The sequence below is a fragment of the Pseudomonas sp. MAFF 730105 genome (assembly GCF_055380705.1).
The window spans coordinates 1,918,500-1,975,932 of sequence record NZ_AP018438.1; the positions used below are offsets into that span (position 1 = coordinate 1,918,500).

Annotated in this window: 50 protein-coding genes (2 of these 50 only partly in view); 37 read left to right on the top strand and 13 right to left on the bottom strand. The window is 59.2% G+C overall.

Going from position 1 to position 57,433, the window contains the following annotated elements; all coding sequences use genetic code 11:
- From PCOSP_RS08575 to PCOSP_RS08605, 7 genes are all read left to right on the top strand, one after another.
- Positions 1 to 1,346 carry the 3' portion of a heme lyase CcmF/NrfE family subunit gene (locus tag PCOSP_RS08575; RefSeq protein ID WP_175362435.1) on the top strand. The gene continues 643 nt to the left of window position 1, outside the view, so the window shows 1,346 of its 1,989 coding nt (coding positions 644-1,989); its start codon lies off the left edge, out of view; it ends in the stop codon at positions 1,344 to 1,346.
- Positions 1,343 to 1,879, top strand: coding sequence for a DsbE family thiol:disulfide interchange protein (locus PCOSP_RS08580; protein WP_139647165.1), 537 nt, complete (start codon positions 1,343 to 1,345; stop codon positions 1,877 to 1,879). The genes PCOSP_RS08575 and PCOSP_RS08580 overlap by 4 nt, the downstream gene beginning before the upstream one ends.
- Entirely contained in the window at positions 1,876 to 2,349 is a 474-nt protein-coding gene (locus PCOSP_RS08585; RefSeq protein ID WP_139647163.1) for a cytochrome c-type biogenesis protein, read from the top strand. The genes PCOSP_RS08580 and PCOSP_RS08585 overlap by 4 nt, the downstream gene beginning before the upstream one ends.
- Positions 2,342 to 3,544, top strand: a complete 1,203-nt coding sequence (gene ccmI, locus PCOSP_RS08590) for a c-type cytochrome biogenesis protein CcmI (protein WP_464710838.1) — start codon at positions 2,342 to 2,344, stop codon at positions 3,542 to 3,544. Before PCOSP_RS08585 ends, ccmI begins: the two co-directional genes overlap by 8 nt.
- Positions 3,545 to 3,558: 14 nt before the next feature.
- Positions 3,559 to 3,966, top strand: a complete 408-nt coding sequence (locus PCOSP_RS08595; protein ID WP_139647160.1) for a hypothetical protein — start codon at positions 3,559 to 3,561, stop codon at positions 3,964 to 3,966.
- A 189-nt stretch (positions 3,967 to 4,155) separates the two neighbouring features.
- Positions 4,156 to 5,031 (top strand): polyamine aminopropyltransferase, encoded by an 876-nt coding sequence (gene speE / locus PCOSP_RS08600; RefSeq protein WP_041022234.1) that lies wholly within the window; start codon positions 4,156 to 4,158, stop codon positions 5,029 to 5,031.
- 295 nt (positions 5,032 to 5,326) lie between these two features.
- A complete protein-coding gene (locus PCOSP_RS08605) occupies positions 5,327 to 7,420 on the top strand; it encodes an LTA synthase family protein (protein WP_464710840.1) in 2,094 nt (697 codons plus the stop codon).
- 56 nt (positions 7,421 to 7,476) lie between these two features.
- Here PCOSP_RS08605 and PCOSP_RS08610 read toward each other — a convergent pair whose 3' ends face one another.
- On the bottom strand, positions 7,477 to 7,629 hold the full coding sequence (locus tag PCOSP_RS08610) for a DUF3309 family protein (protein ID WP_018606531.1): 153 nt from the start codon (positions 7,627 to 7,629) through the stop codon (positions 7,477 to 7,479).
- Between the two features lie 274 nt (positions 7,630 to 7,903).
- On the opposite strand from PCOSP_RS08610, the gene PCOSP_RS08615 reads away from it, so the two are divergent.
- The 3 genes from PCOSP_RS08615 to csrA all read left to right on the top strand — a co-directional run bounded on the left by PCOSP_RS08615 (position 7,904) and on the right by csrA (position 9,461).
- Positions 7,904 to 8,719: an SDR family oxidoreductase gene (locus PCOSP_RS08615; protein WP_464710841.1), complete on the top strand. Its 816-nt coding sequence runs from the start codon at positions 7,904 to 7,906 to the stop codon at positions 8,717 to 8,719.
- Between the two features lie 58 nt (positions 8,720 to 8,777).
- Positions 8,778 to 9,110, top strand: a complete 333-nt coding sequence (locus PCOSP_RS08620) for a YnfA family protein (RefSeq protein ID WP_139647154.1) — start codon at positions 8,778 to 8,780, stop codon at positions 9,108 to 9,110.
- Positions 9,111 to 9,260: 150 nt separating this feature from the next.
- Complete coding sequence (csrA, locus tag PCOSP_RS08625) at positions 9,261 to 9,461, top strand: carbon storage regulator CsrA (protein WP_139647152.1); 201 nt, start codon at positions 9,261 to 9,263, stop codon at positions 9,459 to 9,461.
- On the opposite strand, the gene PCOSP_RS08630 is transcribed toward csrA, so the two are convergent.
- From PCOSP_RS08630 to mnmC, 5 genes are all read right to left on the bottom strand, one after another.
- Positions 9,450 to 9,677, bottom strand: a complete 228-nt coding sequence (locus PCOSP_RS08630) for a YheU family protein (protein WP_024778700.1) — start codon at positions 9,675 to 9,677, stop codon at positions 9,450 to 9,452. The genes csrA and PCOSP_RS08630 overlap by 12 nt on opposite strands.
- Positions 9,678 to 9,864: 187 nt before the next feature.
- Positions 9,865 to 11,055, bottom strand: coding sequence for an osmoprotectant NAGGN system M42 family peptidase (locus tag PCOSP_RS08635; RefSeq protein WP_139647149.1), 1,191 nt, complete (start codon positions 11,053 to 11,055; stop codon positions 9,865 to 9,867).
- A gap of 148 nt (positions 11,056 to 11,203) precedes the next feature.
- The gene (gene ngg / locus PCOSP_RS08640) at positions 11,204 to 12,949 is read right to left on the bottom strand and encodes an N-acetylglutaminylglutamine synthetase (RefSeq protein ID WP_464710844.1); all 1,746 of its coding nucleotides are present in this window, start codon (positions 12,947 to 12,949) and stop codon (positions 11,204 to 11,206) included.
- Positions 12,950 to 12,952: 3 nt separating this feature from the next.
- A complete protein-coding gene (locus PCOSP_RS08645) occupies positions 12,953 to 14,725 on the bottom strand; it encodes an N-acetylglutaminylglutamine amidotransferase (protein WP_464710845.1) in 1,773 nt (590 codons plus the stop codon).
- Positions 14,726 to 14,987: 262 nt separating this feature from the next.
- Positions 14,988 to 16,976: a bifunctional tRNA (5-methylaminomethyl-2-thiouridine)(34)-methyltransferase MnmC2/FAD-dependent 5-carboxymethylaminomethyl-2-thiouridine(34) oxidoreductase MnmC1 gene (gene mnmC, locus PCOSP_RS08650; RefSeq protein ID WP_464710846.1), complete on the bottom strand. Its 1,989-nt coding sequence runs from the start codon at positions 16,974 to 16,976 to the stop codon at positions 14,988 to 14,990.
- Positions 16,977 to 17,097: 121 nt separating this feature from the next.
- Here mnmC and pap point away from each other — a divergent pair, with 121 nt between their 5' ends.
- Together pap and PCOSP_RS08660 are read left to right on the top strand one after the other, a co-directional pair.
- Positions 17,098 to 18,591, top strand: coding sequence for a polyphosphate:AMP phosphotransferase (pap, locus tag PCOSP_RS08655; protein ID WP_139647140.1), 1,494 nt, complete (start codon positions 17,098 to 17,100; stop codon positions 18,589 to 18,591).
- Between the two features lie 104 nt (positions 18,592 to 18,695).
- Entirely contained in the window at positions 18,696 to 19,880 is a 1,185-nt protein-coding gene (locus PCOSP_RS08660) for a thiolase family protein (RefSeq protein ID WP_464710848.1), read from the top strand.
- A gap of 191 nt (positions 19,881 to 20,071) precedes the next feature.
- Here PCOSP_RS08660 and PCOSP_RS08665 read toward each other — a convergent pair whose 3' ends face one another.
- Positions 20,072 to 20,269: a DUF6316 family protein gene (locus PCOSP_RS08665; RefSeq protein ID WP_041024548.1), complete on the bottom strand. Its 198-nt coding sequence runs from the start codon at positions 20,267 to 20,269 to the stop codon at positions 20,072 to 20,074.
- A gap of 199 nt (positions 20,270 to 20,468) precedes the next feature.
- Here PCOSP_RS08665 and PCOSP_RS08670 point away from each other — a divergent pair, with 199 nt between their 5' ends.
- Entirely contained in the window at positions 20,469 to 21,431 is a 963-nt protein-coding gene (locus PCOSP_RS08670; protein WP_139647136.1) for a DMT family transporter, read from the top strand.
- Positions 21,432 to 21,586: 155 nt separating this feature from the next.
- Here PCOSP_RS08670 and PCOSP_RS08675 read toward each other — a convergent pair whose 3' ends face one another.
- Complete coding sequence (locus PCOSP_RS08675) at positions 21,587 to 22,981, bottom strand: class II fumarate hydratase (RefSeq protein ID WP_139647134.1); 1,395 nt, start codon at positions 22,979 to 22,981, stop codon at positions 21,587 to 21,589.
- A 192-nt stretch (positions 22,982 to 23,173) separates the two neighbouring features.
- Here PCOSP_RS08675 and PCOSP_RS08680 point away from each other — a divergent pair, with 192 nt between their 5' ends.
- The 7 genes from PCOSP_RS08680 (at position 23,174) to PCOSP_RS08710 (ending at position 31,056) form a co-directional block, all read left to right on the top strand.
- Positions 23,174 to 23,695 carry a DUF2059 domain-containing protein gene (locus tag PCOSP_RS08680; protein ID WP_175385938.1) on the top strand — a complete coding sequence of 174 codons (522 nt, stop codon included), beginning with the start codon at positions 23,174 to 23,176 and terminating at the stop codon, positions 23,693 to 23,695.
- A gap of 12 nt (positions 23,696 to 23,707) precedes the next feature.
- Complete coding sequence (locus PCOSP_RS08685; RefSeq protein WP_041024552.1) at positions 23,708 to 24,007, top strand: BolA family protein; 300 nt, start codon at positions 23,708 to 23,710, stop codon at positions 24,005 to 24,007.
- Positions 24,008 to 24,156: 149 nt separating this feature from the next.
- Positions 24,157 to 25,098: an oxygen-dependent tRNA uridine(34) hydroxylase TrhO gene (gene trhO, locus PCOSP_RS08690; RefSeq protein ID WP_139647130.1), complete on the top strand. Its 942-nt coding sequence runs from the start codon at positions 24,157 to 24,159 to the stop codon at positions 25,096 to 25,098.
- Between the two features lie 36 nt (positions 25,099 to 25,134).
- The gene (locus PCOSP_RS08695; RefSeq protein WP_175364076.1) at positions 25,135 to 25,737 is read left to right on the top strand and encodes a DsbA family protein; all 603 of its coding nucleotides are present in this window, start codon (positions 25,135 to 25,137) and stop codon (positions 25,735 to 25,737) included.
- Entirely contained in the window at positions 25,730 to 27,556 is a 1,827-nt protein-coding gene (locus PCOSP_RS08700) for an ABC transporter ATP-binding protein (RefSeq protein ID WP_464710850.1), read from the top strand. The genes PCOSP_RS08695 and PCOSP_RS08700 overlap by 8 nt, the downstream gene beginning before the upstream one ends.
- A 189-nt stretch (positions 27,557 to 27,745) precedes the next feature.
- Entirely contained in the window at positions 27,746 to 30,205 is a 2,460-nt protein-coding gene (locus tag PCOSP_RS08705; protein ID WP_464710851.1) for an EAL domain-containing protein, read from the top strand.
- An 80-nt stretch (positions 30,206 to 30,285) separates the two neighbouring features.
- Positions 30,286 to 31,056, top strand: a complete 771-nt coding sequence (locus PCOSP_RS08710) for a TenA family transcriptional regulator (RefSeq protein ID WP_217505877.1) — start codon at positions 30,286 to 30,288, stop codon at positions 31,054 to 31,056.
- A gap of 252 nt (positions 31,057 to 31,308) precedes the next feature.
- Here the strand turns inward: PCOSP_RS08710 and PCOSP_RS08715 are convergent, their stop codons facing one another.
- The 5 genes from PCOSP_RS08715 to PCOSP_RS08735 all read right to left on the bottom strand — a co-directional run bounded on the left by PCOSP_RS08715 (position 31,309) and on the right by PCOSP_RS08735 (position 36,327).
- Complete coding sequence (locus PCOSP_RS08715; RefSeq protein ID WP_175385940.1) at positions 31,309 to 32,235, bottom strand: GGDEF domain-containing protein; 927 nt, start codon at positions 32,233 to 32,235, stop codon at positions 31,309 to 31,311.
- A 359-nt stretch (positions 32,236 to 32,594) separates the two neighbouring features.
- A complete protein-coding gene (locus PCOSP_RS08720; protein ID WP_175385941.1) occupies positions 32,595 to 33,335 on the bottom strand; it encodes a YciK family oxidoreductase in 741 nt (246 codons plus the stop codon).
- Between the two features lie 223 nt (positions 33,336 to 33,558).
- Complete coding sequence (mupP, locus tag PCOSP_RS08725; RefSeq protein WP_139647116.1) at positions 33,559 to 34,230, bottom strand: N-acetylmuramic acid 6-phosphate phosphatase MupP; 672 nt, start codon at positions 34,228 to 34,230, stop codon at positions 33,559 to 33,561.
- 4 nt (positions 34,231 to 34,234) lie between these two features.
- The gene (gene ubiG / locus PCOSP_RS08730; protein WP_139647114.1) at positions 34,235 to 34,933 is read right to left on the bottom strand and encodes a bifunctional 2-polyprenyl-6-hydroxyphenol methylase/3-demethylubiquinol 3-O-methyltransferase UbiG; all 699 of its coding nucleotides are present in this window, start codon (positions 34,931 to 34,933) and stop codon (positions 34,235 to 34,237) included.
- A gap of 62 nt (positions 34,934 to 34,995) precedes the next feature.
- Positions 34,996 to 36,327 carry a TRZ/ATZ family hydrolase gene (locus PCOSP_RS08735; RefSeq protein WP_464710852.1) on the bottom strand — a complete coding sequence of 444 codons (1,332 nt, stop codon included), beginning with the start codon at positions 36,325 to 36,327 and terminating at the stop codon, positions 34,996 to 34,998.
- Positions 36,328 to 36,432: 105 nt separating this feature from the next.
- On the opposite strand from PCOSP_RS08735, the gene mtnA reads away from it, so the two are divergent.
- The 17 genes from mtnA to PCOSP_RS08820 form a co-directional block, all read left to right on the top strand.
- Entirely contained in the window at positions 36,433 to 37,509 is a 1,077-nt protein-coding gene (mtnA, locus tag PCOSP_RS08740) for an S-methyl-5-thioribose-1-phosphate isomerase (protein ID WP_139647110.1), read from the top strand.
- Between the two features lie 445 nt (positions 37,510 to 37,954).
- Positions 37,955 to 40,621: a DNA gyrase subunit A gene (gene gyrA / locus PCOSP_RS08745; RefSeq protein WP_024778723.1), complete on the top strand. Its 2,667-nt coding sequence runs from the start codon at positions 37,955 to 37,957 to the stop codon at positions 40,619 to 40,621.
- A gap of 249 nt (positions 40,622 to 40,870) precedes the next feature.
- Positions 40,871 to 41,956, top strand: coding sequence for a 3-phosphoserine/phosphohydroxythreonine transaminase (serC, locus tag PCOSP_RS08750; protein ID WP_139647108.1), 1,086 nt, complete (start codon positions 40,871 to 40,873; stop codon positions 41,954 to 41,956).
- Positions 41,956 to 43,050, top strand: coding sequence for a prephenate dehydratase (pheA, locus tag PCOSP_RS08755; protein WP_024778725.1), 1,095 nt, complete (start codon positions 41,956 to 41,958; stop codon positions 43,048 to 43,050). Before serC ends, pheA begins: the two co-directional genes overlap by 1 nt.
- 13 nt (positions 43,051 to 43,063) lie before the next feature.
- Positions 43,064 to 44,176, top strand: a complete 1,113-nt coding sequence (hisC, locus tag PCOSP_RS08760; RefSeq protein WP_139647106.1) for a histidinol-phosphate transaminase — start codon at positions 43,064 to 43,066, stop codon at positions 44,174 to 44,176.
- Positions 44,177 to 44,204: 28 nt separating this feature from the next.
- The gene (locus PCOSP_RS08765; protein WP_464711901.1) at positions 44,205 to 46,412 is read left to right on the top strand and encodes a bifunctional prephenate dehydrogenase/3-phosphoshikimate 1-carboxyvinyltransferase; all 2,208 of its coding nucleotides are present in this window, start codon (positions 44,205 to 44,207) and stop codon (positions 46,410 to 46,412) included.
- Positions 46,409 to 47,098 (top strand): (d)CMP kinase, encoded by a 690-nt coding sequence (gene cmk, locus PCOSP_RS08770; RefSeq protein WP_139647102.1) that lies wholly within the window; start codon positions 46,409 to 46,411, stop codon positions 47,096 to 47,098. The genes PCOSP_RS08765 and cmk overlap by 4 nt, the downstream gene beginning before the upstream one ends.
- Before the next feature lie 120 nt (positions 47,099 to 47,218).
- Complete coding sequence (gene rpsA, locus PCOSP_RS08775) at positions 47,219 to 48,913, top strand: 30S ribosomal protein S1 (RefSeq protein ID WP_041024567.1); 1,695 nt, start codon at positions 47,219 to 47,221, stop codon at positions 48,911 to 48,913.
- 218 nt (positions 48,914 to 49,131) lie between these two features.
- Positions 49,132 to 49,410: a hypothetical protein gene (locus tag PCOSP_RS08780; protein WP_139647101.1), complete on the top strand. Its 279-nt coding sequence runs from the start codon at positions 49,132 to 49,134 to the stop codon at positions 49,408 to 49,410.
- 144 nt (positions 49,411 to 49,554) lie between these two features.
- On the top strand, positions 49,555 to 49,845 hold the full coding sequence (gene ihfB / locus PCOSP_RS08785; protein ID WP_041024569.1) for an integration host factor subunit beta: 291 nt from the start codon (positions 49,555 to 49,557) through the stop codon (positions 49,843 to 49,845).
- A 16-nt stretch (positions 49,846 to 49,861) separates the two neighbouring features.
- A complete protein-coding gene (locus tag PCOSP_RS08790; RefSeq protein ID WP_464710855.1) occupies positions 49,862 to 50,098 on the top strand; it encodes a DUF1049 domain-containing protein in 237 nt (78 codons plus the stop codon).
- A gap of 946 nt (positions 50,099 to 51,044) precedes the next feature.
- Positions 51,045 to 52,469 (top strand): lipopolysaccharide biosynthesis protein, encoded by a 1,425-nt coding sequence (locus tag PCOSP_RS08795; protein ID WP_464710856.1) that lies wholly within the window; start codon positions 51,045 to 51,047, stop codon positions 52,467 to 52,469.
- 123 nt (positions 52,470 to 52,592) lie between these two features.
- Complete coding sequence (locus tag PCOSP_RS08800; RefSeq protein WP_464710857.1) at positions 52,593 to 53,843, top strand: glycosyltransferase; 1,251 nt, start codon at positions 52,593 to 52,595, stop codon at positions 53,841 to 53,843.
- Positions 53,836 to 54,870, top strand: a complete 1,035-nt coding sequence (locus tag PCOSP_RS08805) for a polysaccharide biosynthesis protein (protein ID WP_139647312.1) — start codon at positions 53,836 to 53,838, stop codon at positions 54,868 to 54,870. Before PCOSP_RS08800 ends, PCOSP_RS08805 begins: the two co-directional genes overlap by 8 nt.
- A gap of 3 nt (positions 54,871 to 54,873) precedes the next feature.
- Complete coding sequence (wbjC, locus tag PCOSP_RS08810; protein WP_175385952.1) at positions 54,874 to 55,995, top strand: UDP-2-acetamido-2,6-beta-L-arabino-hexul-4-ose reductase; 1,122 nt, start codon at positions 54,874 to 54,876, stop codon at positions 55,993 to 55,995.
- Positions 55,996 to 56,092: 97 nt separating this feature from the next.
- On the top strand, positions 56,093 to 57,223 hold the full coding sequence (gene wecB / locus PCOSP_RS08815; protein WP_175385953.1) for a non-hydrolyzing UDP-N-acetylglucosamine 2-epimerase: 1,131 nt from the start codon (positions 56,093 to 56,095) through the stop codon (positions 57,221 to 57,223).
- Between the two features lie 5 nt (positions 57,224 to 57,228).
- Positions 57,229 to 57,433: the 5' end (the start) of a glycosyltransferase family 4 protein gene (locus PCOSP_RS08820; RefSeq protein WP_464710860.1), read on the top strand. It continues 1,016 nt past the right edge of the window; 205 of the gene's 1,221 nt are visible here — the first part of the coding sequence; the start codon lies at positions 57,229 to 57,231; the stop codon falls past the right edge of the window.

Genomic DNA, 57,433 nt, shown 5'->3' on the forward strand with positions numbered 1-57,433 from the left:
CATGGACCATCGTCGCCTGGGCCTTCCTCGGCATCGGCATCACCCTCGGCTCGTGGTGGGCCTACTACGAACTGGGCTGGGGCGGCTGGTGGTTCTGGGATCCGGTGGAAAACGCCTCGTTCATGCCTTGGCTGGTGGGCACGGCACTGATTCACTCACTGGCGGTCACGGAAAAGCGTGGCGTGTTCAAGAGCTGGACCGTGCTGCTGGCGATCGCCGCATTCTCCCTGAGCCTGTTGGGGACCTTCCTGGTGCGTTCCGGCGTCCTGACCTCGGTGCATGCCTTCGCCTCGGACCCCGAGCGCGGTGTGTTCATCCTGATGTTCCTGCTGTTCGTGGTCGGCGGCTCGCTGACGTTGTTCGCCCTGCGGGCGCCCGTGGTCAAGAGCCAGGTTGGCTTCAACCTCTGGTCCCGGGAGACGCTGCTGCTGGGCAACAACCTGGTGCTGGTGGTGGCCGCGTCGATGATCCTGTTGGGAACGTTGTACCCGCTGGTGCTCGATGCGCTGTCCGGGGCCAAGTTGTCGGTCGGGCCGCCGTACTTCAATGCCCTGTTCATTCCACTGATGGCGATCCTGATGGTGGTGATGGCGGTCGGTGTGCTGGTGCGCTGGAAAGACACACCGGTCAAATGGCTGCTGGGCATGTTGACGCCAGTGCTGCTGGGCACTGCTGCCCTGGCCGTGGTGGCCGGGATCGCTTATGGCGATTTCAACTGGGCCGTGCTGGCGACCTTCATGCTGGCGGCCTGGGTATTGCTGGCCGGTGTACGGGACATCTTCGACAAAACCCGTCACAAGGGACTGGTCAAGGGCCTGCCGACCCTGACCCGCAGCTACTGGGGCATGCAGGTTGCTCACCTGGGCATCGCCGTCTGCGCCCTGGGCGTGGTGCTGTCCAGCCAGAACAGCGCCGAGCGCGACCTGCGCCTGGCACCGGGAGAGTCCATGGAACTGGCCGGTTACCAATTCATGTTCGAAGGCGCCAAACATTTCGAAGGCCCGAACTTCACGTCCGATAAAGGCACTGTGCGGGTCACTCGTGACGGCCAGGAAGTGGCGGTGCTGCATCCCGAGAAGCGCCTGTACACCGTACAGAACTCGGTGATGACCGAGGCCGGAATCGACGCTGGTTTCACTCGCGATCTTTATGTGGCACTGGGCGAGTCCCTGGGTGACGGCGCCTGGGCGGTGCGGGTGCACGTCAAGCCGTTCGTGCGTTGGATCTGGTTCGGCGGCCTGCTGACCGGCCTGGGCGGGGCACTGGCGGCGTTGGATCGGCGTTATCGAGTCAAGGTGAAAACCCGGGTGCGCGAAGCTCTGGGCGTGACGGGAGCCACTGCATGAAACGTTGGTTGATGGTATTGCCGCTGGCGTTGTTCCTGGTGGTGGCGGTCTTTCTGTACCGGGGGCTTTTCCTGGACCCGTCCGCATTGCCTTCGGCAATGATCGGCAAGCCGTTCCCGGAATTCACCCTGCCTTCGGTGCAGGGCGACAAGACGCTGACCCGCGCCGATCTGCTGGGCAAGCCGGCACTGGTCAACGTATGGGGCACCTGGTGCATTTCCTGCCGGGTCGAGCACCCGGTGCTGAACAAGCTGGCCCAGAATGGCGTGGTGATCTATGGCGTGAATTACAAGGACGTCAACGTCGATGCCTTGAAATGGCTCGCCGAGTTCCACAACCCGTATCAACTGGACATTCGGGATGAAGACGGCACCCTGGGCCTGAACCTTGGGGTCTATGGGGCCCCGGAAACCTTCTTCATCGACGCCAAGGGCGTCATCCGTGACAAGTTCGTCGGTGTGATCGACGAACAGGTTTGGCGCGAGAAACTGGCGACCAAGTACCAGGCACTGGTGGACGAGGCCAAGCCATGAAGCGTTGGCTAGCCGCTGTCGTCCTGGGGGTGAGTCTCGCTGGCGTGGCCCACGCCGCGATCGACACCTACGAATTCGCCAATGAAGGCGAGCGCGAGCGGTTTCGCGAACTGACCAAGGAGCTGCGCTGCCCCAAGTGCCAGAACCAGGACATCGCCGACTCCAACGCACCGATTGCCGCTGACCTGCGCAAGGAAATCTTCCGCATGCTCGGCGAGGGCAAGGACAACCAGCAGATCATCGACTTCATGGTGGACCGCTACGGTGAGTTCGTGCGTTACAACCCGGCCCTGTCCTCCAAGACCGCGCTGTTGTGGTTCGGCCCCGCCGGCTTGTTGCTCGGCGGCTTCGTCGTCATCGCGCTGATCGTGCGCCGCCGCCGGGTGCAGCGCAGCGCCGCCCCGGATACGCTTTCCGTCGAAGAGCGCCAGCGCCTCGACCAACTGTTGGATAACACCAAGCATGATTGATTTCTGGCTCGCCGCAGGTCTGCTTCTCCTGGTTGCCCTGAGTTTTCTGTTGATCCCCGTGCTAAGGGGCCGTCGCGCACAGCGGGAGGAGGACCGCACCGCGCTCAATGTGGCGCTGTATCAGGAGCGTGTCGCCGAGTTGCAGGCCGAGCAGGCGGAGGGCGTGCTCAATACCGCGCAGCTGGATACCGGGCGCGCTGAAGCCGCTCGGGAACTGCTCGCCGATACCGAGGGCGCCGAGGCACCGCGCGAATCGCGCATGGGCAAGCCGCTGCCGTTGCTCGCCGCCGTGCTGGTGCCGGTGCTGGGCCTGGGCTTGTACCTGCATTTTGGCGCGAGCGACAAGGTCGAGCTGACCCGCGAATTCGCCCAGGCGCCGCAGTCGATGGAAGAAATGACCCAGCGCCTGGAAAGGGCGGTGGCGGCACAACCGAGTTCCGCCGAGGGCTTGTATTTCCTGGGGCGTACCTACATGGCGCAGGATCGGCCAGCGGATGCGGCGAAGATCTTCGAGCGCACCGTAGCGGTGGCGGGGCGGCAGCCCGAGTTGCTGGGGCAGTGGGCCCAGGCGCAGTATTTTGCCGATGGCAAGAAATGGTCGGACAAGGTCCAGACCTTGACCGATGAGGCACTGAAGCTCGATCCCAAGGAAGTCACCAGCCTGGGCCTGTTGGGTATCGCCGCGTTTGAAGGCGAGCGCTATCAGGATGCGATCGATTACTGGGGGCGCCTGCTGGCGCAACTGCCGGAGGACGACAAATCCCGCGAGGCGCTGCAAGGCGGTATTGCCCGCGCCACCGAGAGGCTGCAAGCCAGTGGCGGCAAGGTGGCTCAGGCTCCGGTCGTCAAGACCGGTGCGGTGCTCAAGGTCCATGTCGACCTGGCGCCGGCACTCAAGGCCAAGGTGCAACCGGGCGACAGCGTATTCATCTTTGCCCGCGCCGTTTCCGGCCCGCCTGCGCCGCTGGCGGCCAAGCGCCTGACGGTCGCCGACCTGCCCGTCAACGTCGAGCTGGGGGACGCGGACGCGATGATGCCGCAACTGAAACTGTCGAACTTCCCTGAAGTCCAACTGGTGGCGCGTATCTCCCGCGCCGGTCAACCGACCGCCGGCGAATGGATTGGCCGCAGCCAGCCCCTGGCGAGCAGCACCACCACGCCGCAACAACTGACCATCGACAGCCCGGACCAATGACAGGAATTTTCACCATGACCGCCATCGCTCGTATCACTCTGTTGACGCTCGTCCTGGGCCTGAGCGCTTGTGCGGTCCATCGTCCCCCGGAGCCCTCGACGCCGCTGCCCCCCATTCCGCCTTCGACGCCGACCACCAAACCCGCGCCGTCCACCGCGCCGGGCAAGCCGGTCACCCCGAACAAACCGGCCAAGCCGTTGCCGCGCACCTCCGCCAGTTTCGCCCCGCCACCTGGGGGTAACAGCCACTGGGACGCCAAGCTTGGGGTCTATGTGCTGGATAACCAGCCCAACACCTTCTATCGCCAGCGCACCTACTACCGCTGGAACAATGGCTGGAGCCGCTCCGTCAGCCCGAACGGGCCTTGGGAAGACACCACCATCGAAGGCGTACCGGGGGGATTGGGGCGCCAGTTCCACTGAAAAGTGCTTGCTCCTCAGACCTGTAGGAGCTGCCGAAGGCTGTAATCTTCTCGCTGCAGACTCAATTGTCTGGGCAAAGATCGCAGCCTCGCTTCGCTCGGCAGCTCCTACATCGCTCCTGCAAGGTTCGACCTGTCATCCCCATCGTCGTAGAATGCGCGCCTTTGTGAGCTATCGGAGTACCTGACCATGACGACCACCCCGGCCGGCGACTACCTGGAAACCCTCTACGAAGGCTACGGCCAACGTTTCCGGATGGACAAGCTGCTGCACGAAGTGCGTACCGAGCACCAGCACCTGGTGATCTTCGAGAACCCGCGCATGGGGCGGGTGATGGCACTCGATGGCGTGATCCAGACCACCGAAGCCGATGAGTTCATCTATCACGAGATGCTCACCCACGTGCCCATCCTGGCCCACGGCAAGGCCAAGCGCGTGCTGATCATCGGTGGCGGTGATGGCGGCATGCTGCGTGAGGTGACCAAACACCTGGGCGTCGAGCACATCACCATGGTGGAAATCGACGGCACCGTGGTGGACATGTGCAAGGAATTCCTGCCCAACCACTCCAAGGGCGCCTACGACGACCCGCGACTGAACCTGGTGATCGACGACGGCATGCGCTTCGTCTCCACCACCCAGGAGAAGTTCGACGTCATCATTTCCGACTCCACCGACCCGATCGGCCCGGGTGAAGTGCTGTTCTCGGAGAATTTCTACCAGGCTTGCCATCGCTGCCTGAACGACGGCGGCATCCTGGTGACCCAGAACGGCACGCCATTCATGCAGTTGGGCGAAGTGCAGACCACCGCCGGCCGCCTGCGAGGCCTGTTTGCCGACTGGCACTTCTACCAGGCTGCCGTGCCGACCTACATCGGCGGTGCCATGACTTTCGCCTGGGGCTCGACCGACAGCGCTTACCGCAAGCTCTCCCGTGAAACCCTGCATGAGCGGTTCATCGGCAGTGGCATCGTCACCCGCTACTACAACCCTGAGATTCATCTCGGTGCGTTTGCCATGCCGCAGTACGTATTGCAGGCGATCAACAAGCCGAGTAACGACTGATTTGGTTGAGTTTTTTTTGTGGCGAGGGGATTTATCCCCTCTCCACAATATGGGCCGCCTGATATTGAGGTGGGTTCGGGCATTTTGTGTTTCCAGATATTCATTGGACGAAATTTTCACAAAATCTTGCGGACAATCCTCCGCGCTTTTATTGCCGTCGGTTATTTAATGGCAATGCCTTAACCGTTCGTGCAACATCTGCGCTCTTGCGCAAACCCCGGGCCAGGCTTTGGTTGGCAGAGGGCGCGCCTTTGTATTTTCTGTTACTCCAACTCCAATAGGGTCCTCAAACGACATGGCAATCCCGGACGCCCTGAGTCAGCAGCGAAGCACGCATCGCCTGCTGCAACCGACCGTCAAATCGCACCTGGCCTACACATTGCTCTGCGCCCTGGTGATGATGGTGATGTTCAGCCTGCTGCGCGTGGCGCTGCTGGTCTATAACCGCCAAATGATCCTCGACACCCCGGCCTCGACCTTCGTCGAAGCCTTCGCCAATGGCCTGCGTTTTGACCTGCGCCTGGTGGTCTACCTCAGCGTTCCGCTGCTGCTGGCGCTGTTCAGCGCCCGCGCCATGGCGGCCCGAGGTTTCTTTCGTTTCTGGCTGACCGTCACCTCCAGCGTTGCGCTGTTCCTGGGCCTGATGGAGATGGACTTCTACCGTGAGTTCCACCAGCGCCTCAACGGCCTGGTCTTCCAGTACGTGAAGGAAGATCCGAAAACCGTGATGAGCATGCTCTGGTACGGTTTCCCGGTGGTGCGCTACCTGCTGGCCTGGGCCGGTGGCACTATCATCCTGAGCTTGGCCTTCAAGGGCGCGGACCGTGCAACCCGTCCGCGCGGCCCGTTCAGCGGCGGCAGCATCGGCACCCGCCAGATCGCCCCGTGGTACGGTCGGGTGGCGGTGTTCGTCGTCTGCCTGCTGGTGGCTGTGGTCGCGGCCCGTGGCACCTTGCGTCAAGGCCCGCCGTTGCGCTGGGGCGATGTCTATACCACCGATTCGAACTTCGCCAACCAGCTGGGCCTCAACGGCACGCTGTCACTGGTGGCGGCGGCCAAGAGCCGCATGTCCGAAGACCGTGACAACATCTGGAAAGCCACCCTCGAGCAGCCACTGGCACAACAGACCGTGCGCGACATGCTGGTGTTGCCCGACGACAAGCTGGTGGATACCGCCACCGCTGCCGTGCGCCGCGACTACATGCCGCCAGCCGACAAGACCCTGCCGATCAAGAACGTGGTCGTGATCCTCATGGAAAGCATGGCCGGTCACTCGGTAGGCGCCCTGGGTGCTCCGGGCAACATCACGCCTTACCTGGACAAGCTGTCCAAGGAAGGCTTGCTGTTCGACCGCTTCTTCTCCAACGGCACCCATACCCACCAGGGCATGTTCGCCACCATGGCGTGCTTCCCGAACTTGCCCGGCTTCGAATACCTGATGCAGACGCCAGAAGGCAGCCACAAGCTGTCGGGCCTGCCGCAACTGCTCAGTGCCCGTGACTACGACGACGTGTATGTCTACAACGGTGATTTTGCCTGGGACAACCAGTCGGGTTTCTTCAGCAACCAGGGCATGACCAACTTCATCGGGCGTAACGATTTCGTCAACCCAGTGTTTTCCGATCCGACCTGGGGCGTGTCCGACCAGGACATGTTCGACCGTGGTCTGATCGAGCTCAAGGCGCGGGAAAACGGCAAGCCGTTCTATGCCCTGCTGCAAACCCTGTCCAACCACACGCCATATGCGCTGCCGACGCCATTACCGGTGGAGCGGGTCACCGATCGCGGCAGCCTGAACGAACACCTGACTGCCATGCGCTACTCGGACTGGGCGCTGGGCCAGTTCTTCGAGAAGGCACGCAAGGAGCCTTACTTCAAGGAGACGCTGTTCATCGTGGTGGGCGACCATGGTTTCGGTAACGAACGCCAGATCACCGAGATGGACCTGGGCCGTTTCAACGTGCCCATGTTGATGATCGGTCCTGGTATCCAGGAAAAGTTCGGCCAGCGTAACCACACCGTGGGTACCCAGGTCGACATCGTTCCTACCATCATGGGGCGGATCGGTGGACAGGTGCGCAACCAGTGCTGGGGCCGCGACCTGCTGAACCTGCCGCAAGGCGATACCGGTTTTGGTGTAATCAAGCCGTCGGGCAGTGATCAGACTACGGCGATCATCCAGGGTGATCGGATCCTGGTACTGCCAAAGGAAAAAGAAATGGGGCCGAAGATGTTCCGCTATGAACTGGGGGCCAACCCGCGTGCAGAAGTCATTCCGGATGCACCCGATAGCGCCCAGATGAAGCTCAAGCTCGAGTCTTTCCTGCAAACCGCCACCAAGAGTCTGCTGGATAACACCGCCGGCGTGGTGGATGGAAAGCCGGACTGATGATCGGCAAATAAAAAAGAGGCCTTGAAGAAGGCCTCTTTTTTTTTGCCATTGATTTATATCTTGCCCAGTAACAGCAGTATCAACAGCACTACCAACACTACGCCGATGATGCCGGACGGGCCGTAACCCCAACTTCTGGAGTGCGGGAAGACCGGCAGACCGCCGATCAGCAAGAGGATCAGGATAATGATGAGTATTGTGCCCATTGTTGATTTCCTTATTGGTCAGTTTTGGAGTGATACAACTTTCAACTGCCAGCGCGCTGCATTAAATCCGGGCGGCTTAATAAGTCCGACCGTAACGTCCTGTAAAAAATTCAAAGTTTTTTAGTGCCTGTCGGGCGGCCGGGAAACCTATGGCGAGGTCTTCACAACCTATTACGGTTTGCCCCCGCCATTCAGCAATCTGATGGAGCGTGGGTCTCGCCGGCTCCTTCGCTACACTCGGCCCATCTCTCCCGGAACAACAAGGCTGTTTCCTATGCAAAATCGCATGATGATCACCGGTGCTGGCTCGGGCCTGGGCCGCGAAATCGCACTGCGCTGGGCCCGCGAAGGCTGGCGCCTGGCCTTGTCGGACGTCAGTGAGCCAGGCCTTCAGGAAACTCTCAGGCAGGTGCGCGATGTCGGCGGCGACGGTTTTGTCCAACGCTGCGATGTGCGTGATTACAGTCAGCTGACGGCGTTCGCCCAGGCCTGCGAAGAAAAGCTCGGCGGCATCGACATCATCGTCAACAACGCTGGCGTGGCTTCGGGCGGGTTCTTTAGTGAATTGTCCTTGGAGGATTGGGACTGGCAGATTGCGATCAACCTGATGGGGGTGGTCAAGGGCTGCAAGGCGTTCCTGCCGTTGCTGGAAAAAAGCCGCGGCAAGATCATCAACATTGCCTCCATGGCGGCGCTGATGCAGGGGCCGGCCATGAGTAACTACAACGTGGCCAAGGCTGGCGTGGTGGCATTGTCGGAAAGCCTGTTGGTCGAACTGGCGCAGCAGGAAATCGGTGTCCACGTAGTCTGTCCGTCGTTCTTCCAGACCAGTCTGCTGGACTCCTTCCGTGGCCCGACCCCGGCCATGAAGGCCCAGGTGGGCAAGTTGCTGGAAAGCTCGCCGATCACTGCTGCCGATATCGCTGACTACATCTTCCAGCAGGTCGACCAGGGCGAGTTCATGATTCTGCCCCACGAACAGGGACGCATGGCCTGGGCGATGAAGCAGAAGAATCCGCAGTTGCTGTACGACGAAATGACCGTCATGGCCGACAAAATGCGCGCCAAGGCTAGGCAGAACCCAACTTGACCTTGCCATGCAGTGTCCTCAGGATGGCGCCATTCCGGCCCTCCTGATGGACATCTGCATGCTCAACTATCTGTGGTTCTTTCTCGCCGCGCTGTTCGAAATCGCCGGCTGCTACGGGTTCTGGATGTGGTTGCGCCAGGGCAAGAGCGCCTGGTGGATCGCACCGGCGTTGCTAAGCCTCGCGGTGTTCGCCCTGTTGCTGACCCGCGTTGAAGCGACCTATGCCGGCCGTGCCTACGCCGCCTATGGCGGCATTTACATCATCGCCTCCATCGCCTGGCTGGCCGTGGTGGAGCGGGTGCGCCCGCTGGGTTCCGACTGGATCGGCGTGGCGCTCTGCATGCTGGGTGCCAGTGTCATCCTCTTCGGTCCTCGCTTCTCGGGACCTTGAAAACGGCGCGGTTCGAGCCGTTTTTGCAGGAAGTTTCCGTCAGTTCCCAGAGTCTTGTTTGTAGGGGGTTACTGAATTCTCGCCCGTGTCTTGTGAACAGGAAACAGGCCGGGCATGGTCAAGGTCCAGACCTTCTTAAGGACAAGAACCATGCTCGTACTAAGCCGTGCCGTGGGTGAACTGATTTCCATCGGTGATGATATTTCCGTTCGTGTGCTGTCGGTCAGCGGCACCACCGTGCGGTTTGGCGTGGAGGCGCCGCGGCACATCGATGTTCATCGCTTCGAGATATACGAAAAGATCCAGAGAAAGAAGAGTCAGGTCGCCCGCAAGGCGTGTTCAGTCAAATAGGTGTTTGGGCACGTCGTGCTTGAGCATCAACTGACACTGCTCGCTCTCCGGGTCGAAAACGATCATCGCCTGCCCCTTGGTCAAGGCCTGCCTGACGCGTAGCACACGAGTTTCCAGGGGCGTGTCGTCGCCGTTGTCGGTGCCGTCGCGGGTCACGAAGTCCTCGATCAGGCGGGTGAGCGTGTCGACTTCGAGTTGGTCGTGGGGGATCAGCATGGGGTACCTCGGCTGGACAGTGTCGCAAATGCTACGGGCTATGAGCCCTTGCGGCTAGCCTTGGATTTGCGGCCTCTGTTTTGGCCACATCGCGAGCGGGCTCGCTCCCACAATGGATCTGCGTATGCGCGCCCTGTGGGAGCGAGCCTGCTCGCGATGACAATCTCCGGACAGTGAGAATCCTCCGTCAATTATCCGAACGCTGCCCCACCAGGCTATCCACCGAAGGCACCCGGGTATCGCTTTCCATCTGCGCATCGTGTTCGAGTTGGTGACTGAAGCGGTCCAGGGAGCCCTGGGCCGGTTGCGCATCGCTGGCGAACACCGGCGGGCTGAGGATATAGGCACCGAGCAGGCGGCTGAGGGCGGCCAGGCTATCGATATGGGTGCGTTCGTAGCCATGGGTGGCATCGCAGCCGAAAGCGAGCAGGGCAGTGCGGATATCATGGCCGGCAGTGACGGCCGAGTGGGCGTCGCTGAAGTAGTAACGGAACAGGTCGCGGCGTGCCGGCAGCTCGTTCTCCTTGGCCAGTTTCAGCAAATGGCGTGACAGGTGATAGTCGTAGGGCCCGCCGGAGTCCTGCATCGCCACGCTCACGGCGTGTTCGCTGGAGTGCTGGCCGGGTGCGACCGGGGCGATGTCGATGCCAACGAACTCGCTGACATCCCAGGGCAGCGCGGCGGCCGCGCCACTGCCGGTTTCCTCGGTGATGGTGAACAAGGGGTGACAGTCGATCAGCAGCTCTTCACCGCTGTCGACAATCGCCTTGAGCGCCGCCAGCAACGCCGCGACCCCGGCCTTGTCGTCCAGGTGGCGAGCGCTGATGTGGCCGCTCTCGGTGAATTCCGGCAAGGGGTCGAAGGCGACGTAATCGCCGACGCCCACCCCCAGGGTTTCGCAATCGGCGCGGGTGGCGCAATACGCATCCAGCCGCAGCTCAATGTGATCCCAACTGATGGGCATTTCATCCACGGCGGTGTTGAAGGCGTGCCCGGACGCCATCAAGGGCAACACGCTGCCGCGGATCACTCCGGTGTCGGTGAACAGGCTGACCCGGCTGCCTTCGGCAAACCGGCTGGACCAGCAGCCTACCGGCGCGAGGGTCAGGCGACCGTTGTCCTTGATGGCCCGCACCGTGGCGCCGATGGTATCCAGGTGGGCCGACACGGCCCGGTCGGGACTGTTCTTGCGACCCTTGAGGGTGGCGCGGATCGTGCCGCGGCGGGTCATTTCGAAAGGGATACCCAATTCTTCGAGGCGTTCGGCGACATAGCGCACGATGGTGTCGGTGAAGCCGGTCGGGCTGGGGATGGCGAGCATTTCCAGCAGGACTTTTTGCAGGTATTCGAGATTCGGTTCGGGGATTTTGCTGATCATGGAAACTCCTGAACGGTTGAGTATCCGATCGCTCCCACGCTCTGTGTGGGAATGCAGCCGGTGGCGCTCTGCGTCATCTGGACGCGGAGCGTCCCTTGAGGCATTCCCACGCGAAGCGTGGGAACGATCAGTCCACTACTGAGGGGTGTCAGATCACTCCCTGGCTATGGGGAAACAACAGGTCCACAAAGCGTTCGGCAGTGGGTTGTGGTTCGTGGTTGGCCAGGCCGGCGCGTTCGTTGGCTTCGATGAACACGTACTCGGGTTGATCGGCGGCCGGCACCAGCAGGTCCAGGCCGACCATGGGGATGTCCAGGGCGCGCGCCGCGCGTACCGCCGCATCGGCCAGGGTGGGATGAAGAATACCGGTGACATCTTCCAGGACGCCGCCCGTATGAAGGTTCGCGGTGCGTCGTACGAACAGATGCTCGCCGGCCGGCAGCACGCTGTCGTAGTCATACCCTGCGGTACTCAGTGTGCGCTGGGTTTCGGCGTCCATCGGAATCTTGCTTTCCCCTCCGGTGGCTGCCTGTCGTCGACGGCTCTGGGCCTCGATCAGGGCCCTGATGGTGTGCTGGCCGTCGCCGATGACTTCCGCGGGACGCCTGATCGCCGCGGCCACTACTTCAAAGTTGATCACCAGGATGCGCAGGTCGAGCCCTTCGTGAAAGCTTTCCAGCAACACTCGGCTATCGAACTGCCGGGCCGTTTCGATGGCGCTCTGCACCTCTTCGATGGTGCGCAGGTCCACCGCCACGCCCTGGCCCTGTTCACCGTCCAGCGGCTTGACCACCACCCGCTCGTGTTCATCGAGAAACGCCAGGTTGTCGTCGGCATTGCCTGCCAATTGTTGCGCTGGCAGGTTCAGGCCGGCGTTCTTCAGCACTTTATGGGTCAGGCTCTTGTTCTGGCACAAGGTCATGCTGATGGCGCTGGTCAGGTCGCTCAGGGATTCTCTACACCGTACCCGGCGGCTGCCGTGAATCAGGGTGAATAAACCGCCTTCGGCGTCGTCCACCTGCACTTCGATGCCCCGGCGATGCGCTTCCTCCACAATGATCCGCGCATAAGGGTTGAACTGTGCTTCCGGTCCAGGCCCCAGGAACAGCGGCTGATTGATGCCGTTCTTGCGCTTGATGGCGAAGGTCGAGAGGTTGCGAAAACCGAGCTTGGCGTAAAGGTTCTTGGCCAGGCGATTGTCATGCAGCACCGACAAGTCGAGGTAACTCAAGCCTCGGCTCATGAAATGCTCGATAAGGTGACGTACCAGCACTTCTCCGACACCGGGCCGTGCACACTGTGGGTCCACCGCCAGGCACCAGAGGCTGCTGCCATTTTCCGGATCGTTGAAAGCTTTCTGGTGATTGAGACCCATGACACTGCCGATGATCGCGCCGCTGTCATCGTCTTCGGCCAGCCAGTAGACCGGCCCGCCCTGATGGCGCGGCGTCAAGCGCTGGGGATCGACCGGCAGCATGCCTCGGGCCTGGTAGAGCTGGTTGATGGCTTGCCAATCGGTGTCGTTCTGGGCCCGCCGAATCCGGAAGCCGCGAAACACGCGCGTGGCTTGCCGATAGTCGCTGAACCAGAGGCGCAGCGTGTCGGAAGGGTCGAGGAACAATTGCGCCGGCTCCAGCCCCAGCACTTGCTGGGGGGCCGCGACGTAAAGGGCAATGTCACGCTCGCCGGGTTGTTCGTTGAGCAGCTCCCGACCCAGCGTCGCCGGGTCCGGAAAGGTATGGCCGATCAGCAGTCGGCCCCAGCCGCAATGCAACGCAATGGGCGCGGCACCCAGTTCGCTGCCGTCTACGGCCAGGCGCGCCTGCAAGCGTTCATACGAAGGCGCCTGGCCGCGCAGCAGCCGCTGGTTGTGAAGTGTCGTGTGGGGTTTCATCGATCAGATTCCTTGCTCGCTGAGCCACAGGTTCAGCGCCGCCAGTTGCCACAGCCGGGAGCCGCGTAGCGGGGTCAACTGACCGTTGGGGTCGGTGAGCAGGCGGTCGAGCATGGCCGGCTTGAACAGCCCGCGATCCTGACTCGGGTCCAGCAGCAATTCGCGGACCCAGGCCAAGGTGTTGCCCTCCAGGTGCTTGAGTCCCGGCACCGGGAAATAGCCTTTCTTGCGATCGATCACCTCGCCGGGAATCACCCGCCGGGCGGCTTCCTTGAGGACTTGCTTGCCGCCATCGGGCAGTTTGAATTTCGCCGGGACCCGCGCCGAGAGCTCAACCAGCCGGTAATCCAGAAACGGTGTGCGCGCTTCCAGGCCCCAGGCCATGGTCATGTTGTCGACACGCTTGACCGGGTCGTCCACCAGCATCACGGTGCTGTCCAGGCGCAGGGCCTTGTCGACGGCGGCATCGGCACCCGGTTGAGCGAAGTGCTCCTTGACGAAATCACCGGCGGCGTCGTTGGCGGTCAGCCATTTCGGCTGCACGGTGGCGGCGTATTCCTCGTAGCTGCGGTCGAAGAACGCGGCGCGGTAGGCCGCGTAGGGATCGCTTGCACCATCCACTTGGGGATACCAGTGATAACCGGCGAACAATTCGTCGGCACCCTGGCCGCTTTGCACCACTTTGCAGTGCTTGGCCACTTCCCGCGACAGCAGGTAAAAAGCGATGCAGTCGTGGCTGACCATCGGCTCGCTCATGGCACGGAAAGCCGCCGGCAGTTGCTCGATGATTTCTTTTTCGTCGATGCGCAGTTGGTGATGGCGGGTGCCGTAGTGCTTGGCGATCAGGTCCGAATACTGGAACTCGTCACCCCGTTCGCCGCCGGCATCCTGGAAACCGATGGAGAACGTGGACAGGTCTTCCACGCCGACTTCACGCAGCAAACCCACCAGCATGCTTGAGTCCACGCCACCGGAAAGTAGCACCCCCACATCCACGGCGGCCCGCTGGCGAATGGCAACGGCTTCTCGGGTGCTGTCGAGCACGCGGTCGATCCAGTCTTCCAGGTTCAGGTCCTGCTCATCGGCCCGTGGGCCGTAGGGCAAGGTCCACCAGGTTTTCTGCTCGACACTGCCATCGGCTTCAACTCGCATCCACGTGGCTGGCGGCAGTTTTTCAATACCGGCCAGCAGGGTACGGGGCGCCGGGACCACGGCATGGAAATTCAAGTAGTGGTTGAGAGCGACCGGGTCGAGCACCGGGCTGATGTCGCCGCCCTTGAGCAGGGCCGGCAGCGCTGAGGCAAAGCGCAGGCGCTGGCCAGTGCGCGAGAGGTACAACGGTTTGACGCCGAGACGGTCGCGGGCGATGAACAGGCGTTTGGCGTCGCGTTCCCAGATGGCGAAGGCGAACATGCCGTTGAGCTTGGGCAGCAGCGCTTCGCCCCAGGCGTGATAGCCCTTGAGCAACACTTCGGTGTCGCCACCGGAACAAAAGGCGTAGCCCAACGCTTCCAGCTCGGCTCGCAGTTCCGGGTAGTTGTAGATCGCGCCGTTGAAGGCCAGGGACAGGCCCAGTTGATTGTCGATCATCGGCTGAGCCGAGGCATCGGACAAGTCCATGATCTTCAGGCGTCGGTGGCCCAGGGCAATCGGGCCCTGGCTATGGAAACCCCACGCATCGGGGCCGCGAGGGGCCAGGTGATGGGTCATTCGCTCTACGGCCGCAAGGTCCGCAGGTTGTTGATCGAAACGTAACTCTCCAGCTAATCCGCACATAAGTCCTTACCGGTTTTTCCGTTGGGGAGGGTACGCGCCGAAATGGCGGGTACCCTGGAACTGACCGATGGGATTGCCGTGAGTTTTAGATCGATGCGTTATAAGGCGACGGGTGGGGGCGGGTTGGCGGGATGGCGTAGGGCCTTTGTGGGAGCGAGCCTGCTCGCGATGGCGGCGGCATGGTCAACATTAAAGCCAGCTGATCCACCGCCATCGCGAGCAGGCTCGCTCCCACAGGTTTGGCGGTGGGCGTTCAGCTGCGTCAGGCCTTGCCGCGAATCAGCGCCCGTAGCGCAAAGCGATTCGGATGGCAGGCCTCGGCCACGCTCCGGGGCAAGGGCAAAGGTTCGTTGTCCAGCCAGGCGGCGATCAGTTCGCCGGACAGTGGCGCGGTGATCAGGCCGCGGGAGCCATGACCGCTGTTGACGTACAGGCCATCGAGCCAGGGGCAGGGGGTGTCCGGGACCTGGCGGGCATCTTTGCTCAGGGCGTGATACGCCTCGGTAAATGCCCGGTTGTCCGCCAACGGCCCGACAATCGGCAGATAGTCCGGGCTGGTGCAACGAAACGCCGCACGGCCTTCGAGCTGCTCCGGATCCAGGAGGCCGGCGTCCAGGCGGTCCACCAGGTCGAGAGAGATTTCTTCGAGCATTTGCAGGTTGCCGGCATGTTCGGCGGCGGTGGGTGTCAAGTCATCGCTCTTGAAGTCGAAACTGGCCCCCAGCGTATGTTCGCCCATTCGCGGCGGGGCCACGTATCCCTCCGCGCAGACCACCGTGCGCAGGCTCTGGCTGCGGGCCGTCTGCGGCAGGCGGGTGATTTGCCCGCGTATGCGCTTGAGGGGCAGGTCGGCGGCTGCTTCGAAACGTTTTATCTCGGCAGCGCTAGCCAGGATCGCCACCGGTGCGCTGGCCAGGCAGCGCTCACCACCCCAGGCTTGCCACTGGCCGTCGACGCGGCGCAGATCCAGCACTTCACGGTGAGGCAACACCTCGATCGACGAGCCCGAGGCCTGCCAGCGGCACAGCGCCGGCGGATGTACCCAACCCCCTTCAGGGTAGAACAGACCGCCACAGGCCAGGCCGATGCCGGACAGCGCCTCGGCTTCGGGTTGCTCCAGTGTGTGCAGCAGATCGGCCGGGAACGCGGCGGCCAGTTGCGCCTGGCGCTCGGCTTCCTTGTAGTTGAAGGCCAACTGCAGGATACCGCAGCCGTCCCAGTCCATGCCCCGCTGCAGGTGTTCCAGCAAGCGCCGCGTGTAGCCGAAGCCGCTGAGGATCATCTGCGACAACGCCGTGCCGTGAGCGGAAAGCTTCAGGTACAACACCCCCTGGGGGTTGCCGGACGCTTCCTCGGCCAACCCGGCATGCCGCTCCAGTAACGTCACCTGCCAGCCACGGGCCGCGAGGCTCGCCGCGCTGGCGCAACCGGCCAGGCCACCGCCGATCACCAGGGCCCGGCGTTCGCCGGTGAGCGGAGCGGGGCGGGCATACCAGGGTTTTGCCGGAAGGGGGGCGGCCTGCTCCTGTGATTCCGGCCAGCCAAGGAACACGCCCCGCAGGATTTCCCATTTATGCCCGATGCCCGGCGTGCGCTTCATCTTGAAGCCCGCCGCGTTCAACAATCGTCGCACCCAACCGGTGCTGGTGAAGGTGCTCAGAGTGGCGCCAGGCGCCGCCAGCCGGGCCAGTTCGGCGAACAGCTCGGCGGTCCACATGTCGGGGTTCTTGGCTGGTGCGAAACCATCCAGGAACCAGGCGTCGATGTGTCCGTCCAGCTGTGGCAACTGTTCCAGGGCGTCACCGATCATCAGCGTCAGCGTCACCCGTCCGCCCGCCAGTGTCAGGCGCTGGAAACCTTGATGGATCGCGACGTATTGCTCAAGCAATTGATCGGCCTGAAGCTTGAGGGACGGCCACAGGGCAAGGGCCCGGTGCAGGTCTTGAGGGCTCAGGGGGTATTTTTCGACGCTGACAAAATGCAGTCGCGCCCCGGCGGGTGCGCGTTGCTCGAATAACTGCCAGGCACACAGAAAGTTCAGCCCGGTGCCAAACCCGGTCTCACCGATCACCAGCCGCCCATGGTCCGGCAACGCGGCGAAGCGCTCGGCCAGGTTGTTCTGTTCAAGAAACACATAGCGGGTTTCTTCCAGCCCCGACTGGTCGGAAAAATACACATCGTCGAACACCCGGGAACGGGGCAGACCCTGGTCATCCCAGTCAAGTTGGGCGTGGTGCTGTACGGGGGGCATGGCAGGCTCAGTTAAATCCGGGACGCTATTCTAGCCCGAGGCTGGGTAACTGCGCAGGAGCTCCTACACATCGCGGTATCCAATCCGCTAGTCTTGCCCCAATCCCTGGAAGGAGCTGCCTATGTTCGAATCCGCCGAAATCGGTCATGCCATCGATAAAGACACCTTTGAAGCCGAGGTGCCGGCGCTGCGTGAAGCACTGCTCGAAGCCCAGTTCGAGTTGCATCAGCAGAGCCGCTTCCCGGTCATCGTGTTGATCAACGGTATCGAGGGCGCGGGCAAGGGTGAGACGGTGAAGTTGCTCAACGAGTGGATGGACCCGCGGCTGATCGAAGTGCGCACGTTCGACCAGCAGACCGACGAAGAACTGGCGCGGCCGCCGGCCTGGCGCTATTGGCGGATGCTGCCGGCCAAGGGGCGCATGGGGATTTTCTTCGGCAACTGGTATAGCCAGATGCTTCAGGGCCGGGTTCATGGCGAGTTCAAGGACCCTCGGCTCGATCAGGCGATCAATGCCGCTGAGCGCCTGGAAAAAATGCTCTGCGATGAAGGCGCGCTGATCTTCAAGTTCTGGTTTCATCTGTCCAAGAAGCAAATGAAAGCCAGGCTCAAGGGGCTCAAGGATGACCCGCTGCACAGTTGGCGCATCAGTCCGCTGGACTGGCAGCAATCCCAGACCTACGACAAGTTCGTCAAGTACGGCGAGCGGGTGTTGCGCCGCACCAGTCGCGATTATGCGCCGTGGCATGTGATCGAGGGCGTGGACACTTATTATCGCAGCCTCACGGTCGGCAGGATCCTGCTCGAAGGCATGCGCCAGGCACTGGATCGGCCGGCGATCAAGCCGGAAAAGGTCAGCGTGGCACCGCTGCCGGTGTTGGATGACCAGGTGACCCTGATTGACAGCCTGGACATGACCCAGCGGCTGGACAAGGACGACTATGAGGAACAGCTGATCACCGAGCAGGCCCGGTTTGCCGGCTTGTTGAGGGACAAACGCATGCGCCGGCACGCGCTGGTGGCCGTGTTCGAAGGCAACGATGCGGCGGGCAAGGGCGGAGCGATCCGGCGGGTCGCGGCGGCGCTCGATCCACGCCAGTACAGCATTGTGCCAATCGCCGCGCCCACTGAAGAAGAGCGTGCCCATCCCTACATGTGGCGGTTCTGGCGGCATATTCCGGCGCGGGGCAAATTCACCGTATTCGATCGTTCCTGGTATGGCCGGGTATTGGTGGAGCGGGTCGAAGGCTTCTGCAGTCGGGCCGACTGGCTGCGGGCCTATGGCGAGATCAATGATTTCGAGGAGCAGATTGCCGACGCCGGCGTGGTAGTGGTCAAGTTCTGGCTGGCCATCGACAAGGAGACCCAGCTCGAACGCTTTCAGGAACGCGAGGAAATCCCCTTCAAGCGCTTCAAGATCACCGAGGACGACTGGCGCAACCGTGACAAGTGGGACGCCTACCGGGCGGCGGTGTGCGACATGGTCGACCGCACCAGTACCGAGATATCCCTCTGGACCCTGGTAGAAGCCAATGACAAGCGTTGGGCCCGGGTCAAGGTGTTGCGCACCCTCAACGAGGCGCTGGAGGCCGCGTTCAAGCGCAGCGGGAAGTAACGGGCGATGAGGTCGCATATGCGGGGTGAATGATTGTCGCAGTCGGTTATGAGGTGGATTTATGCTCGATCCATCTTGACCGCCTACAACAATGAGGAACCGCCATGCGAGAAGTAGTGATCGTCGACAGCGTACGGACCGGCCTGGCCAAGTCGTTTCGCGGCAAGTTCAACATGACCCGCCCGGACGACATGGCGGCCCATTGCGTCAATGCGCTGTTGACGCGCAACGACATCGACCCGGCCAGCGTTGAGGACTGCATCGTCGGTGCCGGCTCCAACGAGGGGGCTCAGGGCTACAACATCGGCCGTAACGTGGCGGTGCTTTCCCACCTGGGCATAGGCACCGCCGGCATGACCCTCAACCGCTTCTGTTCCTCGGGCCTGCAAGCCATCGCCATTGCCGCCAACCAGATTGCGTCCGGGTGCAGCGAGATCATCGTCGCCGGTGGTGTGGAGTCCATCAGCCTGACGATGAAAAGCGTCAACACCGATCACCTGATCAATCCGCTGCTCAAGGATCAGGTTCCAGGCATCTATTTCCCCATGGGCCAGACCGCCGAGATCGTCGCCCGCCGCTACCGGGTCAGCCGCGAAGCACAGGACCGTTATGCGTTGCAGAGCCAGCAACGCACTGCCCGGGCCCAGGCGGCCGGGTTGTTCGATGACGAGATCGTACCGATGGCGGTCAAGTACAAGGTGGAGGATAAGAACACCGGTGCGGTGCAGATTCTTGACGGCGTGGTCGGCCGCGACGATTGCAACCGCCCGGATACCACCTACGAAAGCCTGGCCGGCCTGAAGCCGGTGTTTGCCGAAGACGGTTCGGTGACGGCGGGCAACTCATCGCAACTGTCCGACGGTGCCTCGATGACCCTGGTGATGAGCCTGGAAAAAGCCCTGGCGCTCGGACTCAAGCCCAAGGCGTTTTTCCGCGGCTTCACCGTGGCCGGTTGCGCGCCGGACGAAATGGGCATCGGTCCGGTGTTCTCGGTGCCGAAACTGCTCAAGGCCAAGGGCTTGCGGATCGCCGATATCGATGTGTGGGAACTCAACGAGGCGTTCGCGTCCCAGTGCCTGTACAGCCGTGACCGTTTGGAAATCGACAATGAAAAATACAACGTCAATGGCGGCTCGATTGCCATCGGCCATCCGTTCGGCATGACCGGCTCGCGCCAGGTCGGACATCTGGTGCGGGAGCTGCAACGGCGCAACCTGCGCTACGGCATCGTGACCATGTGCGTGGGCGGCGGGATGGGGGCGACGGGGTTGTTCGAGGCTGTGCGTTAAACACGAAGCCGAGGAAAGACACTATCTGTGGCGAGGGGATTTATCGAAACGTCGCACCGCCCCGCTGGGCTGCGTAGCAGCCCCACCGCCGTTGACTCAAGCAGTCTGATCCACCGAGTTGCCTGGTTTTGGGGCTGCTTTGCAGCCCAGCGGGGATAAATCCCCTCGCCACAGGTCTGGGTAATCCTTTGTCAGCTGGCGATCTCAAGCGCCTTCTGCATCCGCTCGATATACGCCGCGACCTCTTGCTCCGCGGCCTCACGACTGGCAAACGGTCCTTCCTGGGTTCCTTCTCGGGTACTGAAATAGAATTCACCGTTTATCCGGCAGATCCGGTCACTGGGAAAGACCATCGCAGGGGCGAGGTCTTGGGCGCGTTTGCCAAGCATGGGGGCTCCAAGAAGCATCGAAATCGGTTGAGTGAAGTTTATGCGGTAGCGTCAACTGGCGCTTGGTCAGGCGATAGGCGGCAATGTGCCATCCCTCCTTTCCGCAATGACCTTTGAACTGTTAGTGCCCAACTGTCCCTGTGTTGCAGGGCCATCTCCCCCTAGAATAGTCGCTCTTTTCGTGAGCCTCGGGGATTGCATGCACATTTCGTCCGGTCGCTGGGTCTACGGCCTGTTCCTCGCCTTGTTGACCGCTCTGTTGTGGGGAATCCTGCCGATCAAGCTCAAGCAGGTGCTGCAGGTGATGGATCCGGTCACGGTGACCTGGTTTCGCTTGCTGGTGTCCGGCGGCTTGCTGTTCATCTACCTGTCGGCCACCCGACGCCTGCCCAGCCGCAAGGTGCTCGGTTCGCGTGGCGGCTGGTTGGTGGCAATGGCGGTGCTGGGGCTGGTAGGCAACTATGTGTTGTACCTGATGGGCCTGAATCGCTTGAGCCCCGGCACCGCACAACTGGTGGTGCAGATGGGGCCTATCCTGCTGCTGGTCGCCAGCCTGTTTGTGTTCAAGGAACGTTTCAGCCTGGGGCAGGGGATCGGCCTGTTGGTGCTGCTGATCGGCTTCACGCTGTTTTTCAACCAGCGCCTCGCCGAATTGCTGACGTCCCTGAGCGAATACACTGCCGGGGTCTTGATGGTGTTGCTGGCGTCGGCGGTCTGGACGTTCTATGCCCTGGGCCAGAAGCAGTTGTTGACGGTGTGGAATTCGTTGCAGGTGATGATGGTGATCTACCTGTTCTGTGCGTTGCTGCTCACGCCGTGGGTCCATCCGTTGGAAGCACTGCAACTGAGCCCGCTGCAAGGCTGGCTGTTGTTTGCCTGCTGCCTCAACACCCTGATTGCCTACGGCGCCTTTGCCGAGGCCCTGGCTCACTGGGAAGCCTCGCGGGTCAGCGCGACCCTGGCGATCACGCCGCTGGTGACCTTCGCGGCGGTGGCCGTGGCTGCCTGGTGGTGGCCCGACTATGTGCATGCCGAGCAGATCAATCTGCTGGGGTATGGCGGGGCGGTGCTGGTGGTGGTGGGATCAGCGCTGGTGGCGTTGGGGCCTTCGCTGATTGCCGGGCTGAGGGCCCGGCGTGAGCGGTTGGCTGTGGAGCGGTAGCGGCCTGCAGGTGACAGTGATGTGAGTCGACCGGCCTCATCGCGAGCAGGCTCGCTCCCACATTGGATCTTCAGCGTATGCAAATCCCGGGTTCGACCGGGATCCCTTGTGGGAGCGAGCCTGCTCGCGAAGGCTCACTTCCTGTCAACCAGAGTTCAGCCCTGGCTACCGGCTTCCAGCATGTTTTCCGGCCGCACCCAGGCATCGAACTCCTCGTCGGTCAGATAGCCCAACTGCAGTGCTGCCTCGCGCAGGGTCAGCCCTTCGTTGTAGGCTTTCTTGGCGATCTCGGCGGACTTGTCGTAGCCGATATGCGGGTTCAACGCTGTCACCAGCATCAACCCACGCTCCAGGTGCGCCGCCATCTGCTCGCCATCGGGCTCGAGCCCGGCGATGCAATGTTGCTGGAAGTTGCTGCAGCCATCGGCCAGCAGGCGGATCGATTGCAGCAGGTTGTGGATGATCACCGGCTTGAACACGTTCAACTGCAAATGGCCCTGGCTGGCGGCAAAGCCAATGGTCACGTCATTGCCCATGACCTGGCAGGCCAGCATCGACAAGGCTTCGCACTGGGTCGGGTTGACCTTGCCAGGCATGATGGAACTGCCCGGCTCGTTGGCCGGCAATTTCACTTCGGCGAAGCCGGCCCGAGGTCCGGAGCCCAGCAGGCGCAGGTCGTTGGCGATTTTCATCAGGGTCACGGCCAGGGTTTTCAGTGCGCCGGAAAGCGTGGTCAGGGGCTCGTGCCCCGCCAGTGCCGCAAACTTGTTCGGCGCGGTGACAAATGGCAAACCGGACAGCGCCGCGAGTTCGGCGGCAATCGCTTCGCCGAAGCCGTGGGGCGAGTTGAGCCCGGTGCCGACCGCCGTGCCGCCCTGGGCCAGTTCGCAGACCGCCGGTAGCGCGGCACGGATCGCCCGTTCGGCGTAGTCGAGCTGGGCAATGAAGGCTGACAATTCCTGGCCGAACGTGATCGGCGTGGCATCCATCATGTGGGTGCGGCCGGTCTTGACCAGTTTCAGGTGGCGCGCGGCCAGTTCCGCCAGCCCGCCGGACAGTTCGCTGATGGCCGGCAACAATTGCTTGTGGACGGCTTGCACGGCGGCGATGTGCATGGCGGTAGGGAAGCAGTCGTTGGAGCTCTGGGAGCGGTTGACGTGGTCGTTGGGGTGCACCGGGGTCTTGCCGCCGCGGGGGTTGCCCGCCAGCTCGTTGGCGCGCCCGGCGATCACCTCGTTGACGTTCATGTTGCTCTGAGTGCCGCTGCCGGTCTGCCAGACCACCAGCGGGAACTGGTCGTCATGCTGGCCGTCCAGCACTTCGTCGGCGGCCTGTTCGATCAGTCGAGCGATGTCGGCGGGCAAGTCGCCGTTGCGGTCGTTGACCCGCGCGGCGGCTTTCTTGATCATCGCCAGGGCATGCAGCACCGACAGCGGCATGCGTTCGTTACCGATGGCGAAGTTGATCATGGAACGCTGTGTCTGGGCGCCCCAGTAGGCGTCCTCCGGGACTTCAACCTGGCCAAGGCTGTCGGTTTCGATACGGCTCATTGGGTCAAACTCCTGATAGGTCTGAATGCGCAGTTTAGGCCCTGTCGGGCGGTACCGGTTCCGTCAATCTAGGGGCGGTCGGTTCGGTCCGTCAATCGGGACCGGCAAGCACCGGGGTTGAGGCCTGGCGTTTTTTAGGCGCAGAATGGTCGCCCTTGGGGTTTTACCTCGCCAGTTAGATAAGGAAACTCGATGACCCGTCTTCGCGCCATCTGTACCGCAGTTGCTCTGGTGTGTGCCAGCGGCCCTGTTCTCGCCGATACCGCCAGCCACAACGCCAGCGCCGAAGCGTTCCTGACCTTGGCACACGCTGACAAACTGGGCACCCCGGTGTACATGCAGGTGCAACAGATGTTTGCCCAGCGCTTCGAGCAGACCAAGGCTCCCGAGTCGAAAAAAGCCACCCTGGAAACCTACCAGGCCAAGGCCAATGCCGCGCTTGACCAGGCCATCGGCTGGAGCAAGCTCAAGCCGGACATGGTCAAGCTCTACACCACCAACTTCAGCGAGTCGGAGCTCAAGGACCTGGTGGCTTTCTACCAGTCACCCCTTGGCAAGAAAGTCCTGGAAAAAATGCCGCAGCTGACCCAGCAGTCGGCCCAACTGACCCAGGCCAAGCTGGAAAGCGCCGTGCCAGTGGTCAACAAGCTGCTGGCGGACATGACCGCCGAGCTTGAGCCCAAAGCTGCTGCCCCAGCCAAGAAAAAGCCGTAAGCGGAGCCCGGTATGAGCATGCAACAACGCATCGAATCGACCCTCGGCCTCCTGCAGCCCGAGCACCTGCAAGTGCTGGATGAAAGCCACATGCACAGCCGTGGGCTACAGACCCACTTCAAGGCGGTGGTGGTGAGCCGGCAATTTGAAGGACTGAATCGGGTCAAGCGCCACCAGAAGGTCTACGGCACGCTGGGTGAGCTGATGGGCGAATTCCATGCGTTGGCGCTGCACACCTACACCCCCGAAGAATGGGCACAGATCGATGCCGCCCCGGCTTCGCCGACCTGTGCCGGTGGCAGCAAGCACTGATCGGCGTGGCGAAGGATTTATGTAAAGCCCCGACGTCGAAGTCCTGCAACCCATGAGTTTTTGTTAGAATTCGCACGCGCCGCTTACCCGGCGCGTTTTTTTTGCATCCGGTTCACCCTTTACGAGGGTAGCCACCTGGAGAAATACCCATGACACAACCCATTGTCGTGGCGGCACTGTATAAGTTCGTCACCCTGGAAGATTACGTCGAGCTGCGTGAGCCCTTGCTCAAGGCGATGCTCGATAACGCTATCAAAGGCACTCTGCTGATCGCCGAAGAAGGCATCAACGGCACGGTCTCCGGTACCCGTGAAGGCATCGACGGCTTGCTGGCCTGGCTCAAGAACGACCCGCGGATGATCGATATCGATCACAAGGAGTCATACTGCGACGAGCAGCCGTTCTACCGCACCAAGGTCAAGCTCAAGAAAGAAATCGTCACCCTCGGCGTCGAAGGCGTGGATCCGAACAAGCAGGTCGGCACCTATGTCGAACCCCAGGACTGGAACGCGCTGATCAGCGATCCGGAAGTGTTGCTGATCGATACCCGTAACGACTACGAAGTGTCTATCGGGACATTCGAAGGCGCAATCGATCCCAAGACCACCAGCTTTCGCGAGTTTCCCGACTACATCAAGGCCAACTTCGACCCGGCCCGGCACAAGAAGGTCGCGATGTTCTGCACCGGCGGCATCCGCTGTGAAAAAGCTTCCAGCTACATGCTGAGCCAGGGCTTCGACGAGGTTTTCCACCTCAAGGGTGGCATCCTGAAATACCTCGAAGAGGTTCCCCAGGAAGAAACCAAATGGCGTGGCGACTGCTTTGTGTTCGATAACCGCGTGACCGTTCGCCACGATCTCAGCGAAGGCGACTACGATCAATGTCATGCGTGCCGTACACCGGTGAGCCTGGAAGATCGCGCTTCGGAGCACTACGTGCCGGGCATCAGTTGCCCGCATTGCTGGGACAAACTGAGCGAGAAGACCCGTCGCAGTGCGATCGACCGGCAAAAGCAGATCGAATTGGCCAAGGCTCGCAACATGCCGCACCCGATCGGCTACAACTATAAGCAATCATCCTCCGAGGCCTGAACCATGCCGCCACGTCTGCTGTATGTCATGGACCCGATGTGTTCCTGGTGCTGGGGCTTCGCACCAGTGGCCGAAGCATTGGTCGAGCAGGCGCGGGCCCAGGGCGTGGAGCTGCACCTGGTGGTGGGCGGGTTGCGTACGGGCAGCGGTTCGGCCCTGGAGCCCACTACCCGGCGTTACATCCTCGAGCACTGGCAGGCTGTCACCCAGGCCACCGGCCAGCCCTTCAAGCTGGAGGGCGCGTTGCCGGACGGTTTCGTTTATGACACCGAGCCGGCCTGCCGGGCTGTGGTGACGGCCCGGAGCCTGGCGCCGGACCTGGCCTGGAAGCTGCTCAAACTGATCCAGCAGGCTTTTTATGTGCAGGGTCGCGACGTGACCCATGCCAGCGTCCTGGTGGAACTGGCCGAACAGGCCGGACTGCCACGCATCGAGTTTGCCGCGGCGTTTGACAGTGCCGATCAACATGCGGCCACTGCCGCGGATTTCACGTGGGTGCAGGATCTCGGCATTGCCGGGTTCCCTACGCTACTGGCCGAGCGCGAGGGCCAATTGGCCCTGCTCACCAACGGTTACCAACCCCTGAGCCAACTGTCACCACTGCTTGGCCGCTGGCTGGAGCGTGCGGCCTGTGCCTGACCTGCCGGATGGCACCTCGGAGCCACAGCGCGTCGATCGATTGAGCTGGGCGGAAATCCGTCGCCTGGCCCTCAAACACAAGAAAGCCCTGTGGATTGCCAACGGCGTGGCGGTGCTGGCGACGCTTTGTAGCGTGCCGATCCCTTTACTGTTGCCATTGTTGGTGGATGAAGTGCTGCTAGGGCGTGGCGACGCCGCCCTGAAGGTGATGAACCACGCCTTGCCGACGGGGTGGCAAACGGCTGCGGGCTATATCGGCTTGATGCTGCTGGCGACCTTGACCCTTCGGTGCGGCGCGTTGCTGTTCAACGTGTTACAGGCGCGTTTGTTTGCCAGGCTCGCCAAAGACATCGTCTATCGCATCCGTGTCCGTCTGATCGAGCGCCTCAAACGTATTTCCCTGGGGGAATACGAAAGCCTGGGCAGCGGCACCGTGGCCGCGCACCTGGTCACCGACCTGGACACTCTCGATAAATTCGTCGGCGAAACCCTCAGCCGTTTCCTGGTGGCGATGCTGACGCTGGTGGGCACCGCCGGCATCCTGATGTGGATGCATTGGAAACTGGCGCTGCTGATCCTGTTGTTCAATCCGCTGGTGATCTATGCCACGGTGCAGTTGGGCAAGCGGGTCAAGCACCTCAAGAAGCTGGAGAACGACAGCACCTCGCGCTTCACCCAGGCATTGACCGAAACCCTGGACGCGATCCAGGAAGTGCGCGCCGGGAACCGTCAGGGTTTTTTCCTCGGTCGCTTGGGTCAGCGCGCCCGGGAGGTGCGTGATTATGCGGTCAATTCCCAGTGGAAAAGCGATGCGTCGGGCCGCGCCAGTGGCTTGCTGTTCCAGTTCGGCATCGACATTTTCCGTGCTGCGGCGATGCTCACGGTGCTGTTTTCCGACCTGTCCATTGGCCAGATGCTGGCGGTGTTCAGCTACCTCTGGTTCATGATCGGTCCGGTGGAGCAGTTGTTGAATCTGCAATACGCCTATTACGCGGCGGGCGGTGCGTTGAGTCGGATCAACGAACTCCTGGCCCGGGCCGACGAACCTCAGTACACCGGCGGTGTCGACCCGTTCAAGGGCCACGATACTGTGGGCATCGACATCCAGGGCTTGAGCTTCGGCTATGGCGAGGAACTGGTGCTCGACCAGTTGAACCTGTCCATCTCACCCGGCGAAAAAGTCGCCATCGTGGGGGCCAGCGGTGGCGGCAAGAGCACCCTGGTGCAGCTGTTGTTGGGCCTGTATACGCCGCAGTCGGGCAGCATCCGGTTTGGTGACGCCACGCAGCAGGAGATCGGCCTGGAAACCATCCGTGAAAATGTCGCGGTGGTGCTGCAGCATCCTGCCTTGTTCAACGACACGGTGCGGGCCAACCTCTCCATGGGCCGCGACTGCAGCGACGAGGCCTGCTGGCGGGCATTGGCCATTGCCCAGCTCGATACCACGGTGCGCGCGTTGCCCCTGGGGCTGGAGAGTGTGGTCGGACGTTCCGGGGTGCGGCTGTCCGGTGGGCAGCGTCAACGCCTGGCCATTGCCCGCATGGTATTGGCCGAGCCGCGGGTGGTGATCCTTGACGAAGCGACCTCCGCACTGGACGCCGCCACCGAGTACAACCTCCACCAGGCCCTGGCGCGTTTTCTGAGTGGACGCACCACGCTGATCATTGCCCACCGGTTGTCGGCCGTGAAACAGGCCGACCGGGTATTGGTGTTCGATGGTGGGCGAATCGCTGAAGACGGCGACCATTTGCAATTGATTGCCGAGGGCGGCCTGTACGCCCGACTCTATGGTCATTTGCAACAGATACAGCAGCCTTGAGTTTCCTGTGATTTTCTGCGCTTAGTATCCAAAAAAATTAGCCAAATGCCCCGATTTATTCGAATTTCCATCCAAAGCCTATAGATCCTTCGATCCAACCATTCCAAGGATCGAAAACTGGCCTAGGCTCTGAAATCAGGAGCGGATTTCTCCCGGGTGCTCATCGGCAATGCCTGTGCAAGGGACCTCATGAAGCAAAAGCGGACTCTCGGAACGCCTCGTTTGTTGGGCATCGTCTGGCCCTTCATTGCCGTTGTGCTATTTCAGGCATTGCTCGGAGGCGTCAGTCTCTACGTATTATCAGCCGTTCGTGGCTATGTCGCGGGGGAAAGCCTCTGGTCCAAGGGGCAGAAGGACGCCATTTATTACCTGAATCTCTATGCCGACAGCCGCGACGAATCGATTTTCCGTAAATATCAGCAAGCCATTGCCGTGCCCGAGGGCGGTCACGACTTGCGGGTGGCGCTGGATCGACAGCCGCCTGACCTGGAAGCGGCACGGGCGGGCATCCTTCAAGGGGGAAACCACCCGGACGACGTGCCCAGCCTGATCTGGCTCTATCTGAATTTCCGTCACTTCAGTTACCTGGAAGAAGCCATCGATCTCTGGACGGTGGGCGACGGCTATCTGATCGAGCTGGATAACGTTGCCCGGCAGATGCACGACAGCATTGCCGAAGGGACTGCTTCAGAGACCGATATCCGCGGCTGGAAGGCGCGGATCTTTGCCATCAACGACTCCGTTACCCCGGCAGCCAAGGCTTTCAGCGACGAGCTGGGCGAGGGATCGCGCTTTATCCTGCGCCTGTTGCTGGTGACCAACTTCGCCACAGCACTTGGGCTGATTGTCCTGGCCTTGTTGCGTACCCACAAACTGCTGACCCAGCGACAGGTGTTCGCCAATGCCTTGCAACTGGAGAAGGAGCGGGCGCAGATCACTTTGCAGTCCATTGGCGACGGGGTCATCACCACCGACGTCGAAGGTGCCATTGCCTACATGAATCCCGCTGCCGAGGCGATGACCCACTGGAAGGCCGAACACGCCACCGGACTGCCCTTGGCCGCGCTGTTCAACCTGATCGACGACAATGCCCAGACCGAAGGCCTGACGCTGATCGAACACATTCTCAGCGGTCGGCTCGGTGGTGGCAGCGAACATTCCAAACTGATCCAGCGCCTGGACGGCAGCACGGTGTCGGTGACCCTGGTGGGGGCGCCGATCCGCCATGCGGGCAAGGTCAGCGGCGCCGTCCTGGTCCTGCACGACATGACCCAGGAGCGCCAGTACATTGCCAACCTGTCGTGGCAGGCTACCCATGATGCGCTGACCGGCCTGGCGAACCGCCGGGAATTCGAGTACCGGCTCGAGCAGGCCTTGCATAACCTGACGCGCCAGGTCGGGCGCCATGCCTTGATGTTCCTCGACCTGGACCAGTTCAAGCTGGTCAACGATACCTGCGGCCATGCGGCGGGTGACGAATTGTTGCGGCACATCTGCGCGTTGCTGCAATCGGGCCTGCGGGAAAACGACACCCTGGCCCGGTTGGGCGGCGATGAGTTCGGTATCTTGCTGGAGAACTGTTCGCCGGAGGCCGCGGAGAAGATCGCTGAAGGTCTGCGCCAGACCGTGCAGAATCTGCACTTTGTTTGGAAAGGGCGGCCATTCGTCACCACCGTGAGCATTGGCCTGGTGCACATCGCCCAGAACCCGACCACCCTGGAGGCGTCCCTGCGCGCCGCCGACATGGCCTGTTACATGGCCAAGGAGAAGGGTCGCAACCGAGTCCAGGTCTACCATGCCGACGATTCGGAGTTGTCCCTGCGTTTCGGTGAGATGGCCTGGGTCCAGCGCTTGCACATGGCCCTGGAGGAAAACCGCTTCTGCCTCTATGCCCAGGAAATTGCCGCGCTGGGGCCAGGTGACCATGGTGGCGGGCACATTGAGATCCTGTTGCGCTTGCATGATGAAGCCGGGCGGATGATTCTGCCGGACAGCTTCATTCCTGCGGCGGAGCGCTATGGCCTGATGACGTCCCTGGACCGTTGGGTGGTGGAGAATGTCTTCAGAATCATCCGCCAGTGCCTGAACGATTCGCGGCAGGGCCCAATGGCCATGTGTGCGATCAATCTGTCAGGCACGACTATCGGAGATCAGGCATTCCTCGACTTCCTGCGTAAACAGTTCGCGGCGTATTCGATTCCGCCGGAAATGATTTGTTTTGAAATTACAGAGACCAGCGCTATTTCGAATTTGGGCAGCGCCATTCGCTTTATCAATGAACTCAAGAGCTTGGGTTGTTACTTCTCGCTGGATGACTTTTGCGCCGGAATGTCTTCATTCGCTTACCTGAAACATTTACCTGTAGACTTCCTGAAGATCGACGGGAGTTTCGTAAAGGATATGCTGGACGACCCGATTAACTGTGCAATGGTCGAGGTGATCAACCACATCGGCCACGTCATGGGTAAGCGCACCATTGCCGAGTTTGTGGAAACTGCCCAGATCGAGCAGGCATTGCTGGAGATTGGAGTGGACTACGCTCAGGGGTATGTCATCGAGCGCCCGCAGTTGTTTACCTGTGACACGTTGCAATGCAGGCCGGCCCGGCCCCAGCCGTTGTTATTCAAGGCCCCCGGCACGTTCCGCTGAGCCTCTTGTTGATCCGGAAAAAAATCACAATCAAAAGGAGCCCGACAGTGATCGACACATTCAACCGAACAGGCCCGCTCATGGACGCCAAAAGCTATCCGCAATGGGCACAGCAGCTCATCGCCGATTGCGGCGAGAGCAAGCGCCGGGTTGTCGAACACGAGCTGTATCAGCGCATGCGCGACAATAAGCTCAGCGCCAAGACCATGCGCCACTACCTCATCGGTGGTTGGCCGGTCGTTGAACAGTTCGCCTTATACATGGCACAGAACCTCACCAAGACCCGCTTTGCCCGCCATCCCGGCGAGGATATGGCCCGGCGCTGGCTGATGCGTAACATTCGTGTCGAACTCAATCACGCCGACTACTGGGTGAACTGGAGCGCCGCCCACGGCGTGACGCTGGAGGACCTCCAGGCGCAGCAGGTAGCGCCTGAACTCCATGCCTTGAGTCATTGGTGCTGGCATACCAGCTCTTCGGACTCGCTGATCGTGGCAATCGCAGCGACCAACTATGCCATTGAAGGCGCGACCGGGGAGTGGTCGGCGCTGGTGTGTTCCAGCGGGATCTACGCGGCGGCCTTCGCCGAGGAAGACCGCAAGCGCGCCATGAAATGGCTGAAGATGCACGCCCAGTACGACGACGCCCACCCATGGGAAGCGCTGGAAATCATCTGCACGCTGGCGGGCATGAATCCGAGCCAGGCCTTGCAGAACGAACTGCGCCAGGCCGTGTGCAAGAGCTACGACTACATGTACCTGTTCCTGGAACGTTGCATGCAACTGGAACAGTCGGAGACGGCCGGAAAATTGGCACCTCACCGCGAGCGCCTGGCGCTGGCCGGGAGCTGATGCCTAGTTGACCGATGTGGGAGCGGGCCCGCTCGCGAAGCGGTCTGGCTGGCCAACGGGGAGGTTGGCTATCGGACCGTATCGCGAGCAGGCTTGCTCCCACATTTTTGTTTAATGCAATCAGACTCACCTTGAACCCTTGTGGGAGCGAGTCTGCTCGCGATAGCGGTGAACCAGCTTGCAGAAGTATCGAGCCTGCCACCGACCCTTCGCGAGCGGCTCCTGCACCCAGCCTGACTCGCCTGTTTTCCATCAACCCGCCATCGCCAACCGATTCCGACCTTCGCGCTTGGCCACATACAACGCGCTGTCGACCCGGCGCAGCAGGCTTTCCAAGGACTCACCCGGCAGCAGCGTCGCGCAGCCGAGGCTGACCGTCAGCTCAATCCTGACACCCGCCGCGAAATAATCCTGCAACTGGGCGGCATACCGCAGTCGCTCGCCAATCGTGGCTGCGGCCTCCCGACTGGTGTTGGAAAGCAGGATCAGAAACTCCTCGCCGCCGAACCTGAAGACCATGTCCACATTGCGCAGTTGATCCTTGATCGACTCGGCAACGGCCTTGAGCACCTCATCACCGGCGCCATGGCCGTAGGTATCGTTGATACGCTTGAAGTGGTCGATGTCGAGCATCAGCAGCGACAACGGCTGCATATGACGCCTGGCCATGTCGATTTCCCGCTCCATGACCTGGTCCATGGCAATGCGGTTGCCGGTTCCGGTCAACGGATCGCGCAGGGCGCTCTGGGTGGCGGCGCGGTAGAGCAGGGCGTTACGCAGCGGAAACAACAGGGTCGACAGCACTGATTCGAGGTCGCTCTGTTCCGCGTCGCTAAAGCGCTGATTGCGGCGGAACACCAATTCGCCCAGCTGTTCGCCTTCATGGCTGAGGTTGTAGCTGAGCAGATGATGCCCGCGTTGACCGAACTCCAGCCGCAGATCGCTGGGCTTGTGCTGATAGGCCAGCGCATCCAGGGGCACCAGTCGTTGAACTTCACGGAAAAACAGGCCCAGAATCCGCTGAGGTTCCAGGCTGGTCTGCAATTGCTGACTCAGTTGCTGACGCAATTGCGACAGGCTGACGGCGCGTGCGACGAGCGGCGACGGTTGACCGAGGCCCAGGCGCTGCAGTTTGGCGCTGTCGAAATCAATCGCGTTGGTCTGGATGGGCGTTTTCATTTGGCGTGAGCCCCTAAGCAGAATCTATCCTGGCGCCGGGTGAGGTGGCTGTGGGCTGCGTGTCGTACTGGCCCTTAAGTCCCGTAGGACATTGATTTGAGTCTAGTCTGCTTTCCTTGGCTGACGCAGGCCTCGTATCAACCTCCGCTACCCGCCGGACATGGCGTGTTTAGAAGGGTTAGAGCGAAAGTCGTGCCAGTGCGTTCACTTTTGAAAAACCCATTTAAAATCAATGAGGTGAAATCAAGCGCCCCTGGCGCGCCGATTTTTGCGCGACATGGGTTTGGCGGTTCGCCTGGCTCGGCGTTGAAGCGGGGGAGCATCGCGACGGTAAACCGCCGCGACGTGAGGATGAGTCTTTACTGTGCGTTGAACGCCTGACCGTTGACGCCCTTGCTGTCCGGCCCCATCAGGTACAGATAGACCGGCATGATCTCTTCCGGTGTCGGATTGTTGAGCGGATTTTCCCCGGGATAGGCCTGGGCGCGCATGCTGGTACGGGTTGCGCCGGGGTTGATGCTGTTGGCGCGCACCGGCGCGACGGTATCGACTTCGTCGGCCAGTGTCTGCATCAACCCCTCGGTGGCAAACTTGGATACGCCATAAGCGCCCCAGTACGCTCGACCCTTGCGACCGACGCTGCTGGAGGTGAACACCACGGATGCGTCCGTGGACAGCTTGAGCAGGGGGAGCAAGGTGCTGGTGAGCATGAACATGGCATTGACGTTCACGTGCATCACCCGCATGAAGTTCTCGCCGGACAGTTGTTCCAGCGGCGTGCGCGGGCCGATGATCGAGGCGTTGTGCAACAGGCCGTCCAAGTGACCGAACTCGGTTTCGATCATGGCTGCCAGTTCGTCGTATTGATGGGGCTGGGCGGTTTCGAGGTTGAAGGGAATCACCGCCGGCTGTGGATGGCCGGCCGCTTCGATTTCATCATAGACCTGGGTCAGGTTGGCTTCGGTCTTGCCCAGCAGCAGCACGGTAGCGCCGTGGGCAGCGTAGGCCTTGGCGGCAGCCGCGCCGATGCCACGACCGGCACCGGTGACCAGGATGACCCGGCCGTCGAGCAGGTCGGGGCGGGCGGAATAATCAAACATAAAAACCTCATGAAACATAACGATGCGTGGTGATGCACGGTGTGGCGACGGGTTGTATTGTGGCGAGGGGATTCATCCCCGCTGGGTCGCGAAGCGACCCCTTGCGTATTACTTGATACACCGCAGTGACTGACATCTCTTGGAGGCGCTTCGCACCTCGGCGGGGATAAATCCCCTCGCCACAAAAAATCTACTTATTGTCTTGCCACACGAAGTAGTTAGCTCAGCAACTGCACAACGCGTTATCCAGTACTTCGCGCAACGCCAACGGGTGATCGATCACCACGTCCGCGCCCCAGTGCTTGGGGTTGTCGTCCGGGTGGATATAGCCGTAGGTCACTGCGCAGGTCTTGGTGCCGGCGCTGCGCCCGGACTCGATGTCCCGCAGATCGTCGCCCACGAACAGCACGCTGGCCGGGTCCAGGTCGAGCAGCTTGCACGCCAGGATCAGTGGTTCCGGATCCGGTTTGCTGTTGGTCACGTGATCCGGGCAGATCAGCACCTTCGAGCGCTCGGCCAGGCCCAGTTGCTGCATGATGGGTTCGGCGAAGCGCACCGGTTTGTTGGTGACCACCCCCCAGATCAGGTTGGCAGCTTCAATGTCGGCCAGTACTTCGGCCATGCCGTCGAACAGGTGGCTATGGACAGCGCACCCCTTGAGGTAGCGGTCGAGGAATTCCTGGCGCAGGTCCTCGAAGCCCGGTGATTCGGGGTCCATGGAAAAGGTCACCGCGACCATCGCACGGGCGCCACCGGAGATTTCGTCACGAATGTGCTGCGTGTTCATCGGTGGCAAGCCACGGTCGGCGCGCATGGCCTGGCAGATGGCGATGAAGTCCGGCGCGGTGTCGAGCAGCGTGCCGTCCATGTCGAAGAGAACCGCTTTGAGACGCATCGACTTACTCCTCGCGCAGGGTCTGGATCATGTAGTTGACGTCAACGTCGGCGGCCAGCTTGTAGTGCTTGGTCAGCGGATTGTAGGTCAGGCCGATGATGTCCTTGACGGTCAGCCCGGCCATGCGGCTCCAGGCGCCCAGCTCGGAAGGACGGATGAACTTCTTGAAGTCGTGGGTGCCACGGGGCAGCAGCTTCATGATGTATTCCGCACCGATGATGGCAAACAGGTACGCCTTCGGGTTGCGGTTGATCGTGGAAAAGAACACCTGGCCGCCGGGCTTGACCATGCGGAAGCAGGCGCGGATGACCGAGGACGGGTCCGGCACATGTTCGAGCATTTCCAGGCAGGTGACCACGTCGAACTGAGCCGGCATTTCCTCGGCCAGGGCCTCTGCGGTGATCTGCCGGTACTCTACGTTGACGCCGGACTCCAGTTGGTGCAACTGCGCCACAGCCAGCGGCGCCTCGCCCATGTCGATGCCCATCACGGTTGCCCCGCGCTGGGCCATGGCTTCGCTGAGAATGCCGCCGCCACAGCCGACGTCGAGCACCTTCTTGCCGGCCAGGTTGACCCGCTCGTCGATCCAGTTGACCCGCAGCGGGTTGATATCGTGCAGCGGCTTGAATTCGCTTTCGCGGTCCCACCAGCGGTGAGCCAAGGCTTCGAACTTGGCGATTTCGGCGTGGTCGACGTTGCTCATGTGCAGATCCTCGAAAAACTTGAAAAAATCAGTTGCCCCGAGCCGTGGCTCAAGAGGCAGGGTTATTCGTCGTGACCGCTGATGCGGCGACCCCAGGCCTGGGCCGTGGCGGTCAGTTGCGGTTCGTCCAGGCGGGCCAGCCGGCCGTCCTCAAGCAACGGCTTGCCGGCCACCCACAGGTGTTTCACGCAATCGCGGCCGGTGGCATAGATCAGCTGCGACACCGGGTCGTAGATCGGTTGCTGGGCCAGTCCCGACAGATCGAAGGCCACCAGGTCGGCGGCCTTGCCGACTTCCAGCGAACCAACGGTGGCCTCGATGCCCAGGGCCCGGGCGCCATTGAGCGTGGCCATGCGCAACGCCCGATGGGCATCCAAGGCCGTCGCTGAACCGGCGACGGCCTTGGCCAACAGGGCTGCGGTGCGGGTTTCCCCCAGCAGGTCCAGGTCGTTGTTGCTCGCCGCGCCGTCCGTACCGACCGCCACATTGACGCCGGCCTGCCACAAGCGTTCCACCGGGCAGAAACCACTGGCCAGCTTCAGATTCGATTCCGGGCAATGGATCACACTGCAATTGCTTTCTACCAGCAAGGCCAGGTCTTCATCGCTGATCTGAGTCATGTGCACCGCTTGGAAACGCGGCCCCAGCAGGCCAAGCCGCCCCAGGCGAGCCATTGGTCGCTCAGCGGTGTTATCCACAGCCTGCTGCACTTCGAAGGCGGTTTCGTGAACATGCATATGAATGGCCGCGTCCAGCTCTTCGGCAATCACACGGATTTTCTCCAGGTTCTCGTCGCCCACGGTGTAGGGTGCATGCGGACCGAATGCGACTTTGATCCGTGGATGGTGCTTGAGATCGCCAAACAATTCGATGCCCTGACGAATGGCGTCGTCGGCACTGGCGGCCCCGGGAATCGGGAAATCGAGGATCGGAATGGCGATTTGCGCACGGATGCCGCTGTTATGGACGCGCTCGCTGGCAACCTTGGGATAGAAATACATGTCAGAGAAACAGGTGATGCCACCCTTGATCTGCTCGGCGATCGCCAGGTCGGTGCCGTCGCGCACGAAGTCTTCATCGACCCATTTGCCCTCGGCCGGCCAGATATGCTGTTCAAGCCAGGTCATCAGGGGCAGGTCGTCGGCCAGACCGCGGAACAGTGTCATCGCCGCATGCCCGTGGGCATTGATCAGGCCCGGGCTGAGCAACATGCCCGGCAACTCGCGGACCTCGGCAGCCTCACATTTCAGGGCTTCGGCCCGTGGGCCGATGAACACGATGCAACCGTTGCGGATGCCCAGACCGTGATCCTTGAGTACCACACCGGCGGGTTCGACAGGCACCAACCAGGTCGGCAGCAATAGTAAGTCGAGCGCAACGGCTGGCTTGGGCATCGTGGATCGGTTCCATGGGTTATAAAGGATGGCGAAGTATACCCGAGCGTCATCACGCTGGGATCGCTATAATCGGCGGCTTTGTTCAAGAGTGCGGAGTGTAGGATGCGCGATCAACTGTTGGCTGCGGAGAAGGTGAAGGCCATCGATTGGCGGGATGGCGCCCTGTACCTGCTGGATCAGCGTGTTTTGCCGTTCGAGGAAAACTGGATCGCCTACACCAGTGCGGCCGGCGTGGCCGAGGCCATTCGTGCGATGGTGGTGCGCGGCGCGCCGGCCATCGGGATCAGTGCGGCTTACGGTGTGGTGCTGGCCGCGCGGGCGAGGGTGGCCGAGGGCGGTGATTGGCAAACGGCGCTGGAGGCGGATTTCACCTTGTTGGCCGAATCCCGGCCGACGGCGGTGAACCTGTTCTGGGCCTTGGATCGGATGCGCGACCGGTTGGCGCGCTTGAAGGAGCATGCCGAGCCGCTGGCCGCCCTTGAGGCCGAGGCTGTCGCCATTCACGAAAGTGATCGTGAAGCCAATCTGACCATGGCCCAGCTCGGCGTCGACCTGATCCGCAAGCATCAGGGCAATGCCCAGGCCATCCTGACCCATTGCAACACCGGTGCCCTGGCCACCGGCGGCTTCGGCACGGCCCTGGGGGTGATCCGCGGCGCATTCATCGAGGGGATGGTCGAGCGTGTCTACGCCGACGAAACCCGTCCATGGCTGCAGGGCTCGCGCCTCACGGCCTGGGAGTTGGCCAATGAGGGCATCCCGGTGACCCTCAACGCCGATTCCGCCGCTGCCCATATCATGAAGACCAAGGGCGTGACCTGGGTGATCGTCGGCGCCGACCGCATCACCGCCAACGGTGACGTGGCGAACAAGATCGGTACCTATCAACTGGCGGTCTGCGCCATGCACCACGGCGTGCGCTTCATGGTGGTGGCACCGAGTTCGACGATCGACATGAACCTGGCCAGTGGCGAAGACATCCCGATCGAAGAACGCGACGGGCGCGAACTGCTGGAAGTCGGCGGCAAGCGGGTTGGCGCGGATGTGGAGGCGTTCAACCCGGTGTTCGACGTCACGCCGGCCGACCTGATCGATGCCATCGTCACGGAGAAGGGTATCGTCGAGCGCCCGGATACCGCGAAGATGGCGCAATTGATGTGCCGCAAGCGGCTGCATTAAGACGGTTTTGTCAGGTGCATTGCCTTCGCGAGCAGGCTCGCTCCCACATGGAATTGCGGTGTGTCAGGAACCCCGGGCATACAAAACACTCCTGTGGGAGCGAGCCTGCTCGCGAAGAGGCCCTTGAAAGCTGTGAATCTTCTTGCATTTGAGCGCAAATTCTTCAGTCGCAGCGCTTCTAAGCCCCTCTCGTCCCATTCCAGCCTGTCACCGGTCAACTAACTATGCTCCATGCGCATCTGGGGGATAGGTGCGTGGCGGCTCTTGTGATAACATCCGGCGGTTTCCAAGGTCGCTTCACGAAGCGGTCTTTACTGCGCAGATCCATGGCATAACTCGTTGATTTGTCGTAAGTCGCTGCACGGCACTTGTCCTGTAGCGGCGAGCTTCGTTCATCCCGTCTGGATGTGACGAGGTTTCACCAGAAAAAGGAATCAGGCTTCTCATGGGCGAACTGGCCAAAGAAATCCTCCCGGTCAATATCGAAGACGAGCTGAAACAGTCCTACCTCGACTACGCAATGAGCGTAATCGTCGGGCGGGCGCTGCCGGATGCGCGCGATGGCTTGAAGCCCGTGCACCGGCGCGTGTTGTTCGCGATGAGCGAGCTGGGCAACGACTTCAACAAGCCGTACAAGAAATCCGCCCGTGTCGTCGGTGACGTGATCGGTAAGTATCACCCTCACGGTGACACTGCGGTGTACGACACCATCGTCCGGATGGCGCAGCCATTTTCCCTGCGCTACCTGCTGGTAGACGGCCAGGGCAACTTCGGCTCCGTGGACGGCGACAACGCTGCGGCCATGCGATACACCGAAGTGCGCATGACCAAGCTCGCCCACGAGCTGCTGGCCGACCTGCACAAGGAAACCGTGGACTGGGTGCCGAACTACGACGGCACCGAAATGATCCCGGCGGTCATGCCGACCCGTATCCCGAACCTGCTGGTCAACGGTTCCAGCGGCATTGCCGTGGGCATGGCAACCAACATCCCGCCGCACAACCTCGGTGAAGTCATCGACGGCTGCCTGGCCCTCATCGACAACCCCGAGCTGACCGTCGATGAGCTGATGCAATACATCCCCGGTCCGGACTTCCCCACCGCCGCGATCATCAACGGTCGTGCCGGTATCATCGAGGCCTATCGCACCGGTCGCGGCCGCATTTATATGCGCGCTCGCTCGACGGTCGAAGACATCGACAAGGTCGGTGGCCGCCAGCAGATCGTCATCACCGAACTCCCGTACCAGCTGAACAAGGCCCGTCTGATCGAGAAGATCGCCGAGCTGGTCAAGGAGAAGAAGCTCGAAGGCATCACCGAGCTGCGGGACGAGTCCGACAAGGACGGCATGCGCGTCGTGATCGAGCTGCGTCGCGGCGAAGTGCCTGAGGTGATCCTCAACAACCTCTACGCTCAAACCCAGCTGCAAAGCGTGTTCGGTATCAACATCGTTGCGTTGATCGATGGTCGTCCGCGGATCCTGAACCTCAAGGACCTGCTGGAAGCCTTCGTGCGTCACCGTCGCGAAGTGGTTACCCGCCGTACCGTGTTCGAACTGCGCAAGGCCCGTGAGCGTGGTCACATCCTGGAAGGCCAGGCTGTGGCCCTGTCGAACATCGACCCGGTCATTGCCCTGATCAAGGCTTCACCGACGCCGTCGGAAGCCAAGGAAGCGCTGGTCAGCACGCCTTGGGAGTCCAGTGCGGTGATGACCATGGTCGAGCGCGCTGGCGCCGACTCCTGTCGTCCGGAGAACCTCGACCCGCAATACGGCCTGCGCGACGGCAAGTACTTCCTGTCCCCGGAACAGGCGCAAGCCATCCTGGAACTGCGCCTGCACCGCCTGACCGGCCTGGAGCATGAGAAGCTGCTGGCCGAGTACCAGGAGATCCTCAACCAGATCGGCGAGCTGATCCGCATCCTCAACAGCGCCACGCGCCTGATGGAAGTGATCCGCGAAGAACTGGAAGTGATCCGCGCCGAATACGGCGACGTGCGCCGCACCGAGATCCTCGATGCGCGCCTGGACCTGACCCTGGGTGACATGATCCCGGAAGAAGACCGCGTGGTGACCATTTCCCACGGTGGCTATGCCAAGACCCAGCCGCTGGCTGCCTACCAGGCCCAGCGTCGCGGTGGCAAAGGCAAGTCGGCGACTGGCGTCAAGGATGAGGACTACATTGCTCACCTGCTGGTTGCCAACAGCCACACCACGCTGTTGCTGTTCTCCAGCAAGGGCAAGGTGTACTGGCTCAAGACCTACGAAATCCCCGAAGCGTCTCGCGCCGCCCGTGGTCGTCCGCTGGTCAACCTGCTGCCACTGGACGACGGTGAGTACATCACCACCATGTTGCCGGTGGAGGAATACACCGAAGGCCACTACATCTTCATGGCGACCGCCAACGGCACCGTCAAGAAGACCCCGCTGGAGTCCTTCAGTCGCCAGCGCAGCGTGGGCCTGATTGCCCTGGAGCTGGACGAAGGCGACGTGTTGATTTCCGCCGCCATTACCGATGGCGAGCGTGAGGTCATGCTGTTCTCCGACGGTGGCAAGGTTACCCGCTTCAAGGAATCCGACGTTCGCGCCATGGGCCGTACCGCCCGCGGTGTGCGCGGCATGCGCCTGCCGGAAGGTCAGAAGCTGATTTCCATGCTGATCCCCGAAGAGGGCAGCCAGATCCTCACCGCTTCGGCGCGTGGTTATGGCAAGCGTACCGCCATCAGCGAATTCCCCGAGTACAAGCGTGGCGGCCAGGGCGTGATCGCCATGGTCAGCAACGAGCGTAACGGCCGTCTGGTCGGTGCAGTCCAAGTGCTCGATGGCGAAGAGATCATGCTGATCTCCGACCAGGGCACCCTGGTACGTACGCGGGTCGACGAAGTGTCGAGCCTGGGCCGTAATACCCAGGGCGTGACGCTGATCAAGCTGGCCAGCGATGAAACGCTGGTGGGGCTTGAGCGGGTGCAGGAGCCGTCGGAAGTCGAAGGCGAGGAGCTGGAAGGCGAGGACGACGTGGCGTTCGACGGTACCCTGGGTGCCGATGTCGACGACATGGCCGGCGACGATCAATCGCTCGACGCTGCCGCAGACGAAGAAGAACCGCAGGAATAAGCGGACACGCAGGGGGCGGATGAAGATTCGCCCCCTTGTTGTTTGTCCCTTTTGAAATTTTGCGAGACTGTGCATGACAGCTCAACTGTGGGAGCGAGCTGTGGGAGCAAGGCTTGCCCGCGATAGCGATAGATCAGTCGACATTCATGTTGAATGCAAGTCTGTAATCGCGGGCAAGCCTTGCTCCCACAATGGGCGCCCGCTGATACCGTATTAATGTGTGACCACCAGATCAGAGCGAGATTGGATGTGAGCAAGAGAGCCTATAACTTCTGTGCCGGCCCGGCGGCGCTTCCTGAAGCGGTCCTGAAGCGTGCCCAGGGTGAACTTCTCGACTGGCATGGCAAGGGCCTGTCCGTCATGGAAATGAGCCATCGTAGCGATGAGTTCGTGTCCATTGCCACCAAGGCCGAGCAGGACCTGCGTGATCTGCTGAACATCCCGTCCAACTACAAGGTGTTGTTCCTGCAGGGCGGCGCCAGCCAGCAATTTGCCCAGATCCCGTTGAACCTGCTGCCGGAGAGTGGCAAGGCTGACTACATCGACACCGGTATCTGGTCGCAGAAAGCCATTGAAGAAGCCTCGCGTTACGGCCACGTCAACGTTGCCGCCACCGCCAAGCCCTACGATTATTTCGCCATCCCCGGTCAGAATGAGTGGAACCTGTCCAAGGACGCGGCCTACGTTCATTACGCACCGAACGAAACCATCGGCGGCCTGGAATTCAACTGGATCCCGGAAACCGGTGACGTGCCATTGGTGGCTGACATGTCTTCGGACATTCTTTCGCGCCCTGTGGATGTCTCCCGTTTCGGCATGATCTACGCAGGCGCCCAGAAGAACATCGGCCCGAGCGGCATCCTGGTCAGCATCATTCGCGAGGACCTGTTGGGTCGTGCCCGTTCCCTGTGCCCGACCATGCTCAACTACAAGGTCGCAGCCGACAACGGCTCGATGTACAACACGCCGCCGACCCTGGCCTGGTACCTGTCCGGCCTGGTATTCGAATGGCTCAAGGAGCAGGGCGGTGTCGAAGCCATCGGCAAGCTCAATGAAGTGAAGCAACGCGTGCTCTACGACTTCATCGACGCCAGCGGCCTCTACAGCAACCCGATCAACAAGACCGACCGCTCCTGGATGAACGTACCGTTCCGCCTGGCCGACGACCGTCTCGACAAGCCGTTCCTGGCGGGTGCCGACGAGCGCGGGCTGCTGAACCTCAAGGGCCATCGCTCGGTCGGTGGCATGCGCGCCTCCATCTACAACGCCGTGGACATCAATGCGGTCAACGCACTGATCGCCTACATGGCAGAGTTCGAGAAGGAACACGGCTGATGTCAGAGCAAGAACTCAAGGCGCTGCGCCTGCGCATCGATGCCCTGGACGAAAAAGTCCTGGAGCTGATCAGCGAGCGCGCGCGCTGCGCCCAGGAAGTCGCCCGGGTGAAAATGGCCTCCCTTGCCGAAGGTGAGGTGCCGGTGTTCTATCGACCCGAGCGTGAGGCTCAGGTGCTCAAGCGGGTCATGGAGCGCAACAAGGGCCCGCTGAGCAACGAAGAGATGGCGCGGCTGTTCCGCGAGGTCATGTCGTCGTGCCTGGCCCTCGAGCAACCGCTGAAAGTGGCGTACCTGGGCCCTGAGGGGACCTTTACCCAGGCCGCCGCCATGAAGCACTTCGGCCACGCGGTGATCAGCAAGCCGATGGCGGCCATCGACGAAGTCTTCCGCGAAGTCGCGGCCGGCGCGGTGAATTTCGGCGTGGTGCCGGTGGAAAACTCCACCGAAGGCGCGGTCAACCACACGCTGGACAGCTTCCTCGAACATGACATGGTGATCTGTGGCGAAGTCGAGCTGCGCATCCACCATCACCTGCTGGTGGGCGAGAACACCAAGACCGACAGCATCAGCCGGATCTATTCCCACGCCCAGTCCCTGGCCCAGTGCCGCAAGTGGCTGGACGCCCATTATCCGAATGTCGAGCGCGTGGCGGTATCGAGCAACGCCGAGGCGGCCAAGCGGGTCAAGGGTGAGTGGAACTCGGCGGCGATCGCCGGGGACATGGCGGCCGGTCTCTATGGGCTGACTCGCCTGGCTGAGAAAATCGAGGATCGTCCGGACAACTCCACGCGATTCCTGATGATCGGCAACCAGGAAGTGCCACCGACCGGCGACGACAAGACCTCGATCATCGTCTCCATGAGCAACAAGCCCGGTGCGCTTCATGAGCTGCTGGTGCCGTTCCACGACAATGGTATCGATCTGACCCGGATCGAGACCCGTCCGTCGCGCAGCGGTAAATGGACCTACGTGTTCTTCATCGATTTCGTCGGCCACCACCGCGACCCGCTGGTAAAAGGTGTGCTGGAGAAAATCAGTCAGGAAGCAGTGGCACTCAAGGTGCTGGGTTCCTACCCCAAGGCAGTTCTTTAAGGGCGGATAGCAAATGAGTGGCAACTTCCTCGCTCTGGCACAGCCAGGCGTGCAACAACTTTCGCCTTACGTTCCGGGCAAGCCCGTGGACGAACTGGCTCGCGAGCTGGACCTGGATCCGGCCAGCATCGTCAAACTGGCAAGTAACGAGAACCCGCTGGGTGCCGGTCCCAAGGCGCTGGCGGCGATCCGTGATGAACTGGCCGAGCTGACCCGTTACCCCGATGGCAATGGGTTCGCCTTGAAAAGCCTGCTGGCCGAGCGCTGTGGTGTCGAGCTGAACCAGGTGACCCTGGGCAACGGCTCCAACGATATTCTCGAGCTCGTGGCGCGTGCCTACCTGGCGCCGGGCCTCAACGCGGTGTTCAGCGAACATGCGTTTGCGGTCTACCCGATCGCCACCCAGGCGGTCGGTGCCGACGCTCGCGTGGTTCCGGCCAAGGATTGGGGGCACGATCTGCCGGCCATGCTGGCGGCCATCGACGCCAACACCCGAGTGGTGTTCATCGCCAACCCGAACAACCCGACTGGCACCTGGTTCGACGCCCAGGCCCTGGACGACTTCCTGCAGGACGTCCCGGAGCACGTGCTGGTGGTGCTGGACGAGGCGTACATCGAGTACGCCGAAGGCAGTGACCTGCCCGATGGCCTGGACTTCCTAGCGGCGTACCCGAACCTGCTGGTTTCGCGCACGTTCTCCAAGGCCTATGGCCTGGCGTCGCTGCGGGTCGGTTACGGCCTGTCCACCGCCGTGGTGGCTGACGTGCTGAACCGCGTGCGTCAACCGTTCAACGTCAACAGCTTTGCCCTGGCCGCTGCCTGTGCTGCACTGCAGGATGAAGAATACCTGGCTCAGAGCCGTCACTTGAACGAAGCGGGCATGCAGCAGTTGGAAGCGGGTTTCCGCGAGTTGGGCCTGGGCTGGATTCCCTCGAAAGGCAACTTCATCTGCGTCGACCTGGGGCGTGTTGCGGCGCCGGTGTTCCAAGGCCTGTTGCGTGAAGGCGTGATCGTGCGTCCAGTGGCCAATTACGGCATGCCGAACCACCTGCGCATCACCGTTGGCCTGCAAGCGGAAAACAGCCGTTTCCTCGAGGCGTTGAGCAAGGTCCTGGCTCGTGGTTGATGTCACTTCACTGCAACCTGCTGCACCTATGATCGGTCGCCTGGTGGTGGTCGGTCTGGGGCTGATCGGTGGCTCGTTCGCCAAGGGCTTGCGCGAAAGCGGTCTGTGCTGCGAGGTGGTCGGCGTCGACCTGGATCCGCAGTCGCGCCAACTGGCGGTGGAACTGGGCGTGGTAGATCGTTGTGAAGACGATCTGGCGGCTGCGTGCCAGGGGGCTGACGTGATTCAACTGGCGGTGCCGATCCTGGCCATGGAGAAACTCCTGGCACGGCTGGCGACCATGGACCTGGGCCAGGCGATCCTGACTGACGTCGGCAGTGCCAAGGGTAACGTCGTGCGTGCGGCTACCGAAGCCTTCGGCGGGATGCCGGCGCGCTTCGTGCCGGGTCATCCGATTGCCGGCTCCGAGCAGAGCGGCGTGGAAGCTTCCAACGCCGAGCTGTTTCGCCGTCACAAAGTCATATTGACGCCGCTGGAGCAGACCGATCCGGCGGCGCTGGCGATGGTGGACCGCTTGTGGCGTGAATTGGGTGCCGATGTCGAGCATATGCAGGTCGGACGTCATGACGAAGTCCTGGCCGCCACCAGCCATTTACCGCACCTGTTGGCGTTCGGTCTGGTGGATTCATTGGCCAAACGCAATGAAAATCTTGAGATCTTCCGTTACGCTGCCGGCGGTTTCCGCGATTTCACGAGAATCGCCGGTAGCGACCCGGTCATGTGGCACGACATCTTCCTCGCCAACCGCGAAGCTGTCCTGCGCACACTCGATACATTTCGCAGCGACCTCGACGCCTTACGCGACGCGGTCGATGCAGGGGACGGGCACCAACTGCTGGGCGTTTTCACACGCGCCAGGGTGGCCCGCGAGCATTTCAGTAAAATCCTGGCCCGTCGGGCCTATGTGGACGCTATGAATTCCAACGATCTGATTTTCCTGGCACAACCTGGTGGCTCCCTGAGCGGGCGTATTCGTGTACCGGGCGATAAATCGATTTCCCACCGCTCGATCATGCTCGGCTCCCTGGCCGAAGGCGTGACCGAGGTGGAAGGCTTCCTCGAGGGCGAAGATGCCCTGGCGACGCTGCAAGCGTTCCGCGACATGGGGGTGGTCATCGAAGGGCCGCACCACGGCCGCGTGACGATCCACGGTGTTGGCTTGCATGGCCTCAAGCCTGCGCCAGGCCCGATCTACCTGGGTAACTCCGGCACTTCGATGCGCCTGTTGTCCGGCCTGCTGGCCGCACAGGATTTCGACAGCACCCTGACCGGCGACGCGTCGCTGTCCAAGCGGCCGATGAACCGCGTGGCCAACCCGCTGCGGGAAATGGGCGCGGTCATCGAGACGGCCGCCGACGGTCGTCCACCGATGGTCATCCGTGGTGGCAACAAACTCAAGGGCCTGACCTACACCATGCCAATGGCCAGTGCCCAGGTGAAATCCTGCCTGCTGCTGGCCGGTCTCTATGCCGAAGGCAAGACCACTGTCACCGAGCCGGCGCCGACCCGTGACCACACCGAGCGCATGCTCCGTGGCTTTGGCTATCCGGTCACGGTCAATGGCGCTACGGCGTCCGTTGAGTCGGGCGGCAAGTTGACCGCGACCCACATCGAAGTGCCGGGCGACATCTCTTCGTCGGCGTTCTTCCTGGTGGCAGCGTCCATCGCCGAAGGCTCCGAGCTGGTGCTCGAGCACGTCGGCATCAATCCGACCCGTACGGGCGTGATCGATATCCTGCGCCTGATGGGCGCCGACATCACCCTGGAGAACCAGCGTGAAGTAGGCGGCGAGCCGGTGGCGGACCTTCGCGTAAGAGCAGCTAAACTCAAGGGTATCGAGATTCCCGAGGCGCTGGTTCCGCTGGCGATCGATGAGTTCCCGGTGCTGTTCGTGGCTGCGGCCTGCGCGCAAGGGCGGACGGTGTTGACCGGCGCCGAAGAGCTGCGGGTCAAGGAATCGGACCGTATCCAGGTGATGGCGGATGGTTTGCTGGCGCTGGGCGTCAAGTGCGAGCCTACGCCGGACGGCATCATCATCGACGGTGGCCAGATCGGCGGCGGCGAAGTCCATGGTCACGGCGATCATCGCATCGCCATGGCCTTCAGTGTTGCGTCCCTGCGAGCGAACGCGCCGATTCGCATCCATGACTGCGCCAACGTTGCGACGTCGTTCCCGAACTTCCTGGCGCTGTGCGCGCAGGTTGGTATTCGAGTGGCAAAAGAGGCACGGTCGTGAACATCAAGGCACCGGTCATCACCATCGATGGTCCGAGCGGTTCGGGCAAGGGCACCGTCGCCGGGATGCTGGCCAGGCAGCTGGGCTGGAACCTGCTCGATTCGGGGGCCCTGTACCGCCTGCTCGCATTTGCGGCCAGCAACCATGGCGTGGACCTGACCAACGAGGAGTTGCTCAAGGCCCTGGCGGCGCACCTGGATGTGCAGTTCATTGCGGCGACCGACGGTCAGCTGCAGCGCATCATCCTGGAAGGCGACGAAGTCAGCGACGTCATCCGTACTGAAACCGTTGGCGCCGGGGCCTCCCAGGTCGCCGCGCTGCCGGCGGTGCGCGAAGCCTTGCTGCAGCGTCAGCGTGCATTTCTGGAGCAGCCGGGGCTGGTGGCCGATGGTCGCGACATGGGCACGGTCGTCTTTCCAGACGCGCCATTGAAGATTTTCCTGACCGCCAGCGCGGAGGAGCGGGCTCGTCGCCGATATTTGCAGTTGAAGGGCAAAGGCGAGGATGTTAGTCTGTCGAGTCTGCTAGATGAGATCCGTGCACGTGACGAACGTGACACCCAGCGCGCAGTAGCCCCGCTCAAGCCGGCGGCTGATGCAATACAGCTGGATTCCACGGAGTTGTCCATCGAACAGGTGTTGCAACGCATCATGAGCGAGATCGCCATTCGCGATATCGCCGGGTGACCAGGAAGCTCCGCAGGGGACCAGTCATAGTCCTGCGGTGCTTCTTCTATATGAAACTAACCCACATCGTCTGGGGTGTGGAGGCGGGCGTATTCTTCGCCCTAATCAACAGGAATTAAAATGAGCGAAAGCTTTGCGGAACTCTTTGAAGAAAGCCTGAAAACCCTGAACCTTCAGGCAGGCTCCATCATCACCGGTGTTATCGTTGATATCGATTACCAAGCTCGCTGGGTAACCGTTCACGCTGGTCTGAAGTCTGAAGCACTCATCCCGCTTGAGCAGTTCTACAACGATGCTGGCGAGCTGAACATCAACGTCGGTGACGAAGTTCACGTTGCTCTGGACTCGGTTGAAGATGGCTTTGGTGAAACCAAGCTGTCCCGTGAAAAAGCCAAGCGCGCTGAATGCTGGATCGTTCTGGAAGCGGCTTTCGCAGCTGAGGAAGTGGTCAAGGGCGTTATCAACGGTAAGGTTAAAGGCGGCTTCACTGTCGACGTTAACGGCATCCGTGCGTTCCTGCCAGGTTCCCTGGTTGACGTCCGTCCAGTGCGCGACACCACGCACCTGGAAGGCAAAGAGCTGGAATTCAAGGTCATCAAGCTGGACCAGAAGCGCAACAACGTTGTCGTTTCCCGTCGCAGTGTCCTGGAAGCCGAAAACTCCGCCGAGCGCGAAGCTCTGCTGGAATCGCTGCAGGAAGGCCAGCAGGTCAAGGGTATCGTCAAGAACCTCACCGATTACGGCGCATTCGTCGATCTGGGTGGCGTCGATGGCCTGCTGCACATCACCGACATGGCCTGGAAGCGTATCAAGCATCCTTCTGAAATCGTCAACGTTGGCGACGAGATCGATGTCAAGGTTCTGAAGTACGATCGCGAGCGCAATCGTGTTTCCCTGGGCCTCAAGCAACTGGGTGAGGATCCATGGGTCGCTATCAAAGCCCGTTACCCAGAAGGCACCCGCGTCACTGCCCGTGTTACCAACCTCACCGACTACGGCTGCTTCGCTGAGCTGGAAGAAGGCGTTGAAGGTCTGGTACACGTTTCCGAAATGGACTGGACCAACAAGAACATCCACCCTTCGAAAGTCGTACAAGTCGGTGACGAAGTGGAAGTCATGGTCCTGGACATCGACGAAGAGCGTCGTCGTATCTCCCTGGGCATCAAGCAGTGCAAGTCCAACCCATGGGAAGACTTCTCTGGCCAGTTCAACAAGGGCGACAAGATCTCCGGCACCATCAAGTCGATCACCGATTTCGGTATCTTCATTGGTCTGGACGGCGGCATCGACGGTCTGGTTCACCTGTCCGACATCTCCTGGAACGAAGTGGGCGAAGAAGCCGTACGTCGCTTCAAGAAGGGCGACGAGCTGGACACCGTCATCCTGTCGGTTGACCCAGAGCGCGAGCGCATTTCCCTGGGTATCAAGCAGCTGGAAAGCGATCCGTTCTCCGAGTACGTTCAAGAGAACGACAAAGGCGCAATCGTTAAGGGCATCGTGAAAGAAGTTGACGCCAAAGGCGCCATCATCACCCTGGCCGACGATATCGAAGCGACTCTGAAAGCCTCCGAAATCAGCCGTGACCGCGTTGAAGACGCGCGTAACGTTCTGAAAGAAGGCGAAGAAGTAGAAGCCAAGATCATCAGCGTTGATCGCAAGAGCCGCGTAATCCAGCTCTCGATCAAGTCGAAAGACGTTGAAGACGAGAAAGAAGCTATCCAGAGCCTGCGCGACAAGCCAGTTGCTTCGGATGCTCCAGTAGCCACCACTCTGGGTGACCTGCTGCGTGCTGCACAAGCGGAAAAACAGAACTAAGTTCTGACTTTCTGTAAAAAAGGGCGACTTCGGTCGCCCTTTTTTGTGGCTGCGATTTTGTTAATCCCTGCATTCCATCTGGGCATGTCTCGTCAGGGTTCGCTGTCACGATGAAACCAATTCTCTGATAGAACGGTCTCTTTGTTAAGCGGATCAATTATCTATATGGCGACCAAGGTTGTTTGGCATTGGATGGGCCTCCTGCGTATAGGACTTGAATGAACAGATTCTTTCTTGTGTTGGTGGTATTGACGCTGGCAGGTTGCTCTACAAGCGCCAAGACCCACGCAGTACGCGGTGTCAGTGGCATCGAGATCGATTGCTCGGGGTTGGGCTCCGGCTGGGAGAAGTGTCATAAGCGCGCTGCCAGGGAGTGCAAGGGGGCGGGTTATAAAGTGATTACCCGATCCGACGATGCGAAGGATGAAGACTCGTATCCCTTCGGGTTCAATCCGGCGGGTTATCTGACGCGGACGATGCTGGTTATGTGTCGATAGTGGGGGGAGCTTATACTGCGTGCCCCGAAAAGGAGCAGTGCGGTGTATGGAAGATTTGTCAATACTTGGGCTGTTCAAATTCCTCGGAGCATGCTAAAACCTTTCGAAGCACTGATCTAGCTGCTTGAAAAAGAAGGGAAAAATATGACGAAGTCGGAGTTGATCGAACGAATTGTCACCCATCAAGGGCTGCTCTCATCCAAGGATGTGGAGTTGGCCATCAAGACTATGCTTGAACAAATGTCCCAATGCCTGGCGACCGGAGATCGTATCGAGATCCGTGGCTTCGGCAGCTTTTCCCTCCATTACCGTGCGCCACGGGTGGGGCGTAACCCTAAGACCGGCCAGTCCGTGAGTCTTGACGGCAAATTCGTACCTCATTTCAAGCCGGGCAAGGAACTCAGGGATCGGGTGAATGAGGATGAGGAGGTATGAATGTGCTGGATCAAGAATGATGCGTAACCTCTCACGCGCAGTACTTACCGTGTTGATACTGTTGCTGGTTTTGTTAGTTCTAGTGTTTGTTCTAGAGAACCAACAGCGCTTCACTTTAGCTTTTCTAGGCTGGTCTTTACAGAACGTGCCAGTATCGATTGCTGTAATACTTGCTTTGCTCGTTGGTATGGGTATGGGACCTTCTTTCGCGTTTTTGTTCGGACGTATCAAAGGAAAGCGTGACCGTTCGTGACGTTCGATCAAGGCCGGCTAGCTTTAGTTCTACGTTGGCGGGCAATCCCTTGGGCCTTGATGAGGTTTTTCATGATTGTGCAATGTGGCTTTCAGTTGCGAAGGTCATGGGAATCCCTTTTCCAGATGCTTGTTTGTAAGTAAAGAACGAGTGGAATGAGTCTGGGGTGAGGATGACAAACAGCAAGCATGGTCAGGTGGCTCTTCGCCGGATACCAAGGTATTAAATTTTGTACGACCGCATCCGTGTTGATCAGGTGGAAGTTTTTTGTTTATAGCCTAGGCTCAACATTCTCCAAAAGCCAAATAGTCTGAATAGCTTTCGCAACCAGGAGCACCCTGCAGATTTTTCGTGTGGCGAGTACAGGGGCAGCATCGCCCACAGCTTTCCACTCTATTTGTGCGGGTATTTTAGAAACTGAACTGTCGTCGGTACCATATGCCGCTTTCTTACATTATATGAGTCGGCTGTACCTCCGCACGTCAACGGTGTTGGGCTGGACTGGTGCCGCAATCGCACGATCAACGCCTTCTTGAATGCACGCGGCGTGCTGAATAACTCCGTTCTGTCTCTTTATCGTTGGCGACGGTCAATCAGTCCTGGCAGATGGAGGGCGGGGACCTTGCTGTTACTTCCTCAACCTTTTCGGGGCGTCTAGCGCAGTTCCATGAAAAAGCTTCGCTCGGTCTCCAAATTGCCTCCCATTCCTGGGAGGAGGGGCGTCGACAGGTTGTATGGTGAGTTGGTTGAGGAGTCTGCCTGGTGATCGTCTGCTCCGTCGATTTGTCTCATTTTTTGCTCATGAGCAGTGGCACGGTGCCATCTTGCCCATAAATTGTAAACATGCGATCCTTTCTGAAATATTTCTAAATGAAGCTGCCTCTGTGGCTTAACATTGTTTTATCTATTCTTGTTATGAGAAAAACGTTGGGTGGATCAGAGAGTTATGAGTGTTTTTCTTCAAAAGTTATTGCTCTATGTTCCGGTAAAGATGGTGCCAGCTGTATCAGGTGTTTTTTTAGTTTTCTTCTTATATAGATCGTTTCCTGAAGGGCAGTACATAAGTTATTCGGTAAGTGTATTTTGTTCTTTGATTGCTGCCCAGTTATGCGCTGGTTGGGTAGGGAACTCATTCGTTTATTATTATTCTGGCGTGAAGGAAAGAGGCTTATTTACCTCGAATTGCATATGTATGATTTTGTTTATTGCTCCGATCGCATCTTCTCTGGCAGCAATCGTATCTGTATTTTTTGTCGTTGGGGAAGGTTTTTTTGTCTATGTTTGGTTGTTGTGCTTTAGTCAGATTTTATTTTTTTTCCTTTCGTCGACGTGTCAAGCGGGCTTCTTGGTGAAACAGCAACTTGTCGCTGTTCTTCTACAGACCCTTACCCAGATTGGATTGGTAATGCTTTTTTTTAGGTATGTAGATATTGATTTCAGGTACGCCCTGCTCGCATCGGTCGCCGGCTATACTGTTTCAGTGTTATATATGCTTTTCTGTGTATTGCGTGTTTATAAGGCTTCGAATCCGTTCTCAAGTGTTGAGCTATTTAAGCGTGATCTAAAGCTTGTCTATCAATATGGTGCCGCGCTTTCGCCATGGATTCTAGGCATGTTGGTGATGGCGGGGGCTGATCGCTTTGCAATTGGGCATTATGGAGTTGAATATGGAGACTCATATTTATCTTTAAAAGATCTTTTTGTTGGTGGTGCAGGGCTTCTAAGTATGCCTCTGTTGATGATGGTTCACCCATTTGTAATTAACAAGTTTCGGGAAGGCAAATTTGCTATAGAGATTATAGAGAGTTCTTCAAGCTTGCTGATTGTGGCATTTTCTCTCTTGTGGTGCGTCCTGTACTTTGTCGGTTTTGAGTTTTTTGAGCGAATGACGGGCAAAAAAATTGGAACATCTATAATAATTGTTTTCTATGCTTTTCTGGGAGTTTTCTTGAATAGTACGGCTGTGTATTTTCAAAAGCGGCTTGAAGTGCATAGGCGGATGAAATTACTTGCATATCTTTCACTGGGGGCCGCGATTATGTCCATTGGATTGGCTTGGGTTGGTGGAATGTTATGGGGGCTTTATGGCATATCCTTGGGCGTGCTCCTGGCTCAATTTATTTATTTTGGCTTCGTCGTTGCCAGTATGTATAAGCGGCTCAATGTGTACAAAGCTTTTACATTTCCTATGATAGTGTCATTTTTGGCCTTTTCTGTGGGTTATGCTTTGCATTTAAGTTTGCAGCTTGAATGGGGGGATAGTCTTTGGTGGAAAGTGTCCATCTATTGGATAATAGGCTTTTCGATTGTTTCGCTTATTTCCTTCTGGAAAGGCGTTAGGTGGGGTGAGTTCATGAAGGCTACCCTATAATCGGTATACGTTATCATGTTGGTTCTGTAGGGTTTCGGTGGCTGGATATTCGCCTTGTTGCTGCACGTTATGCGTACGTATTTATTTGGTTGGTTCGTTCGTGTTGCATGAGTGCGCAGGCAGATGGCTTTGGTCGGTCTGGTTGGTTTTAAGAAGGTCGGAATGAGAAAAAATATTGTCTTGTTGGGATTCTATGTTGGAGACGAGTATTTTGAGAAGTACTCAAAAGGCGATTCCTTTCCTCAAGTAGCTGCATATAAGCTTGAGGGTAGGTTCCTCGATGCTATGCGCTTGGGTGGTGCTTTCGTAAATACCGTTGCGAGCATTGCGGTTTCTACATACCCACGAAATAAAAGGATATTTTTTCCTGGTATGCAGAAGGTCAATAACGAAGGCAGTTGCCGTATTGTCCCTCTTCTCAATCTGCCGATGCTAAAAATGTTCAGTCGCCTGCTCGGAACTCTCTATGGACTCTTTCGTTTGCGAAAATCCAAAACAGATATGGTTTGCGTTTACGCTGCTCATACGCCAAACCTGGTCGCCGCGTATGTATTCCGTAAACTCCTGGGCGTTAATTATTTTGTTTATATACCTGACCTTCCCATTTATATGGATATGGGAGTAGGCAGGCTCCTTGTTACGAGGGTCTTGAAAAAAATAGATAGTTGGTTGATCGATAATCTAATTTCTCGATCCGCGGGAGTTTTTGTTGCAAGTGAGTATATGGTTGCTGATAGCTCTAGGTGGTCGAAAAAACCGTTCATGGTTCTTGAAGGTATCGTCCACTCAGGGAGCGAAGCATCTCACAATGCACCCAAGGAAGAAGAGAGCGGCATCATTTTCTATGCCGGAGGCCTCAGTAAAGCCTATGGAATTGTAGAGCTGGTCGAAGGCTTTATTAAGGCGAATACTGGCTACGAACTTTGGCTGTGTGGTCGCGGTGAGCTGGAATCATATCTTTCGGAAGTGTCGAAGTGTCATTCGTCAATTAAATATTTAGGCTTCTTGAGTGCAAAAGAGGTTGAGAGTATACAAGCTAGAGCGGCGTGTTTGATTTTAACTAGGAATCCGCAAGAACGTTACACACGGTACTCATTCCCTTCCAAGCTGCTGGAGTACATGGCCAGCGGGATACCTGTTCTCACCACGCGACTTGACGGAATACCCAAAGAGTATTTTGAGTTCTTAAATGTTATTGAGGACTCCACGTCTGAAGGGATCTGCGCGGCGTTGACAGATTTTTGCGCGGCTAATCGACAGATTTTGTTCAAAAAGGCGGAATATGGTAGAGTCTGGCTTCTGAGGAATAAGTCCAGCTCTGCCGTCGGACGAAAAATTATAAGTTTTATGGAGGAAAAAAATGACCATTTTTAACGGTAAGAAATTGTTGATCACCGGCGGGACTGGTTCTTTTGGTAATGCGGTACTTAAACGGTTTTTGAATACTGATATCGCTGAGATTCGTATCTTTAGTCGAGATGAAAAGAAGCAGGATGATATGCGTAAGATCTACGCAAATCCAAAGCTGAAATTTTATATCGGCGATGTGCGTGATTATCAAAGTGTCTTGAGCGCCACTCGTGGAGTAGACTATGTCTTTCACGCTGCCGCTTTAAAACAAGTACCCTCGTGTGAATTTCATCCAATGGAAGCGGTGAAGACAAACGTCTTGGGTACTGAAAACGTTTTGGAAGCTGCGATTCAGAACGATGTCAAGCGCATAGTTTGCTTGAGTACCGACAAAGCTGTATACCCGATCAATGCGATGGGTATTTCAAAGGCTATGATGGAAAAGGTGATGGTTGCCAAGTCGCGCAGCGCTGACGATGAGAAGACCGTGATTTGTGGTACGCGCTACGGCAATGTAATGGCGTCACGCGGCTCGGTGATACCTTTGTTCATTCAGCAGATTCGTGATGGGAAGCCTTTGACCCTAACCGATCCGAGCATGACCCGCTTCATGATGACGTTGGCCGATGCGGTGGACTTGGTGTTGTATGCTTTTCAGCATGGTAACAATGGCGATCTGTTCGTACAGAAAGCACCAGCAGCGACGGTAGAAACGCTTGCCAGGGCGTTAACTCAGATGCTTAAAGTTCCAGAACATCCGATCCAAGTCATTGGTACTCGGCATGGTGAGAAGCTTTACGAAGCATTGCTGAGTCGGGAGGAGATGGCTTGTGCCGAAGATCGCGGTGATTATTTCCGAGTACCGCCTGATCTGCGTGATTTGAACTACTCAAAATTCGTAGAGGAAGGTGAAGAAAAAATATCTCACTCGGAAGATTACAACTCCCATAACACTACTCAGTTGGATGTGGACGGTATGAAAGAGCTATTGCTTAAGCTTAATTTCATGCGCGCAATACAACGCGGCGAACAAGCAACACCTGAGGAGTAGGAAATGAAGGTGCTAATTACCGGCTCCAACGGATTTATCGGTAAGAATCTCATAGCGCACCTAGGTGAGCGCAGCGACGTAGAAATCCTGCGATTTACTCGAGAGGATGACGTTGCTCAATTACCTAGCTTGCTCACGCAAGTGGATTTTGTATTCCATTTGGCGGGTGTTAATCGTCCGCAGAATCCGGAAGAGTTCAAGGCTGGTAACACCGACTTAACTCGCGCAATTTGTGATGCTGTAGCGCTAAGTGGTCGTTCGATTCCTGTGCTTTATACCTCTTCTAGTCAGGCCGAGCTGGACAATGCTTACGGTAATAGTAAGCGCGGAGCTGAAGCGGCGTTGACCGAACTGGCCGATAATTACGGTATAAAGGTCTACGTATTCAGACTGCCAAATGTTTTTGGTAAGTGGGCACGTCCTAACTATAACTCTGCTGTTGCTACGTTTTGTCATAATACTGTTCAGGGCTTGCCAATACAGATTCACGATGCTCAGGCGAAAATTGATCTTGTCTATATAGATGATGTTATCAGACACTTCATTGCCGCGATGGATGGGCTGCTTTCATCTGAGCGCTTTGCTACCGTGGAGCCTACGTACACTATTAGTGTGGGTGCACTGGCAAAGCAGCTGGAGGCATTTCGTGATAGTCGAGATACGTTAATTACTGAGCCCGTGGGGAAAGGGTTGATAAGGGCTCTTTACTCTACCTACGTCAGTTATCTTTCCCCGGATCGCTTTACTTATGAAGTTCCCAAGTATGGAGATTCTCGGGGTGTATTTGTTGAGATGCTGAAAACGGCTGATAGCGGTCAGTTCTCATACTTTACAGCCCATCCTGGAATCACTCGCGGTGGGCATTATCATCATTCGAAAACTGAAAAATTTCTGGTGATTAAAGGTACGGCTTGTTTTCGATTTCGCCATATTGTTTCCGGTGAGTTTTACGAGTTATTCACATCGGGTGAAAAACCGGAGATAGTGGAAACTGTTCCGGGATGGACTCACGACATCACGAATGTGGGGGGGGAGGAGATGATAGTCATGCTTTGGGCCAATGAAATTTTTGATCGCGAGCTCCCGGATACCTACACTCGTCCAGTAGCTACGTCTATTCAATAAGGCTTTTAATTATAAGAGTTTCAGCTTGGATTCGTTGATTTATTGTGGTCTCGATGGATTCATGGTTGTTTAATTATTATTCAGTGTGGTTTCTGAAATGAAAAAATTAAAGGTTGTAACTGTCGTAGGGACCCGTCCAGAGATCATTCGTTTGTCGCGTGTGATGGCTGCCTTGGATCAGTATTGTGATCATATTCTTGTTCACACTGGGCAAAATTATGATTACGAATTGAACGAGATTTTTTTCCAGGATCTAGGTATCCGAAAGCCTGATCACTTTTTGAACGCTGCGGGTGCAAGCGGGGCCGAAACAATAGGTAATGTGATCATTGGTGTCGACCGACTTCTGTCTGAGGTGTTGCCTGAAGCTCTGTTGGTACTGGGGGATACAAATAGTTGTATGGCCGTGATTCCGGCAAAGCGACGGAAAATTCCGACATTTCATATGGAAGCCGGTAATCGTTGCTTTGACATGCGTGTACCTGAAGAAATCAATCGTCGAATTGTCGACCATACTGCCGATATTAATCTGACTTACAGTACGATTGCACGTGATTATCTCCTTCGGGAGGGGCTCTCGCCTGATATGGTTATAAAAACCGGTAGTCCTATGTTTGAGGTGTTAAATTATTATCGTGAGGGTATTGAAGAGTCAGATGTTCTTTCTCGCCTTGGCTTGGAAAAGGGCAAGTTTTTCGTAGTCAGCGCACATCGCGAGGAAAATATTGATTCGGATAAAAATTTCGGCAAGCTGGTCGAAACTCTTAATGGCGTTGCTGAGCATTATGGATATCCGGTTATCGTCTCCACGCATCCGCGTACAAAAAAACGAGTTGATGAACTCGGCGTAAAGTTTCATTCAAATGTTCAGCTACTCAAGCCACTCGGTTTCAAGGATTATAACAAGTTACAGTTGGAGTCCAAGGCGGTTCTGTCCGATAGTGGCACCATCAACGAAGAGTCCTCTATTCTTAACTTTCCGGCGTTGAATATTCGGGAGGCGCATGAGCGTCCTGAGGGGATGGAGGAAGCTGCTGTAATGATGGTAGGCCTGGAAATCGAGCGTGTGATGCAGGGCTTATACGTACTGGAAGAACAAAGTCGCGGTGCGGAGCGCAGCATGCGGCTTGTTTCAGACTACAGTATGCCAAATGTAGCAGAGAAAGTAGTGCGTATCATACATAGCTATCGCGACTATGTTATGCGGACCGTCTGGAGAAGGTATTAATACGCATGGCTATTCGTGTGTTACTGCTCACGCAATGGTTTGATCCTGAGCCGACTTTCAAAGGACTGGTTTTTGCTCGTGAGTTGGTTGCGCAGGGCTTTGAAGTTGAAGTCGTTACGGGGTTTCCCAATTATCCAGGCGGGAAGTTGTATCCTGGCTATAAAATTAAAGCGCTTCAACGAGAGGTTGTTGACGGTATCCATATAACGC

What these genes read in the sequence shown, in the direction of transcription:
- PCOSP_RS08580 (WP_139647165.1), top strand. Translation starts at nt 1,343, where the DNA reads ATGAAACGTTGGTTGATGGTATTGCCGCTGGCGTTGTTCCTGGTGGTG.
- PCOSP_RS08585 (WP_139647163.1), top strand. Translation starts at nt 1,876, where the DNA reads ATGAAGCGTTGGCTAGCCGCTGTCGTCCTGGGGGTGAGTCTCGCTGGC.
- ccmI (WP_464710838.1), top strand. Translation starts at nt 2,342, where the DNA reads ATGATTGATTTCTGGCTCGCCGCAGGTCTGCTTCTCCTGGTTGCCCTG.
- PCOSP_RS08595 (WP_139647160.1), top strand. Translation starts at nt 3,559, where the DNA reads ATGACCGCCATCGCTCGTATCACTCTGTTGACGCTCGTCCTGGGCCTG.
- speE (WP_041022234.1), top strand. Translation starts at nt 4,156, where the DNA reads ATGACGACCACCCCGGCCGGCGACTACCTGGAAACCCTCTACGAAGGC.
- PCOSP_RS08605 (WP_464710840.1), top strand. Translation starts at nt 5,327, where the DNA reads ATGGCAATCCCGGACGCCCTGAGTCAGCAGCGAAGCACGCATCGCCTG.
- PCOSP_RS08610 (WP_018606531.1), bottom strand. Translation starts at nt 7,629, where the DNA reads ATGGGCACAATACTCATCATTATCCTGATCCTCTTGCTGATCGGCGGT.
- PCOSP_RS08615 (WP_464710841.1), top strand. Translation starts at nt 7,904, where the DNA reads ATGCAAAATCGCATGATGATCACCGGTGCTGGCTCGGGCCTGGGCCGC.
- PCOSP_RS08620 (WP_139647154.1), top strand. Translation starts at nt 8,778, where the DNA reads ATGCTCAACTATCTGTGGTTCTTTCTCGCCGCGCTGTTCGAAATCGCC.
- csrA (WP_139647152.1), top strand. Translation starts at nt 9,261, where the DNA reads ATGCTCGTACTAAGCCGTGCCGTGGGTGAACTGATTTCCATCGGTGAT.
- PCOSP_RS08630 (WP_024778700.1), bottom strand. Translation starts at nt 9,677, where the DNA reads ATGCTGATCCCCCACGACCAACTCGAAGTCGACACGCTCACCCGCCTG.
- PCOSP_RS08635 (WP_139647149.1), bottom strand. Translation starts at nt 11,055, where the DNA reads ATGATCAGCAAAATCCCCGAACCGAATCTCGAATACCTGCAAAAAGTC.
- ngg (WP_464710844.1), bottom strand. Translation starts at nt 12,949, where the DNA reads ATGAAACCCCACACGACACTTCACAACCAGCGGCTGCTGCGCGGCCAG.
- PCOSP_RS08645 (WP_464710845.1), bottom strand. Translation starts at nt 14,725, where the DNA reads ATGTGCGGATTAGCTGGAGAGTTACGTTTCGATCAACAACCTGCGGAC.
- mnmC (WP_464710846.1), bottom strand. Translation starts at nt 16,976, where the DNA reads ATGCCCCCCGTACAGCACCACGCCCAACTTGACTGGGATGACCAGGGT.
- pap (WP_139647140.1), top strand. Translation starts at nt 17,098, where the DNA reads ATGTTCGAATCCGCCGAAATCGGTCATGCCATCGATAAAGACACCTTT.
- PCOSP_RS08660 (WP_464710848.1), top strand. Translation starts at nt 18,696, where the DNA reads ATGCGAGAAGTAGTGATCGTCGACAGCGTACGGACCGGCCTGGCCAAG.
- PCOSP_RS08665 (WP_041024548.1), bottom strand. Translation starts at nt 20,269, where the DNA reads ATGCTTGGCAAACGCGCCCAAGACCTCGCCCCTGCGATGGTCTTTCCC.
- PCOSP_RS08670 (WP_139647136.1), top strand. Translation starts at nt 20,469, where the DNA reads ATGCACATTTCGTCCGGTCGCTGGGTCTACGGCCTGTTCCTCGCCTTG.
- PCOSP_RS08675 (WP_139647134.1), bottom strand. Translation starts at nt 22,981, where the DNA reads ATGAGCCGTATCGAAACCGACAGCCTTGGCCAGGTTGAAGTCCCGGAG.
- PCOSP_RS08680 (WP_175385938.1), top strand. Translation starts at nt 23,174, where the DNA reads ATGACCCGTCTTCGCGCCATCTGTACCGCAGTTGCTCTGGTGTGTGCC.
- PCOSP_RS08685 (WP_041024552.1), top strand. Translation starts at nt 23,708, where the DNA reads ATGAGCATGCAACAACGCATCGAATCGACCCTCGGCCTCCTGCAGCCC.
- trhO (WP_139647130.1), top strand. Translation starts at nt 24,157, where the DNA reads ATGACACAACCCATTGTCGTGGCGGCACTGTATAAGTTCGTCACCCTG.
- PCOSP_RS08695 (WP_175364076.1), top strand. Translation starts at nt 25,135, where the DNA reads ATGTGTTCCTGGTGCTGGGGCTTCGCACCAGTGGCCGAAGCATTGGTC.
- PCOSP_RS08705 (WP_464710851.1), top strand. Translation starts at nt 27,746, where the DNA reads ATGAAGCAAAAGCGGACTCTCGGAACGCCTCGTTTGTTGGGCATCGTC.
- PCOSP_RS08710 (WP_217505877.1), top strand. Translation starts at nt 30,286, where the DNA reads ATGGACGCCAAAAGCTATCCGCAATGGGCACAGCAGCTCATCGCCGAT.
- PCOSP_RS08715 (WP_175385940.1), bottom strand. Translation starts at nt 32,235, where the DNA reads ATGAAAACGCCCATCCAGACCAACGCGATTGATTTCGACAGCGCCAAA.
- PCOSP_RS08720 (WP_175385941.1), bottom strand. Translation starts at nt 33,335, where the DNA reads ATGTTTGATTATTCCGCCCGCCCCGACCTGCTCGACGGCCGGGTCATC.
- mupP (WP_139647116.1), bottom strand. Translation starts at nt 34,230, where the DNA reads ATGCGTCTCAAAGCGGTTCTCTTCGACATGGACGGCACGCTGCTCGAC.
- ubiG (WP_139647114.1), bottom strand. Translation starts at nt 34,933, where the DNA reads ATGAGCAACGTCGACCACGCCGAAATCGCCAAGTTCGAAGCCTTGGCT.
- PCOSP_RS08735 (WP_464710852.1), bottom strand. Translation starts at nt 36,327, where the DNA reads ATGCCCAAGCCAGCCGTTGCGCTCGACTTACTATTGCTGCCGACCTGG.
- mtnA (WP_139647110.1), top strand. Translation starts at nt 36,433, where the DNA reads ATGCGCGATCAACTGTTGGCTGCGGAGAAGGTGAAGGCCATCGATTGG.
- gyrA (WP_024778723.1), top strand. Translation starts at nt 37,955, where the DNA reads ATGGGCGAACTGGCCAAAGAAATCCTCCCGGTCAATATCGAAGACGAG.
- pheA (WP_024778725.1), top strand. Translation starts at nt 41,956, where the DNA reads ATGTCAGAGCAAGAACTCAAGGCGCTGCGCCTGCGCATCGATGCCCTG.
- hisC (WP_139647106.1), top strand. Translation starts at nt 43,064, where the DNA reads ATGAGTGGCAACTTCCTCGCTCTGGCACAGCCAGGCGTGCAACAACTT.
- PCOSP_RS08765 (WP_464711901.1), top strand. Translation starts at nt 44,205, where the DNA reads ATGATCGGTCGCCTGGTGGTGGTCGGTCTGGGGCTGATCGGTGGCTCG.
- rpsA (WP_041024567.1), top strand. Translation starts at nt 47,219, where the DNA reads ATGAGCGAAAGCTTTGCGGAACTCTTTGAAGAAAGCCTGAAAACCCTG.
- PCOSP_RS08780 (WP_139647101.1), top strand. Translation starts at nt 49,132, where the DNA reads ATGAACAGATTCTTTCTTGTGTTGGTGGTATTGACGCTGGCAGGTTGC.
- ihfB (WP_041024569.1), top strand. Translation starts at nt 49,555, where the DNA reads ATGACGAAGTCGGAGTTGATCGAACGAATTGTCACCCATCAAGGGCTG.
- PCOSP_RS08790 (WP_464710855.1), top strand. Translation starts at nt 49,862, where the DNA reads ATGATGCGTAACCTCTCACGCGCAGTACTTACCGTGTTGATACTGTTG.
- PCOSP_RS08795 (WP_464710856.1), top strand. Translation starts at nt 51,045, where the DNA reads ATGAGTGTTTTTCTTCAAAAGTTATTGCTCTATGTTCCGGTAAAGATG.
- PCOSP_RS08800 (WP_464710857.1), top strand. Translation starts at nt 52,593, where the DNA reads ATGGCTTTGGTCGGTCTGGTTGGTTTTAAGAAGGTCGGAATGAGAAAA.
- wbjC (WP_175385952.1), top strand. Translation starts at nt 54,874, where the DNA reads ATGAAGGTGCTAATTACCGGCTCCAACGGATTTATCGGTAAGAATCTC.
- wecB (WP_175385953.1), top strand. Translation starts at nt 56,093, where the DNA reads ATGAAAAAATTAAAGGTTGTAACTGTCGTAGGGACCCGTCCAGAGATC.